Genomic DNA, 56,937 nt, shown 5'->3' on the forward strand with positions numbered 1-56,937 from the left:
GGCCGAGCAGCTCGACTGGATGAACTCCTCCGGCGGGCTGGACGCGATGGTCGCCCGCACCACCGCCTCCTCCGACGCGCTCTACGCGTGGGCCGAGAAGGCGCCGTACGTCCGCCCGTTCGTCGAGGACCCCACCCACCGCTCTCTCGTCGTCGGCACCGTCGAGCTCGACGCCGGCATCGACAAGGACGAGCTGCGCCGCGTGCTCGCCGAGAACGGCGTCGTCGACCTCGACGCCTACCGCGGCGTCGGCACCAACCAGCTCCGGATCGCGATGTACCCCTCCGTCGACGCCGCCGACATCGAGGCCCTCACCGCCTGCATCGACTGGGTCGTCGACCGCCTCTGATCCGTCGAGTCGGCTCGTCATGACGAGCCGACTCGGCGTCAGGTGCGCTTGCGGAAGATGAAGTACGCAGCGACGGCGAGCGCCACCAGCGCGATCGGCCCGGCGGAACCGCCGTCATCCTCACCCTCGTCCCCACCGTCGACCTTGTTCTCCGGCTCAGCCTCGTCCGGGGCCGGGTCGGCGGTCGGATCGGCGGTAGGGGACGGCTCGTCGCCGAGCACCTCACCGACCAGCTCGGGATCGACCCTGATCACCTCGGCGCGGATGCCCTCGCTGGTCACGACCACCTCGCCCTTCGAGGTCACGCCGATGGCCTCGCCCTGCTCCTGGTCGGGGGTCCGGAAGGAGCCCACCCGGTCCATCGAGGGCCAGGCGTAGATCGTGGCGGAGTAGTAGCCGCGGACGACCAGGTGCTTGCCGTCGGGGAAGAAGGCGCCGTCGGTGGCCATCGGGATGACCGGGGCGACCTCCTTCAACCGGTTGGGACCGTCGGGGTCGAGGCGCCTCGGCACGGCGTAGAGCCGCCCGCCTCCCCAGTCCTTCGTGGCGACGAAGACCCGGCCGTCGGGGTGGGCGAGCAGGGACTCGGCGTTGTGCGGCCCGTCGGGATAGACGAGCTCGTAGACGGTCGGGGAGACCGTGCGCTCGCCCCGCCCGACCCGCACCTTTGCGATCCTGATCGAGTCCCAGACGCTGTTGTTGTCGCCGATGTCGCCGACCCAGACGTGGTTGCCGCCGGCAGGAGCGAGACCTTCGACGTCGACCGGGTCGGCCGCCCAGTGGGTCACGCCGACCGTGTCACCGCTCGAGTCGACGGTGAAGACGCGCCCGCTGTCCCCGGAGTCGTTGGTGGTGGCGTACAGACCCTTGCCGAGCGGCGTCAGCGCGCTGGCCTCGCTGATCGTCGGGTCGGAGAAGGCGAAGAGCACGTCGTCGCCCGCGGCGCTCGCGGGCATGGCCGAGATCAGCACCAGCCCGAGTGCGCCCGCGGCGACGACCGCCTTCATCACCCGGATCTCATCGCTCCGCGAGCAGCTCGCCGAGCTTCGGACGTACGCGCCACTCGGCCACGAGCTCGTCGTACTCCTTCTTCACCGAACCGCCCTTGACCGGCGAGCCGGTGCGGATCGCGCGGAGCATGGTGTTGCGCGGGGTGTGCTGGCTCTCCACGAACTGCACGACCTCGACGCGGTAGCCGGACAGGCGCAGCAGGCTCGCGCGCAGGGCGTCGGTCAGCGTGTCGGCGAAGCGCTCGCGGAGGATGCCGTGGCGGGTGAGCATGGAGTAGGGCGCCGGAGTCGGGGCCTTGCGCAGCTGGGCGGCGATGTCGTGGTGGCAGCACGGCGCGGCCAGCACCAGCGGCGCCTCCCACTCGATCGCCCGGGCGAGGGCGTCGTCGGTGGCGGTGTCGCAGGCGTGCAGAGCGAGCACCACGTCGGGCTTCTCGGTGAGCTGTACGCCCTCGATCGTCCCGGCCACGAACTCGGCATGCACCCCGAGCTCGGCCGCGATCCTCGAGTTGTGCTCCCGGGACTGCTCCTTGACGTCGACGCCGGTGACGACGACGGGCAGCTCGCGGACCTCGGTGAGGTAGCGCTGGGCCGCGAAGGTCAGGTAGCCGTTGCCGGCGCCCAGGTCGATGATCCGCAGCGGCTCCTCGGCGGTGGGCGTGCGGACCTTGCCGGACTTCATCGCGTCGGTCAGGGCGGCGTCGAGCTGGCGCAGGAACTCCTCGACCTGGCGGTACTTCGCCTGGCGCGACGGCTTCAGCTTGCCGTCCTTGTCCGAGAGCCCGAGCACCCGGAAGACCGGGTCGGACTCCGGCAGCAGCCGCTCTTTTGCCTGGTCATGGCCACGTTCGGCCTCGACCGGAGCGGTCAGCTCCGTGGTCGAGACGAGTGCCGTCGTCGGCGACTTCGCCTGGATCTGGGTCTGCTCGGTCGCGGTCGTCACGACCCAGTTGGCGAACGGTACGTCGAGCAGGTCGTCCAGCGCGGTCGGGTCGCCCACCGGGTGGTTCGCGGTGAACGCCTGGGTCGCGTCGTACGTCGTGATCTGCAGGTGTCGTCCGGCCTTCAGGTCGACGTAGCGGATCTCGGCGCGACGCCACTTCGGTGCGCTGCCACGCTGTTTGCCGGACGCGACCGCCTTGACCAGCTGGTCGGGATCGAGGATCACCGACCGCATCCGATTCAGCGCCCGCAGCAGCGGTTCGGACTCCCTGCTCAACTCAGCACCCCAGCAATGACGACTACCAGCAGAAGGGCGACCAGCGCGCCGGGAATGATCATTCGGCGGTAACGCGGGTTCACCGCTTCAGTCTAGGCGCGGCCCGGGTGCCAACACCCATCGCCGCAGCCGTCTCAGGCGGCGAGCAGGGCGATGGCCCGCGCCTCCGCAGGAGAAATCTAGCAGCGCTAGACGTAATCAGCTCCGTGATCTAGCATTGCTAGAAAATCTTGCACAGATAATCTGAGGAGCGGAAATGCTGTACACCATCGGAATGGTCCTGATCTGGATCGTCGCCCTGGGGATCATCTACATCGGCGTGATGTACCTCCTGAGGAACGAGGCCAACGCGGCCGGCTTCGGCCTGCCGGTCCTTCCCGCCACCGAGGCCCGCGCCTGGTGGCAGCTCAAGGGCGTACGCGACATCGCCAGCGGCCTCGTCCTGATCCCGCTGATCTTCGTGGAACCTGACGCCGTGCCCTGGGTGGTCCTCGTCGAGGCGATGATCCCGGTCGGCGACATGCTCGTGATCCTCGGCAACCGAGGGAGCAAGGCGCGCGCGTTCGGGGTCCACGGACTCACCGCGGCGCTGATGCTCGTCGCGGTGGCACTGCTCTGGCTGGGCTGATCCAGCCGGATCGACCCGGCCGGGTCTCAGACGCGTGAGGCGAAGAGCTCGGCGAGGTGCATGGTGGGGACCGAGGCGAGGTCGTCGAGCTGGACCCGGCACGACATCCCGTCGGCCAGGATGACGGCGTCGGGGTGGGACCGGACAGCCGGGAGCAGGTGGGTCTCCGCGACCGCGACCGACACCTCGTAGTGCCCCTCCTCGACCCCGAAGTTGCCGGCCAGGCCGCAGCAGCCGGAGACCCGGGTGACCTTCGCCCCGGCCTGGGTCAGCAGCGCCTCGTCGTCGACCCAGCCCAGGACGGCGTGCTGGTGGCAGTGCGGCTGGGCGACGACCTCGACGCCGGTCAGGTCGGGCAGCGTCGCCCGCCCCTCGCCCACCAGCCGCTTCACCAGCTCGGCGAAGGTGAGCATCCCGTCACGTACGACCTCCGCCTCGGGCAGCGCCGAGAGCTCCACCGAGTCCGACCGCAGCGTCGCGGTGCACGAGGGCTCCAGGCCGACGACGGGGACGCCGGAGGCGACATAGGGGGCGAGCGTACGCACGGTCTTCTCCATGATCTTGCGCGCGTCATCAAGCTGGCCGGTGGTGATCCAGGTGAGCCCGCAGCAGGCCTTCTCGCCGATCACGCGGACGGTCAGGCCCTGCGCCTCGAGCCACGCGATCGCGCCGTGGCCGGACTGGGCGAAGAAGTGGTCGGTGAAGGAGTCGGCCCAGATCCAGACGTCCGGGGTCTCGGGGAGCTTCGCGGTCGGCGCCGACCGCTTCAGCGTCTTCGGTGCGAACGCGGGAATCGAGCGCCGCTGGTCGATGCCGGCGGTCTTCTTGGCGATCTTGGCGAGCGGCGAGATCTTCAGCGACGCGTTGGCCATGCCGGTGAACGGCGCCGCGAGCCGCGCCCACTTCGGCAGCTGCCCGAGAAGAGCGTGCGATCGCGGCCGCCGCTCCCCGAGGACGTCGTGCTTCTGGTAGAGCGCCTCGGACTTGTACGTCGCCATGTCGATGCCCGTGGGGCAGTCGGACGCACACCCCTTGCAGGCCAGGCACAGGTCGAGCGCCTCGCTCACCGCGGGGTCGCCGAGCCCACCGACGAGCGACCCGTCGAGCGCCTCCTGGAGCACCCGCGCGCGTCCACGGGTCGCGTCCTTCTCCTCGCGGGTCGCGAGGTAGGAGGGGCACATCACGCCGGCGGTCTTCGGGGCCACGCACTTGCCGACGCCGGTGCAACGGTGCACGGCAGCACCCAGGTCACCGGAGTCGTGGATCAGCCGCAGGCCGGTCCGGGGAAGGGCACGGGGTCGCACCGGACGCAGGTCCTCGGTGATCGACGCGGGCCGCACGATGTTGCCCGGGTTGAGCAGCTCCGAGGGATCACAGATGCCCTTGACCTGCTCGAAGAGATCGATGGAGGTGGAGTCGTACATGATCGGCAACAGCTCCGAGCGCACCCGCCCGTCACCGTGCTCGCCCGACAGCGAGCCGCCGTAGGTCACCAACTGCGTGGCGCACGCGGTCATGAACTCACGGAACACCTGCGCCGACTCCGGCGCGTCCGGCGCGAACGGGAAGTCGATGCGGCAGTGGATGCAGCCGTCGCCGAAGTGGCCGTAGGGGTAGCCGTGCAGACCGAAGGACTCCAGGATCCCCTCGAAGTCGCGCAGCCAGGCACCGAGGTGCTCCGGCGGGACCGCGGCGTCCTCCCAGCCGGAGTGGGCCGGCGTGGGCAGCGAGACCCCGGCCAGTCCGGCACCGTCCTCGCGGATCCGCCACAGCGCGGCTGCCTCGAGCGGATCGACGACCACTCGCGACTCGAGTGCACCCGACTCCGCGGCGATACGTTTGACCAGGTCAGGAGCGTCCTGTCCGGCGACCTCGACCATCAGCCAGCCGGCCCCCTTGGGTAGGTCCGGCACCGCGCGGCCCTTGGCGCGCACCAGGTCGGCGATCCGGGCGTCCATCCCCTCGCAGGCGATCAGCCGCCCCGGCGCCACCCGGAGGAGCGCAGGCACCGCGTCGGCGGCCTCCGCCATCGTCGGGTAGCCGAGCACCAGCAGCAGCCGCCCGGGCGAGTCCTCGACGAGCCGCACGGTCGTCTCCAGGATGGTCGCCAGGGTGCCTTCGGTGCCGGCCAGGAACCGGTCGACCCGACCACCCTTCTCGGGCAGCAGGTGCTCGAGCGAGTAGCCGGAGACCTGGCGTCCGAACCGGCCGAACTCGGTCCGCACGTGACCGAGGTTGGCGCCGACGAGCGCCTGGAGCCGCTCCGCCGTCTCCCCCGTCGAGACGCCATCGGCATAGGTCGCCTGCTCGCCGTTGCCGAAGAGCACGGTCAGCGCCTCGATGTTGTCGACGGTGCGGCCGTAGCCCAGCGCACGGTTGCCGCAGGCGTTGTTGCCGATCATCCCGCCGATGGTGCAGCGGGTGTGGGTGGACGGGTCGGGCCCGAAGCGCAGACCGTGGGGCGCCGCGGCCCGCTGCAGGTCGGCGTGCACGACGCCCGGGTCGATCCGCGCGGTCCGCGCCTCCGGGTCGATCTCGTAGATGGTCCGCAGGTCCCGGGTGTCCACGACGATCCCGGACCCGACGGCATTGCCGGCGATCGAGGTGCCCGCACCTCGCATCGTCACCGGCGCCCCGGTCGCACGGGACACCGCGTGCACCGCGAGCAGCTCGTCGCGGGACTGCGGCCGTACGACGACGGAGGGCACGACCCGGTAGAGGCTCGCGTCGCTGGAGTAGAGCGCCCGGGCCAGCGGCGAGTCGTCGACCCGGCTGATCCCCTGGTTGCGCAGCTCATTCGCCAGATCCGAGGCAGTCGCATTCACCCGCTCATTGTCACAGACCTCAGCACGGTCACCGGTCAGCGCCCACCGTCGATGACCACAACACGAGCCCGTCTCATTGAGCGATATTTGACTCTCATATAATGGGACAGCCCGCGAGAGCGCGGGCACTTCCAGACCTCGGAGAGAGACCATGTCCGCCACCCCCGCACCGGCCAACCCGCGCTCGCGCGTGCTCGTCGCCAGCCTCGTCGGCACGACGATCGAGTTCTACGACTTCTACGCGTACGCGACCGCAGCCGTCCTCGTCTTCCCCGCCCTCTTCTTCCCGGCCGGCGACCCGACCACCGCGCTCCTGGCGAGCTTCGCCGTCTTCGGCGCCGCGATGGTCGCCCGCCCGGTGGGCGCGATCTTCTTCGGCCACCTCGGCGACCGGCTCGGCCGCAAGACGACCCTGGTCATCTCGCTGCTCACCATGGGCATCGCAACCTTCCTGATCGGTGCGCTCCCGACGTACGAGACGGTCGGCTGGGTCGCGACCGCGCTACTGGTGCTGATGCGCCTGGCCCAGGGCTTCGCGCTCGGCGGCGAATGGAGCGGTGCCGCGCTGGTCGCTACCGAGAACGCCCCCGAGGGCAAGCGCGCGATCTTCGGTACGTTCCCGCAGCTCGGCGCGCCGCTGGGCTTCATCCTCTCCAACGGCCTGTTCCTGGCGATCGCGGCGCTGCTCTCCGCCGAGGGCGCCGACCCGACCAAGCCCTCCGACGCCTTCCTGGCGTGGGGCTGGCGGGTGCCGTTCCTCTTCTCCGCGGTCATGGTCATCGTCGGTCTGTGGGTCCGGCTGCGCCTGGTCGAGAGCGACGTGTTCACCAAGAGCCAGGACGCCGGCCTGGTCCGCAAGGTCCCGCTCGCCTCGGTCGTGCGCAACCAGGGCAAGCAGCTGGTCCTCGGCACCTTCTTCATGCTGGCGACGTACGTCCTCTTCTACCTGATGACCGCGTTCTCGCTGTCGTTCGGCACCGCCGCCACGGACCTCCCGGTGCCCGGCCTCGGCTACGGCTACACGACCTTCGTGCTGATGCTGATCTTCGGCGTGATCTTCTTCGGCATCTTCACCATGGTCTCCGGGCCGCTGGCCGAGCGCTTCGGCCGCCGCCGGCTGCTGATCGCGGTCACCCTCGGGATCATCGTCTTCGGCCTGGCCTGGGTGCCGCTGGTCAACGCCGGCACCGTCGGCGTGCTCCTCTGGCTCGTCCTCGGCTTCTCCCTGATGGGCCTCACCTTCGGCCCGATGGGTGCGCTGCTGCCGGAGCTGTTCCCGACCAGCGTGCGCTACACCGGCTCCGGCATCTCCTACAACGTCGCCTCGATCCTGGGCGCCGCGGTCGCGCCGTTCATCGCGGTCGCGCTGTGGAAGCAGGCCGACGGCTCGCCGGTCCTGGTCGGCGTCTACCTCTCCGTGATGGCCGTGATCACCCTGATCTCGCTGGTGATCGGCAAGGAGACCAAGGACGTGGCGCTCGAGGAGACCCCGGAGAAGACCTCCGTCTGACGGTCTACGGTGGGCGGGGTGACCGTCAGGATCCTCTCCGCCACCGACGTACGCAGCATCTTCACGCCCGAGCTCGCGCTGGAGTCCCAGCGCGAGGCGTTCACCCGACTGGGAGCCGGGGAGGCCGTCCAGCCTCCCCGGCTCCTCGTGCCCGGGCCGGACGAATCGGTCTCGTTCTGCTACTCCTCGCGGATCGCCCCCGAGGCCCCCGCGGTGAGCAAGTTCGGCAGCGTCAACCCTTCGAACGCGGCCCGTGGCCTCGGCGCGGTGCACTCGGTCATCACGGTCCTCGACACCGAGACCGGCGCACCGCGCGCGATCATCAACGGCGACAGCGTCACCGGCCTGCGCACCTCGGCCGCGACCACCCTCGCCATGCAGCAGGTCGCCCCCGACGCCCGCAGCGTGCTCGTCGTCGGCACCGGCGCCCAGGCCCGGGCCCACCTCACGGCCTTCGCCGTGACCCACCCCGACGCCGACCTCCAGGTCTTCGGCCGGAACCCGGCCGCCGCCACCGAGATAGCCGCCGAGCACGGCGCCACCGCGACGGCAGACCTGGAAGTGGCCGTACGCACCGCCGACATCGTCGTCCTCTGCACCTCGTCCCTCACCCCGGTGATCGAGGAAGCCTGGGTCACCGACGGCACCACCGTGGCCAGCGTCGGCTCCTTCGCCCCCGACCGCGTCGAGCTGCCGCCGTCGCTACTGGCCCGCTCCACGGTCGTGGTCGACTACCGCGCCTCGGCACTGACCGACTCCGGCCCGGTCGTCGAAGCCGTCGCCTCTGGGTCGGTCGATGCGGACCGGATCGTCGACCTGGGCTCGCTCCTGGCCGGCAGTGCCTCCCTCGACCGTCGATCAGGCGGCCCCGTCACCTACCTCTCCGTCGGCGTCGGCATCCAGGACGCTGCCGCGGCAGCAGTGATCCTCACCGCAGCCGAGCAGCGGGACATCGGCACCCTCGCCGACCTCGACTAGTGGCCGCGCGCTGCATCCCTGCCGAGTCGGCGCAAACTGACCAAGATCCGTGTCGAGTCGGCGCGTCATGACGCGCCGACTCGGCGCTGATTTCGGTCAGGATGAGCCGAGTCGGCAGCTAGGCCGTTGCTTCGGCGGCCAACGCGGCCTCCACCACGTCGAGCAGCGGCAGCGTCGCCAGCTCGTCACGGCTCACCCAACGTACGTCGTCGGTGGTGCCGTTCTGCTCGACCACCCGCGGCTCAGCTCCGTCTGCGACGGTCGCGGCGAAGATCAGGTGGACGCCGTGGAACTCCTCGTGACGACCGCTGGGGGCGGTGCCGGTGATGTTCACGTCGTGTACGTCGAGCAGAGCGCCGACCTCGCAGGTGAGACCGCACTCCTCGACCACCTCGCGCATCAGCGCCTCGCGCGGCTGCTCGCCGAAGTCGACGCCGCCACCGGGCAGCGTCCACGTGCCCGAGTGGTAGCCGAGCGGCGAGATCCGGGTGAGCAGGATCGCGTCGTCGGAGGGACGGGTGATGAAGGCGTACGCGGCCAGCCGCTGCATCCGGGACGGCTTGTGCACCTCGAGGGCGTCGGTGACCAGCGGAGACGTCGGGATCTCGCCGCTCGTCACCGCTGCCAGGGGCAGCCAGGCCGCCTCCGCGGTGGACCCGTCGACCTCCATCGTCTGCGGCTCGGGAGCGTCGTGAGGGACCCAGCCGTCGTAGACGATCCGGATCGCGTGGGAGTTGACCCGCCGGCCCAGCCGCCAGGCCTTGGCCTGATGGACCGAGTAGACCCGCGCCTCGACGCCGACCTCGACCGGCACCCCGGCCTCCTCGTAGACCTCGCGCACGACCGCGTCGCGCGGGTCCTCGCCGTGGTCGATCCCGCCACCGGGCAGCGTCCAGCGCTCCTCCGGCGTGACCTTCTCCGAGAGCCGGCTGAGCAGGATCTCCGGCTCAGCGGCCGCACCCGCCCGGATGATGACGGCGTACGCCCCCACCCGCTGCACCTTCGGAAGCTTCCGTCGCCGCCCGCTGCGGCCCCGATTCCGCGTCGCCATCAGCTGAACGGGGGTCGGGAGTCGAGAGCCAGCGAGCGGCGACCGGCCCAGCGCCACACCTTGGCGGCTCGGTCGCGATCCTCGTCGGTGACCAGGTTGCCCATCCACCGCAGGGCCAGCGTCATCAGCCAGTCGGAGCGCATTCCCGCAGGTCCGAGGGTGGATACCAGGCGCGGACGGGTCGCAATCCCGGCCAGACGGCGGGCGACGGAGAACGCCTCGCCGTAGTGCTCCCGCAGGGTCGCCGGCCAGGCTGTGGCCAGGTCCTCGCCCGCGATCAGCGCGTCGGCGACCATCCGTCCGGTCTCCAGGCCGTAGTCGATCCCTTCGCCGTTGAGCGGGTTCACGCACCCGGCGGCGTCACCGATCAGCGCCCAGTTGGCGCCGGCGACACCGGAGACGGCACCTCCCATCGGCAACAGCGCTGACTTCTCCGCCCGCAGCTCGCCGGTGAGCCCGAACTCCTCGCGGCACTGCTCGGTGTAGTGCCTCATCAGCGGCTTGATCGCGACGTCCGCCGGCCGCTTCGAGGTGGCCAGCGCACCCGCGCCGATGTTCACCTCTCCCGACCCGAGCGGGAAGATCCAGCCGTATCCCGGCAACGCCTCACCGGACTCGTCACGCAGCTCCAGGTGGGAGGAGATCCATTCGTCGTCGGCCTGGTCGGAGGCGATGTAGGCCCGCCCGGCGACGCCGTAGACGGTGTCGCGGTGCCACTCCCGACCCAGCACCTTGCCGAGCGGCGAGCGCACGCCGTCGGCCACCACGACCGACCGGCAAGTCACCTCGTGACCGCCCTCGAAGATCACCGCAGCAATCCGGGCACCATCCCAGCGCACGTCGACCGCCCGCACCCCGTCGACCGCCGTCGCGCCGGACTTGATCGCCACGGTGCGCAGATGATCGTCGAGCTCGGTCCGCGGCACAGCGGAGCCCCACGACGGCAAGGTCCCGCCGGGCCAGGGCAGGTGCAGCGTCTGCCCGAAGCCGTGCGCCCGCAGGCCCTTGGAGACCGGGTGCGCGCGCAGCCAGTCCTCCAGGCCGAGCCGGACCAGTTCGTGGGTCGCGCGCGGGGTCAGCCCGTCACCGCAGGTCTTGTCACGCGGGAAGACGGCCGCGTCGGTCAGCAGGACATCGACCCCGGCGCGCGCCAGCCATGCCGCCGCGGCCGAGCCCGCAGGCCCCGCCCCCACGACGAGCACATCAGCTGACTGCGGAAGGGACGACGTCATGCGCATATCTTCCCAGAACCGGCCAACGGCCCGCGAAAGAACCCTCACCTCCGGCCAGCCCCGGCCTCTGCTAGGTTATTGCAAGTTCTTCGCAATAGCCCGGATGCAGTCTCGGAAGGCCCCCACGTGCACGACCCTCTCGGCGTACGTCGCCGCCGCCGGCGCGCCGTCATCTGGCTCCTGGGCCTCGTCGCAGCCGCCGCCCTGACGGTCGTCGTGGCGGTCGGGCTGGGGGCTGCGTACGTCACTCCAGGGACCGTCGCCCAGATCCTCGGCCACCACCTCCTCGGCCTCCCGGAGGCCGACTGGAAGGCGACCGAAGAGGCGATCGTGTGGAAGGTACGCCTCCCCCGCGTGCTCCTCGGCGCGCTCGTCGGAGCGGGCCTGGCCGTCACCGGCATGGCGCTGCAGGCGATGGTCCGCAACATGCTCGCCGACCCCTACCTGCTCGGGATCAACTCCGGCGCCTCCAGCGGCGCAGCGGCAGCGATCCTCTTCGGCGCGGGCACCGGCCTGGGGGCGTACGCCCTGCCCGGCTCCGCCTTCCTCGGCGCCCTGGCGGCCTCGTTCCTGGTGTTCGCGCTCGCCCGCAGCGGCGGCAGGGTCACCTCGTTGCGGCTGCTGCTCTCGGGTGTCGCGGTCGGCTATCTGCTCTACGGCCTGACCAGCTTCCTGATCTTCGCCTCGGGCTCGGCCGAGGGCGCCCGGTCGGTGATGTTCTGGTTGCTCGGCTCGCTCGGCCTGGCCCAGTGGGACGGCCTGCTGGCGGTCGTGGCCGCCGCGGTGCTCACCACCACCGTCCTGCTGACCCTGTCCGGACGCGGTCTCGACGCGCTCGCGATCGGCGACGAGACCGCCCACACCTTGGGCATCTCCCCCGACCGCTTCCGCACCCTGCTGCTGGTACTCGTGGCGTTGACCGTGGGCGTGGTCGTATCGGCCGCCGGCAGCATCGGCTTCGTCGGCCTGGTCGTGCCCCATCTCGCCCGGCGTGCCGTCGGCTCCGCACACTCGGTGGCGATCCCGGCCGCCGCCCTCATGGGCGCGATCCTGCTGGTCTGGGCCGACGTGCTCGCCCGTGTGCTCCTCCAGCCCCAGGAGATCCCGATCGGGATCGTCACCGCGCTCCTGGGCGCCCCGTTCCTCATCGTCCTCATCCGGCGCTTCTCGGCGCGCGACGTCTGACCATCAAGGAGCCGAAAATGATCCGCCCCATGCTCGCCACCGCCGCCCTCGTGCTGGCCACGACCACCGCGTGCGGCGCCGACGCCGCCGGCGACGAGGCCACCGCCGACGGCTTCCCGGTCACCCTCGAGAACTGTGGCGCCGAGGTCACCTTTGACGCTCCGCCGGAGCGTGTGGTGATGCTGAAGAGCTCCGCGGTGCCCTATCTGCACGCCCTCGGCGTGATGGACCAGGTCGTGGCCAGGGCCGGCGACTATCCCGCCGACTACTACGACGCCGAGACCCAGGCCCAGCTCGACGACATCCCGCTGCTCACCGACGAGATGGACACCAGCGGCCACCTGCAGATCTCCAAGGAGGTCGTGATCGCCGAGGAGCCCGACCTGGTCCTCGGCGAGGTCGACAACCTCTCCCGCGACACCCTCGACGCCGTGGACATCGACCTCCTCGAGGAGCCGGCGATGTGCCCTGAGGGCGTCGACGACCCCGGCTTCGACGACGTCTACAGCCAGCTGGAGGCCTACGGCAAGGTCTTCGACCGCGAGGACGAGGCCGCCAAGGCTGTCGCTGACCTGCGCAAACGCGTGACGGAGCTGGAGAAGCAGAAGGTCGGCGAGGGACGTACGGCGGCGGTGCTCTACCCCACCGTCGGCGGTGGCGTGACCTACGCCTACGGCACCAGGTCGATGGCCCACCCGCAGCTGGAGGCGGCCGGCTTCGAGGACGTCTTCGCCGACGTCGACGAGCGCGTCTTCGAGGTCTCGACCGAGGATCTCCTCGAGCGCGACCCCGACGTGATCATCCTGCTCCACAACGCCGGCGACCCGAAGCAGGTCGAGGAGTCGATCACCCAGCTCGCCGGCGCCGAGGACCTCACCGCGGTCAGGAACGGTGACGTGATGGCGCAGCTGTTCAACTTCACCGAGCCGCCCTCCGCCCTCTCCGTCGACGGCCTCGAGCGGATCATCGACAGGTTCGGCCGGTGATCGAGGCAGCGGGCCTGTCCTGGACGTACGGCACCACGACGATCCTCGAGGACGTCGATGTCGCCTCCCACGAGGGCCGGGTGCTCGGTCTGATCGGCCCGAACGGGAGCGGCAAGACGACCCTGCTCCGGCTGCTCTACGGCGCCCTCCAGGGCACGGGCACCGTCGAGATCGACGGCGACGACCTCGCCGGGCTCCCCGCCAAGCAGGTCGCCCGGCGCCTGGCCGTCGTCGTCCAGGAGTCCGGCACCGACACCACGTTGACGGCCGGCGAGATGGTCCTGCTGGGACGTACGCCGCACCTGTCCGCCTTCGCCAGGGCCGGCGAGCACGACCTGGCGATCGCGGCCGAGTGCCTGGAGCGGGTCGGCGGGACCCACCTCGGTCCGCGCTCCTTCGCCGCCCTCTCCGGGGGTGAGCGGCAGCGGGTGCTCATCGCCCGGGCGCTGGCGCAGGAGGCTACTCACCTGCTGCTCGACGAGCCGACCAACCACCTCGACATCCGCTACCAGCACGAGATCCTGTCCCTGGTGCGGAAGCTCGGGACGACGGCCGTCGTCGTGCTCCACGACCTCAACCTGGCAGCGCGCTACTGCGACGACCTCGTGCTGCTCGACCGGCGCCGCGTCGCCGCCCGCGGCACCGTCGACGAGGTGCTCCGGCCCGAGATCCTGGAGCCGGTCTACGACATCGGCATCGAGCGGCTCGAGCTGCGCGAGGAGATCCACCTCCTCTTCCGTCCGTCGGCCTGAACTCGGCCTGACCGGACCTCAGATCTCCGGGGCGGCCTCGATCCTGGTCTCGGGCACGGCCTCGTCGTCGGGGTCGACACCGGGAAGGTGCGCCTCCCAGAGCTCGACGTCCATCACGTACAGCCGGAGCGGCGCCTCGCCGCGCAGCTGCTCGGGCTTGAACGCCCGAGCCGTGCCGACCAGCCGGTGGAAGGCCACCGCACAGCGCTTCTCGAGCTCGAAGTCGGGCACCTGGCGCGCCATCCCGGTGACGTACGCAGCGCTCGCCCCGGACCCCGGGAGCACCGAGGAGTCGAAGATGACCCCCGCCACGCGCGGGTCGCGGATGAGGTTGCGGGAGTGCTGCGCATCAGGCGCCGAGACCCAGTAGAGGTCTCGGTAGCCGTCGTGGGAGAAGTAGACCGGCGACGTACGCGGCCGGCCATCGGGATCCGAGGTCGCCAGCACCAGGTAGGCGACTCCGTCGACGATCCCGCGGACGTGTCTGTCCAGATCAGCTGCCATACCCCAGAGGGTAAACGACTTTCTCAGCTGTGACCTCGGTATATGCGGGGCAGCTTGTAGCCGTTCTCGGCCAGCACCTCGCGCAGCACATCCGGCCTGTCGGTGATCAGTCCGTCGACCCCGAGCCCGATCAGATGCTCCATCGTGGCGACGTCGTCCACCGTCCACGGCACGACGGCGATGCCGCGCGCGTGCGCCGCGTCGACCAGCTCCTGGGTCGTGAACGGCACGTAGCCCGGGTCCGACACCGAGCCGCCCTGCGGGTCGCCGTGGACCGGCGAGACCGCATCCGCCCCGAACGAGTCCGCGGCCGCGACGTACCGAGCCTGCAGCGATCCCTCGAAGTCGTCGATATCGATCCCTCCCAGCCACGGCGAGGCGCCCGGCTGTCCCTGCTGGAGGAACTGCTGCCCGTTGGTCAGCGCGACGATCGGCAGCCGCGGCTCGACCTCGCGGAACCGCTTCAGCGCACCCCAGTCGAAGCTCTGGATCGTGACCTGGTTGCGGATGTGCGCCCGCCGGATCTCGGCCAGGACGACGCGGACGAACTGCTCGCGCGGCGCCGTCTGCTCCGGCGCCCCCGCCTCGACCTTGGTCTCGACGTTCAGCGTGACCTGGCCGGCGTGGTAGCTGTTGACCAGCGCGAACACCTCCGACAGCAGCGGCATCCGCTCCCCGGGCGAGAGCACCTGGTCGGGGAACTGCGGCTGCCGCAGCGACCCGCAGTCGATGGTGCGCACCTGCGCGAGCGTCAGGTCCTTGATGTAGGTCCGGTTCGGCACGTACGGGAACTCGGGGTCGCCCGGGGACGCCGGCGCGGTGTCGACGCACTTGGCCGGGTTCGGGTCCCGGTCGTGGGTCACGACGGCATGGCCGTCCTCGGTGATCTGCACGTCGAGCTCGAGCGTGCTCACGCCCAGCTGGAGCGCCCGTTCGAAGGCCGGCAGCGTGTTCTCGACCGTCAGCGCGATGCCGCCTCGGTGCGCCTGGAGATCGAAGGTACGCGGATCGTTCTCGGCGTGCGCCGGGGCGATGGCGGAGCTCGCCAGGAGCACCGCGGACACGAGGAGGCCTGCTCGGACACGTCTCATGCCCGACAGGATCCCGCAGCCGGATGGCCGCTAGTGGAACGCGCGATGAGACAGGAGCGACACGTTCTTGTCCGCACACCCGGTCGTCTCGTGACGGACGAACTGGGAGTCGTAGGAGTCGGGCACGTAGACCCGGAACCCGTCCACCTCGGTCGGCTTGCAGGCCGAGGCCGGATAGTTCTCGGCCGTCGACTCCGAGACCTCGCTGACCGCCACCTGACCCGGCTTCATGATCACCGTGCGCCATTTGCCCTCGCGTGCCGCGGGCGCGCCGACCTGGGTGCCGTCGCCACCCCCGACGTACGACAGCCCGCCGAAGCCACCGAGGGCACACGCGCGGTCGGAGGCGTTGGTCAGCGTGATCTCGCCGAACCGCGATCCGGCGCCGGCATCGGTCGCGCGGTAGCCGGCCTTCAGGTCGGTGTTGGTGCACTTCGGGGTCTTCCGATCCGCCGACGCGCGGTCAGAAGAAGCAGAGGACTCAGTCCCCACCGGCGAACCCCCCGTGGCCGCCGGTGAGGACTGAGTCGGGGACGATGGGGTGCCGCTCGCTTGGGAGGGGTCCGCGGTCCCGGAGGCAGATGGTGACGCGTCGACCGCCCCGTCCGTCGTCGACGCGCAACCTCCCGCCGCGAGCACGCCGAGGATCCCGAGACCGACCATCAACAGCCGCATGCGCCGCATCGTCGCTCCTCGAGTAGCAGACAACTCATCGTCCCACCCCTGAGACGTGCGGGCGTCCCGGTCCGTTGCATCTCGTTTCGAGATTTCTTCAGACCCTGCTGTCGTACGCCGTCCGGGCCTCGTCCACCTCCGCCATGTGCTCCTCGGCCCAGGCCTTGAGGTGACCGATGACCGGCAGCAGCGTCTGCCCGAGCGGGGTGAGCTCGTAGTCGGTCCGCACCGGCACCGACGGGGTCACCGTGCGGGTCAGCAGACCGTCGCGCTCCATCCTCCGCAGCGACTGGGTCAGCATCTTCTGGCTCACGCCCTCGATCTGCGAGGCGAGCTCCGAGTACCTCAGCGGCCCGTAGAGCCCCAGCGCCACGATCGCCAGGCTCACCCACTTGTCACCGATCGTGTCCAGCAGCCGCCGGCTCGGACACAGCGCCGAGAACGCGTCGAATCCACTCGGTCGTTCGGCCGTCGTCGTCCCCATGGCAGACCTCCAGGTGCGTACGCCACTTCAAAGTGCCTTCTTCCCAAAGGAGAGTAGAGCACCGAAAGTAGTACGTGCAACCAGCCGACCATCACAAAGGACGAACACCATGTACGCACTCATCTCCCGCGCCGGCGACCCGACCCCGCGCCTCGAGGAGCTCCCGACCCAGCCGCTCGGCCCCGACGACATCCGGGTCGAGGTGGCCGCCGCTGGCTTCACCCTCTTCGACGCCTTCGTCGCCGGCGACCACGCGGCCATCGGCCTTCCCGATGTGATCGGCCTCGGCTTCGACTTCAGCGGCGTGGTCACCGAGGTCGGCGAGGCCGTCTCCGGATTCGCGGTCGGCGACCGCGTCGCCGGTCTCCACGGCAACCCGGCCGCCGGCGCCCGCGCCCATGCGACCGAGGTCGTGCTCCCCGCCTCCGCCGCAGCGGCCGTACCCGACGGGCTCACCCTCGAGGCGGCCGCCGCGGCTCCGCTCAACGCCCTCACCGCCCGCCAGGCGCTCGACCTGCTCGGCACCGAACGCGGCAGCCTCCTCGTCACCGGTGCCGCCGGCGGCGTCGGCCTGTGGGCACTGGGGCTGGCCAAGGCCGACGGTTGGACGGTCGACGCCCTGGTACGCCCCGGCACCGAGCACCTCGCCACCGGCGCCGACCACACCGTCACCGAGATCGAGCCGCACGCGCACGACGCCGTCCTGGACCTGGCGGCGCTCAACGAGCCGGCCTTGGCAGGCGTACGCGACGGCGGCCGCTACATCAGCGTCAAGCCCGGCCGGGCACCAGCCCCCGAGCGCGGTATCGAAGTCTCGACCGCGCTGAACCAGCCCGACGGGGCGGTGCTCGCCGACCTCCTCCGGCTGGCGGCAGACGGCACGGTGCCGACCCGGATCGCCGCGACCCGACCGCTGAGCAAGGCCGCCGAGGCCTACCAGGAGGCGGAGGCGGCACCGGGATCCGACGGCCGCTGGCTCCTCGTGCCCTGAAAAGGACGAAGGCCCCGCCTCCCGAGGGAGGCGGGGCCTTCTAGACCAATCGATCAGCTCTGGTACGAACCGAAGTCGAAGTCGTCCAGCGCGACGGCCTGGCCGCCGGTGTTGCCGAACTCGTAGTCGTAGTTGTCGTAACCGGTGACGGAGTACGCCGCGGCACGAGCCTCATCGGTCGGCTCGACCTTGATGTTGCGGTAGCGCTCCAGGCCGGTGCCGGCCGGGATGAGCTTACCGATGATGACGTTCTCCTTCAGACCGCGCAGCGAGTCGGAGCGGCCGTTGATGGCAGCGTCGGTGAGGACGCGGGTGGTCTCCTGGAAGGAGGCCGCCGACAGCCAGGACTCGGTGGCCAGCGAGGCCTTGGTGATGCCCATCAGCTCCGGACGACCCGAGGCCGGCTTGCCGCCCTCGGAGACCACGCGCCGGTTCTCCGACTCGAAGTCGATGCGGTCGGCCAGGTCGGACGGCAGCAGGTTGGTGTCACCGGACTCGAGCACCGTGATCCGGCGCAGCATCTGCCGCACGATGATCTCGATGTGCTTGTCGTGGATGGACACACCCTGCGACCGGTAGACCTGCTGAACCTCGTCGACGAGGTGCTGCTGGGTCTTGCGGACACCGAGGATACGGAGGACCTCCTTGGGGTCCGGCGTACCGATGGTCAGCGGAGCGCCGACCTCGATGTGGTCGCCGTCGGCAACCCGCAGACGCGAGCGGCGCGACACCACGTACTCCTTGACCTCGGAGCCGTCGTCCGGGGTGACCAGGACCTTGCGGGCCTTGTCGGTCTCCTCGATCTCGACGCGTCCGGCGACCTCGGAGATCGGCGTGACACCCTTCGGCGTACGCGCCTCGAAGAGCTCGACGACACGCGGCAGACCCTGCGTGATGTCGTCGGCCGAGGCCACACCACCGGTGTGGAACGTACGCATGGTCAGCTGGGTGCCGGGCTCACCGATGGACTGGGCGGCGATGATGCCGACCGCCTCACCGATGTCGACGAGCTTGCCGGTGGCCAGCGAGCGGCCGTAGCACTTGGCACACGTACCCGTGCGGGCCTCACAGGTGAGGACCGAACGGACCTTGACCTCGGTGATGCCGGCGCGAACCAGCTCCTCGATCTTGACGTCGCCCAGGTCCTCGCCGGCGACAGCCAGAACCTCGCCGGTCGACGGGTGCTCGATGTCGACGGCAGCCGTGCGGGCGTACGCAGCGGTCTCGGCGTTGTCGTCCTTGACGACGACGCCGCCCTGGTCGACACCGATGACCTTGGGCAGACCGCGCTCGGTGCCGCAGTCGTCCTCACGGATGATGACGTCCTGCGAGACGTCCACCAGACGACGGGTCAGGTAACCCGAGTCGGCGGTACGCAGCGCGGTGTCGGCCAGACCCTTACGAGCACCGTGGGTGGAGATGAAGTACTCCAGGACGGAGAGACCCTCGCGGAAGTTCGACTTGATCGGCCGCGGGATGATCTCGCCCTTCGGGTTGGCCACCAGGCCTCGCATGGCGCCGACCTGGCGGATCTGGTTGAAGTTACCCGAAGCACCCGAGGTGACCTGCATGAAGATCGGGTTCTTGCGGTCGAACGCCGCCTCCATGGCAGCACCGACGACCTTGGCGGCCTCGGTCCAGATCTCGACGAGCTCCTGACGGCGCTCCTCGTCGGTGACCAGACCACGCTCGAACTGCTTCTGCACCTTGGCAGCCTGCGTCTCGAACGTCTCCAGGATCTCGGCCTTGTTCGGCGGCGTGGTGACGTCGTCGATGGAGACCGTGACACCCGAACGGGTGGCCCAGTGGAAGCCGTTGTCCTTGAGCGCGTCCAGCGACGCCGCGACCTCGACCTTGGTGTAACGCTCGGCCAGGTCGTTGATGATCGCGCCGAGCTGCTTCTTACCGACCTCGTAGTTCACGAAGGGGTAGTCGGACGGCAGGGTGTCGTTGAAGATCACCCGGCCCAGCGTGGTCTCGAGGACGATCGGGTCGCCCGCGGTCCAGCCCTCCGGCACGTCGTAGCCGATCGGCGGGACGATGTCGTCGAGGCGGATCTTGATCTTCGACTGCAGCGTGATCTCGAGGTGGTCGAAGGCCATGATGGCCTCGGCCGGGGACGAGAAGGCACGACCCTCGCCGACCTCACCCTCGCGGTCGGAGGTGATGAAGTACAGACCGATGATCATGTCCTGGGTCGGCATGGTGACCGGACGACCGTCGGACGGCTTGAGGATGTTGTTGGTCGAGAGCATCAGGATGCGAGCCTCGGCCTGGGCCTCCGCCGACAGCGGCAGGTGGACAGCCATCTGGTCACCGTCGAAGTCCGCGTTGAACGCGGTGCAGACGAGCGGGTGCAGCTGGATGGCCTTACCCTCGATCAGCTGCGGCTCGAAGGCCTGGATGCCGAGGCGGTGCAGGGTGGGCGCACGGTTCAGCAGAACCGGGTGCTCGGTGATGACCTCTTCGAGGACGTCCCACACGACCGGGCGAGCACGCTCGACCATCCGCTTGGCGGACTTGATGTTCTGAGCGTGGCTCAGGTCCACCAGGCGCTTCATCACGAACGGCTTGAACAGCTCCAGGGCCATCTGCTTCGGCAGACCGCACTGGTGCAGCTTGAGCTGCGGACCCGACACGATGACCGAACGACCGGAGTAGTCGACGCGCTTACCGAGCAGGTTCTGACGGAAGCGACCCTGCTTGCCCTTGAGCATGTCGGAGAGCGACTTCAGCGGACGGTTGCCCGGCCCGGTGACCGGGCGGCCACGACGACCGTTGTCGAACAGCGAGTCGACGGCCTCCTGCAGCATCCGCTTCTCGTTGTTCACGATGATCTCGGGGGCACCGAGGTCGAGAAGACGCTTGAGGCGGTTGTTGCGGTTGATCACACGACGGTAGAGGTCGTTGAGGTCGGAGGTCGCGAAGCGGCCACCGTCGAGCTGCACCATCGGGCGCAGGTCCGGCGGGATGACCGGGACGGCGTCGAGCACCATGCCGGTCGGCTGGTTGCCGGTCTTGCGGAAGGCGTCGACGACCTTGAGGCGCTTGAGCGCGCGGACCTTGCGCTGACCCTTGCCGGTGGCGATGGTCTCGCGCAGGTTCTCGACCTCGGCCTCGATGTCGAAGTTCTCGAGGCGCTTCTGGATCGCCGTGGCGCCCATGTGGCCCTCGAAGTACTTCCCGAACCAGGTCTTCATCTCGCGGTAGAGCAGCTCGTCGCCCATGAGGTCCTGGACCTTCAGGTTCTTGAAGGTGTCCCAGACCTCGTCGAGACGGTTGACCTCACGCTCGGTGCGGTCACGCAGCTGCTTCATCTCACGCTCGGCGCCGTCCTTGACCTTGCGCTTGGCGTCGGACTTGGCGCCCTCGGCCTCGAGCGCGGCCAGGTCGGTCTCGAGCTTCTTGGCGCGGTCGTTGATCGCCACGTCGAGCCGGCCGGTCAGCATCTTGCGCTGCTGGTCGACCTTGGCCTCGAGCGAGGACAGGTCGCGGTGACGCGCGTCCTCGTCGACCGAGGTGATCATGTACGCAGCGAAGTAGATGACCTTCTCCAGGTCCTTCGGAGCGAGGTCGAGCAGGTAGCCCAGCCGCGACGGAACGCCCTTGAAGTACCAGATGTGGGTCACCGGGGCGGCGAGCTCGATGTGGCCCATCCGCTCGCGGCGTACCTTGGAGCGGGTGACCTCGACGCCACAGCGCTCACAGATGATGCCCTTGAAGCGCACGCGCTTGTACTTGCCGCAGTAGCACTCCCAGTCCCGGGTGGGACCGAAGATCTTCTCGCAGAAGAGGCCGTCACGCTCGGGCTTGAGCGTGCGGTAGTTGATGGTCTCAGGCTTCTTGACCTCGCCGTGGCTCCACGCGCGGATCTCGTCCGCGGTGGCCAGGCCGATCTTGAGCTGATCGAAGAAGTTGACGTCGAGCACGGTGGCTTCCAGTTCCTTCGTTAGTTCTTGGAAAATTCAAAGGGGACTGAGGAAGGGGAGGTACGCCGGGGGCGCACCTCCCCGCTCGTCAGACTTCCTCTACGGAAGAGGGCTCGCGACGGGAGAGGTCGATGCCGAGCTCCTCGGCGGCACGGAAGACGTCTTCCTCCGCGTCACGAAGCTCGATCGCCGAACCGTCCTGGCTCAGCACCTCGACGTTCAGGCACAGCGACTGCATCTCCTTGACGAGAACCTTGAACGACTCCGGGATACCCGAGTCGGGGATGTTCTCGCCCTTGACGATCGCCTCGTACACCTTCACGCGGCCGGGCACGTCGTCCGACTTGATGGTCAGGAGCTCCTGCAGGGCGTAAGCGGCGCCGTACGCCTCCATCGCCCAGACCTCCATCTCGCCGAAGCGCTGGCCACCGAACTGGGCCTTACCGCCGAGCGGCTGCTGGGTGATCATCGAGTACGGACCGGTCGAACGCGCGTGGATCTTGTCGTCGACCAGGTGGTGCAGCTTCAGGATGTACATGTAGCCCACGGCCACCGGCTCCGGGAACGGCTCGCCGGAGCGACCGTCGAAGAGGCGGGCCTTGCCGTCGGTGCCGACCACACGCCGACCGTCCCGGTTGGGGAGGGTCGCGCTGAGCAGACCGGTGATCTCGTCCTCACGCGCACCGTCGAAGACCGGGGTGGCCACCTTGGTGCCCGGCTCGGCCTTGTCGGCGTGGATCTTGATGAGGCGCTGCTTCCAGGCGCTGTCCTCGGGGTCATCGGAGAGGTTGAGGTCCCAGCCCTGCTTGGCGAGCCAGCCGAGGTGGAGCTCCAGGACCTGTCCGATGTTCATACGACGCGGAACGCCGAGCGGGTTGAGCAGAACGTCGACCGGGGTGCCGTCCTCCATGAACGGCATGTCCTCGACCGGCAGGATCTTCGCGATGACGCCCTTGTTGCCGTGACGGCCGGCGAGCTTGTCACCCACGGAGATCTTGCGCTTCTGCGCCACGTAGACCCGAACCAGCTGGTTCACGCCCGGGGGCAGCTCGTCGCCCTCCTCACGGTCGAAGACGCGGACACCGATGACGGTGCCCTCCTCGCCGTGCGGAACCTTCATCGAGGTGTCGCGGACCTCGCGCGCCTTCTCACCGAAGATCGCGCGGAGCAGGCGCTCCTCCGGGGTCAGCTCGGTCTCGCCCTTCGGGGTGACCTTGCCGACCAGGATGTCACCGGTGGTGACCTCGGCGCCGATGCGGATGATGCCGCGCTCGTCGAGGTCGGCCAGCATCTCCTCGGAGACGTTCGGGATGTCCCGGGTGATCTCCTCCGGACCCAGCTTGGTGTCGCGGGCGTCGACCTCGTGCTCCTCGATGTGGATCGAGGTGAGGTAGTCCTGCTGCACCAGACGCTGGGAGAGGATGATCGCGTCCTCGTAGTTGTGGCCCTGCCACGACTGGAAGGCGACCAGGAGGTTGGCACCCAACGCCATCTCGGCACCCTGGGTCGCCGGACCGTCGGCAAGCGGGGAGCCGACCTCGACCCGGGCGCCCTCGTCGACCAGCGGCTGCTGGTTGACGCAGTTGCCCTGGTTGGAGCGCTCGAACTTCGCGAGCTTGTACGAGGTGTAGGTGCCGTCGTCGTTGAGGGTCTCGATCAGGTCGGAGGAGACCTCCTTGACCACACCGGCCTTCTTCGCGACGAGCACGTCACCGGCGTCGACAGCCGCGCGGTACTCGATGCCCGTGCCGACCAGCGGCGAGTCGCTGCGGACCAGCGGCACCGCCTGACGCTGCATGTTGGCGCCCATGAGCGCACGGTTGGCGTCGTCGTGCTCGAGGAACGGGATCAGCGCGGTCGCGACCGACACCATCTGGCGCGGCGAGACGTCGATGTAGTCGACCTCGTCGGCCAGGAGCTCGGAGACCTCACCGTCGCGCTGGCGGACCAGCACGCGCTCGGTCGCGAACTTCATGTTCTCGTCGACGGCCGCGTTGGCCTGCGCGATGACGTAGCGGTCCTCGTCGTCGGCGGTCAGGTAGTCGATCTTGTCGGTGACGACACCGTTCTCGACCTTGCGGTAGGGCGTCTCGACGAAGCCGAACGGGTTGATCCGGCCGAAGGAGGCCAGCGAACCGATCAGACCGATGTTGGGACCTTCAGGGGTCTCGATCGGACACATCCGGCCGTAGTGCGACGGGTGGACGTCTCGGACCTCCATGCCGGCGCGGTCACGGGAGAGACCACCCGGGCCGAGAGCCGACAGACGCCGCTTGTGCGTCAGGCCCGCGAGCGGGTTGTTCTGGTCCATGAACTGCGACAGCTGCGACGTGCCGAAGAACTCCTTCAGCGCAGCGACCACGGGACGGATGTTGATCAGGGACTGCGGCGTGATCGCCTCGACGTCCTGGGTCGTCATCCGCTCGCGCACCACGCGCTCCATACGAGCCAGGCCCGTACGCAGCTGGTTCTGGATCAGCTCGCCGACCGTCCGCATCCGGCGGTTGCCGAAGTGGTCGATGTCGTCGGCGGCGATGTCGATCGTGCCCTGCGGCATGTCGAGCTGCGTACGCCCGTCGTGGAGCGCCACGACGTACTTGATCGTCGCGACGATGTCGTCGACGGTCAGGGTCTGCTGGTCGAAGGCCTCGGTCAGACCGAGCTTCTTGTTGACCTTGTAGCGACCGACCTTGGCGGTGTCGTAGCGCTTCGGGTTGAAGTAGTAGTTGTTCAGCAGCGTCTGCGCGGCCTCACGCGTCGGGGGCTCGCCCGGGCGCAGCTTGCGGTAGATGTCGAGCAGCGCGTCGTCCTGAGCGGTGGTGCTGTCCTTCTCGAGGGTCAGCATCATCGACTCGTACTCGCCGAACTCCTCGCGGATCTGCTCGTTGGTCCAGCCGAGGGCCTTGAGCAGCACCGTGACGTTCTGCTTGCGCTTGCGGTCGAGACGGACGCCGACCAGGTCGCGCTTGTCGATCTCGAACTCGAGCCAGGCGCCGCGGCTGGGGATCAGCTTGGCGGTGTAGATGTCCTTGTCGGACGTCTTGTCGGCGGTGCGCTCGAAGTAGACGCCCGGGGACCGGACGAGCTGCGAGACGACAACACGCTCGGTGCCGTTGATGACGAAGGTGCCCTGCTCGGTCATGAGCGGGAAGTCGCCCATGAAGACCGTCTGGCCCTTGATCTCACCGGTGTCGTTGTTGGTGAACTCCGCCGAGACATAGAGAGGCGCGGAGTAGGTGAAGTCCTTCTCCTTGCACTCCTCGACGGTGTACTTGGGGTCGTAGAAGACAGGGCTCTCGAACGAGAGGGACATCGTCTCCGAGAAGTCCTCGATCGGGGAGATCTCCTCGAAGATCTCCTGTAGACCGGACTTGTGAGACACGTCCTCCCCCGCTGCTTCGCGGGCGGCGACCTGCTCCTGCCAGCGCTCGTTACCGATCAGCCAGTCGAAGCTGTCGGTCTGGAGGGCGAGGAGCTTGGGAAGCTCGAGAGGCTCTGAGATCTTAGCGAAAGAGATGCGGCGAGGGGTGGAGTCACCCGACGAGGTGCGCGCGGCCAAGAGGAATCCTTCGACAAGGTTCGCAGGTGGATTCGCGCTGCCGACCACCGAACAGCCACCGGGCAGGCTGAGGGGCATATGAAGGCATGCGCAAAGCGCCATAGTACGGCACAAAAGCGCACTTCACAACACCGGGCCCAATTAAAAGTCCGGCGTACCTTCATTCACACCTGCGGCGCTCGACCGTCGGCGTTGTCGGTGCAGTGCCATTGTCGAGCATCGCGGATGATCATGCGCCCCATCGGCACCCTGGGTCAAGCATCCGCGCCAATCGGTCCGACCCACGGAAAAGTTATTCCAATCACTTGACAGGTAGCGCAAAGGCCCTGGGGCCGGGCAACAGCGCGGCCTAGTCCTGGCTGGGCTGGGTCTCGACCTTGTCCACCAGCCACTCGTCGCCGACCTTGGCCATCGTGAGCATCGCGTACTCCTGGTAGCCGATCGGGGTGCTCCGCTGGGCGTTGGTGACCTGACGATCGACCAGCACGAGGATCTGCACGGTGTCCTCGGAGACCCGGATGACGCCGGCGTCGACCGGGGCGAGCGTCTTCACCACGGTCTTCGTCTCGGGGACGTTGTCGACGAGCACGGCGAAGAGCCGGTCGTAGTCCTCGCGGTAGTCCTTCGTCATCACGTCGTGAGCCTTGCTCTTCGACTCGTCCATCTTGCTGTAGTCGTAGGAGAGCAGCGGGACGACGGCCTTCTTGGCCGCCTCGAGCGCCTCGCCGCCCTGCTCCTCGACGAGGAGCTTGTGGTTGCGGGTGATCTGCTTGCCCACCGCACCCTCGACGGTGCTGGTCGTGACGTTGTTGTTGGCGACGGTGCTGACCTTCTCCTGCCCGAAGAAGACCACGCCGGCGGCGATGACCGAGGCCAGGGCGAGCGCGCCGGCGGCCAGCAGACCCCACGTCGGGAGCAGCGGCAGCGTACGTCCGGTGGCCGCGCTCTCCTCGGCGGCGGGCTCCTCGTCGGCAGGCTCGTCGTCCTCTGCGGCGGCCGCCACCTCGACGTCGGCGGCCTCCTCGTCAGCCTCGCGGTCCTCGTCCTCGACCGCAGCCTCCTCGAGAGCGGCCAGCTCCGCGTCGTACGCAGCCCGCTTCTTCTCGTCGAGCAGGACCGCGGCGGCGTCGTTGAGGGTGCGGAAGCGGCGGTCGGTGGGGTCCAGGTCGGCGATCGCGGACTTCCACGCCGCGCGGATGTCGTCGGTGGCGGCATCGGGCTCGACGTCGAGCAGGTCGTACCAGGTCGGACTAGTCATCGTGGAACTCATGGTGTCACCCCTTCGCTGCTTTCCGAAGTAGGAGCTTCCTCGGCGGGGTACCAGTCGTCGACCAGCCACTTCCCGTTCTGCTTCACCAGCTCCACCTCCGTCCGGGCGAGCTGACGCGCCGCCTCGACGCGCTCCTCGGAGCCCTCGGACTTCGGGTAGCTGATCGCGAGTTCGGCGACGACGAGCACGGTCGCGCTGTCCTCGTCGAGGCCGGCGACGCCCGTGCTGTGCACGCTCGTGGTGCGACCGACGCCCTGCTGGACGACGGTGGCCTCGGCGAAGGCGACGTTGCCCAGGAAGCTCTTCTCGAACTTCGGGGTCAGCAGCTCACCCACCCGCTCGCGATACTTCGGCATCGTCTTCTTGTCGCTGCCGACGTCATCGGGACCGTAGGTGTTGACCCGGCCGACGAACTTGTCGGCCGCCGCCATGACCTGCTCGCGCTGGCTCACCACCGACTCGTCGGCGCCGCGGGTCAGCTGCCAGCCGACGTAGCCGACGGCAGCCAGGATCACGGCGATCAGCAGGGCCAGGATGCCCCAGCGGAGCAGGGCGCCCCGGTTCGCGGTCGCCTGGTCGGTCTCTGCGCCGGTCTCCGTGTCGGGTCCGGGGTCGGTCGTGGTGCTCAAGACGGATCACTCTCTGTGGTCAGCGGCTCCAGGAGCCATTTCCAAGCATCAACACCGTACGCCGCGGGCGAGTCGGTCGATGCGGCAGCACTTCGGGCCCCGACCCCGGTCGGCTGCGTGGTGGTCAGGGTGCGGCTACTCGGTCTCCATCGGCTGCAGGTAGAGCCACTTCCAGGCGTCGTCGCCGTAGGAGGCGGGAGCCGCGGTCGACACCGTGGTCTCCTCGGCCTCGCCCCAGGTGAGCTCGCCGGTCTCCGGGTCGAAGCTGGCGATCGAGCCGGCCCCGCCCGCCGCGGCGCGCGGCAGCTGGCTGGACCCGCGAGCGTTGGACTTGGACGGGTCCTCGGTGCAGGACACCTCGGTGTTGAACGGACGGCTCTGCAGGTCCAGCGGGCTGCGCTTCTTGGTGCTCTCGTAGCCCTTCTTGCACGGCGTCTGGGTGGTGAGGGCCAACCCGAAATGGGCCTGCGCCAGGCCGGGGTGGCCGACGTCGACGACCGCGAAACTGCCCTCGACGACGACGGGGAAGATCGAGAGCAGGTGCCTGACGCCCGGCAGGTTCTTCCGGACGACCTTGCCGGTCACCAGCACCTCGTTGAGGAGCTCGCTGATCTCCACGTCGTTCTGCTCCAGGAACTGCCGCAGCTCGATCGAGCTGGCCGAGCCGCTCTCGATCAGCCTGATCAGGTCCTTGTTGGAGCCGGCCAGGGTGCCGGTGAACAGCTCCAGGTCGGTCGCGAACGACTTGATCGCCGAGCTGCTGTCCAGCTGGCCCTGGAGGACCGTGTTGCTGTCCCGGATCAGCTGGGTGGTGAGGGCGAAGTTCTGGTCGGCGGTCTCCACGAAGGCGGTGCCGGTGTCGATGATGGTCTGCAGGTCCTGACCGGTGCCGGCGAAACCCTTACCGAGCTCGTCGATGGTCGTGGTGAGCGCCTTCTGGTCGACCGAGTTCACCGTCGTGGTGACGTCCTCGAGGAGCTTCTCGGTCGGCAGCGGCGTGGTCGTCGCGGCACGGGCGATCTCGGAGCCGTCCTCGAGGTAGGGCCCACCCTTCGACTGCGGCTGCAGCTCGACGTACTGCTCACCGACGGCGGAGCGGTTGCCGACCACGGCGAGGCTGTCGGCCGGGATCTTGTCCTCCCACCCCTTGTCGATCTTCAGGGTCACGTCGACGCCGCTGCGGTTGAGCACCAGCTCGCCGACCTGGCCGATCTTGACACCTCGGTAGTCGACCTCGGCGTCCTCGTAAATGCCGCCGGACTGCTCGAAGTGGGCCATCACGACGTAGTGGTCCTTGACGAACAGGGACCCCAGGCGGGCGTAGCGCGCACCGACGAAGCTGACCCCGACGAGGGTGATCAGCAAGAAGACCATCAGCTGCATCTTCGTACGGCGGGTGATCATGAGACGCCCTCCTGATGAGTGTTGCTCGAGGTGCTCAGCGCGGGGATCATCAGCGAGGTCAGCCCCGGGTCGAGCTCCTTGCTCAGCTCGTCGTACGTCACCGCATGCGTCCCCGGCGTCGCGCCGGCACGGCAGAACAGGATCAGCACGCACCCGGAGCCGTCGTCGGTGGTGCTCCCGCCGTTGGAGGAGGGAGCGCCGAGCCCGAGCAGGCCGTCGAGGGTCTTACCGATCGAACCCAGCACGCCCGTCACGCATGCCTGGGGCGCCGAGGAGGACTGGCCGGTCAGCACCTCCTGGCAGGTGTCGATGGCGCTGGCCAGCCCGCCGTCCTTGCAGACGTTCGTCAGGTTGTTGAGCCAGTCGAGAGCCGTCTCCTCGTCGGGGAACGTCTTGAGGTGCCGGTTGATCTCCTCGAGACCCCAGCAGACGGTGTCGCCGACCCGAGGCGCGTTCTGGAGCAACGTGTCGAGGTTGAGGTCGACGGTGACGTCGAGGTTGACGAAGTCACCCATGTGCAGGTTGCGCGCGGCCTGCGGCGATCCACCGACCGCCGCGTCGACGAACGGATAGGTGAGGATCGTGTTCATCGCCCGGACGAAGTCGTCGCCGGAGTCGGCCAGGTTCGACAGGAGCGGCCTGAGATCCTTGATGATGCCGATGGTGTTGTCCTTGGACGCCCGGATGACGCGTACGCCGGTGTCTCCGAGCCGCTCCAGGGCCTTGAGCATCTTGACCAGGTCGGCGCGCTGCTTGTCGATGCTGGAGATCGCCGAGGGCAGCTCGTCGAGGGCGGCGTCGATGGAGCCCATCTGCGCGTTGGTGGCCTTCGCCAGCGCATCGAGTGCCTCGATGGCCGCGACGATCTTCTCCTTGTTGTTGTCGAGGTCGCGCGCCAGCTTCTCCACCTGGTGGAGTACGGAGCGGGCGGAGTCCTCACGGCCGGCGAGCGCCTTGTTGAGCTCGGTCGAGATCGTCTTCAGCTGGGCCACACCACCACCGTTGAGCAGCAGGCTCAGCGCGCTGAAGACCTCTTCGATCTCCGGGTTGCGGCCGGTCTGCGACAGCGGGATGGTCGAGCCGTCGGCGAGCTTGGTCGAATCGGGCTCGGCCGGCCGCTCCAGCGAGACGAACTTCTCGCCCAGCAGGGAGGTCTGCTGGATCGACGCCCGCGCGTTGCTCGGCAGGCTGACGTCCTTCTTCAGCAGCATCTCGACGGTCGCGACGCCGTCGTCGAGCCAGATCTTGTTGATCTTGCCGACGTCGATGTCCTCGAGCTTGACGGTCGACTGGGGCACCAGGTCGAGGGTGTCCTCGAACTGCGCGGTGACCGAGATCGCGTCGTCACCGGCGTCCACACCGCCCGGAAGCGGCAGGTCGTAGACGGAGAAGGTGCCGCAGCCGGTCAGCATCAGGGCGCCGGCGACCACACCGACGAACGCCTGGAGGGCGCGCTTCATCGTCGTCATCATTTCACCTCCACGAGGCCGCCGAGCGACATGTCATAGGGCACCCCGTAGGACGAACCCGTGCCGAGCCCGATCGCCGCGGAGCGGTTCAGCCCCGGCATCTGCCGGATCTGCGAGCAGATCTCGGCGCTGCTGCCGTCGGTCGCCTGGTCCACGAGGCTGCACAGGAACGAGGCCGGGTTCTCGATGATCTCGTCGAGGACCATCGTGATGTTGGCGTTGGTGTCGAGCGTGGCGGTCTCCGGGTTGTACGCCAAGCCCAGGTTGTTGAGCGCCAGCGGTGCGGTCCGGAGGCTCTCGTCGAGCGCCTTGCGCTGCCGCACCAGGACCTTGCCGATCCGGTTGAGGCTCTGGATGTCCTCGCGCAGGATCGCCTTGTTGTCCCGGACGAACTGGGTCACCTTGTTCAGCGCCACCGAGAGGTTCTTCATCGACGCCGCGAGCTCTTCGCGCTCACCCTCCAGCATCGAGGAGACCTCGGCGAGGGCCTGGGCGAAGTCGCGTACGGTCTTGTCGTTCTCGGCGAGCGTGCCGATGAAGCCCTCGAGCTGCTCGGCGGAGTCGAAGAACTGCTCGTCGCGGTTGTCGAGCACCTTGGTCAGCTTGCCGAGGTCGCCGACGGTCGAGTTGATCTTCTCGCCCTGGCCGCCGAGGTTCTTCGCGGTCTGCTGCAGCAGGTCGGTGAGAGCGCCGTTCTTGTTGGCTCCGTCGGGACCGATCGCGACCACGAGGTCGTCGACGCTGGAGTAGATCTGGTCGAGCTCGACCGGGACCGAGGTCTTGTCGGTGCTCAGCACCGCACCGTCGGCCAGCTTCTTGCCGCCGTCGTAGGCCGGCGTGACCTGGACGTAGCGGTCACCGACGATCGACGGCGAGATGATCACGGCCTTCGCGTCCGCGGGCAGGTCGACGTCGCTCTTGTATTCCAGGGTGACCTTGACGTCGGTGCCGTTCGGCTCGACCTTCGTCACCTTGCCGACGGCGACGCCGAGCACGCGCAGGTCGCTGCCCTCGTAGAGCGAGACCGTGCGCGGGAAGTGCGCCACGAGCGTCTTCTCACCGGTGTCGCGGACCAGCGCCCAGGCCCCGACCCCGAGGACGAGTGCACCGATGATGATCGGAACGATGATCTTGTTCATGGGGTCCCCCCAGTGAGAGCCGGGACGGGAGGCATGTTCTGGATGTAGGTGTCCCACCAGGGACCGTTGCCCAGGGTGTTGTTGAAGACCTTGTAGAACGGAGCCATCAGCCGCAGGGACTTCTCGAGGTTCTCCTCGTTCTTCGTGAAGACGTCGAGGATCACGTCGAGGCTCTCCAGCGCCGGCTTGAGGTCGGCGCGGCTGTCGTCGACCAGCTGGGAGAGCTCCTTCGAGAGCTGCTGGGTCGAGATCAGCAGGTTGTGGACCGCCTCGCGCCGCTCGACCAACGCAGCGAAGAGCTGGTTGGCGTCGTTCATCAGCGTGATCAGGTCCTCGTCGCGCTCGTCGAGCACCTTCGTCACCCGGTCGAGCTGGGTGAGCAGCGACTCGATGCGCTCGTCCTTGGCGGCCAGGTTGCGGGAGAGGTCGGAGACGCCGGTGAGAGCGGCCTGGAACTCCTCCGGGGTCGACCGGGTCAGGTCGGCGAGCGTGGTGAGCGCTGCGGCGAGCTGGTCCTTGTCGATGTTGGCGGAGGTGTCGGCCAGGCCCTCGAAGGCCTCGACCACGTCGTACGGAGACTCCGTGCGGTCCACCGGGATGGTGGCTCCCGCCTTCATCTGGCCCTCGCCGGCCGGCTGCAGCTCGAGGAACATGTCGCCGAGCAGCGTCTTCACGCGTACGCCCGCTCCGGAGTTCTCACCGAAGTTGACCTTCTCGCGGATCTTGAAGCCGACCTTGACCTGGTTGCCGTCCAGCTCGATGGAGTCGACCTTGCCGACCCGGACACCGGCCACCCGGACCTCGTCGCCGGTCTTGAGGCCACCAGCCTCGGAGAAGTTGGCGTAGTAGGTGGTGCCACCACCGATCAGCGGCAGGCTGTCGGCCTTGAACGCCATCACCATCAGCATGGCGAGGACGGCGATCGAGACGGCGCCGATCTTGACTGGGTTACGTTCGCGGAAGGGAATCATCCGAGGTTGCACCTCGCTTGACCGGGCTCGTAGAGCGGAATCTCGAGGTCCTTGCCCTCAGGGTCTCGGATCGTGCCCCGCAGACCGCACAGGTAGAAGTTGAACCAACCGCCGTAGCTGGCCGTCGCGCCGATCTTGTCCAGCTTGATCGGCTGGAGCTCGAGGGCGTCGTCGAGCTGGCGCTTGTCCTTGGCGACCTCGTCGGAGAACCTCCGGGCCTGCCGCAGGTCCTCCAGCAGCGGGTCCTTCGCCTCGTGCACCAGGTCAGCGGTCTCCACGGAGAGCGCCGAGATCTGGTCCAGGGAGCCGAGGATCGCCTCGCGGTCGTTGTTGAGACCGCCGACGAAGTCGCGGAAGGTCACGATCAGGCTGGAGAGCTCCTTCTCGCGATCGCCGACGTGCTCGAGCACCTCGGTGAGGTTGTCGATCAGGGCGTTGATGACCTGGTCCTTCTCGGCCAGCGTCGAGGTCAGCGAGGCCGTGTGGGAGAGCAGGCTCTCCAGCGTGCCGCCCTCGCCCTGGAAGACCTGGACGATCTCGTAGGACAGGGTGTTGACGTCGTTGGGCGACAGCGCCTGGAAGAGCGGCTTGAAGCCGTTGAAGAGCACCGTGAGGTCGAGCGCCGGGTGGGTCTGCCCGACCGGGATGGTCTGGCCCTCCTGCATCGCGGAGGCGTCGCCCACCAGCTGGTTGGTCAGCGCGAGATAGCGCTGGCCGATCAGGTTGCGGTACTTGATCGTCGCCTCGGTCGTGGTCGCGATCTGCTGCGCGCTGTCGACCGTGAAGGTGACCACCGCGCTGCGGGCATCGTCGGAGATCTCGATGTCCTTGACCGAGCCGACCTTGACCCCGGAGATGCGTACGTCGTCGCCCTTGTTCACACCGGTGACGTCGGTGAAGACGGCCTTGTACTCATCGCTCTGCCCGAAGGTGACGTTGCCGATGGTGATCGCGAGCAGGCCGGTGGCGAGCGTCGTGACGATCACGAAGATCACCAGCTTCCAGAAGTCCTGGAAGGTCTTGGCGTCGAAGAGCTTCACTGCACTCATTCGTACGTCACCTCAGCTCCACGTGCGGCCGGGCCGAGCAGCAGCCCGCCGAGGTCCGGGACCTCACTGGCGGTCATGCCCATCCCGGGGGCGAACAGCTCGTTGATGACATCGGTCTCGGCCGACGTACCGACGTAGGACAGGGCCGAGTAGCCGGTCGTCCCGGTGGCGGAGCGCATGACACCCTTTCCGGTGGGCTCGTCGACGCCGTCGTCCTTGTTCGGGAACGGCGCGAACGGCTTCTTCTGGCTCCAGGACGCGTTCGGCATCTCACCGCAGTAGGGCCCGCTGTCCTCGCCGTAGCGCGGCTTGTCCTTGGTCGAGTAGGGACGCGACTGGTGCGGCAGCGTCTCCAGCGTGATGTGAACGGTGTTGTTGCGGAACACTTCGGTGAACTCGTCGGTCAGGATGTCCATGCCACCGATGAGGCACGGGAACATCGGGGCGTATCGGGCCAGCGTCTGGGTGACCGGCCGGCCGACCTCGCCGACCTGGATCAGCGTGTCGCCGTTGTCGTCGAGGAACCGGTCGGCGGTGTTGGAGAACGCGGTGACGTCGGTCAGCATCTTCTTGAGCTCCACCTCGCGGTCCTCGAGCGTGGTCGCGGTGACGATGGTGTTGCGCAGGATCTGACCGATCTCCGGGAGCACGGCCTGGTAGGTGCCGGAGACCTCGGTGGCGAGCTCGAGGTCCTCGATCAGCGCGGGGATCTCGGGGTTGAGCCGCTTCAGGTAGGAGTCGAGGGTGTCGAGCGACTCACCGAGCTTGTCGCCGCGACCCTCGAGCGCGGTGGCGAGCGCGTTGAGCGTGTTGTTGAGGTCGGCCGGCTGGATCGTCCGCAGCAGCGGGTAGAGGTCGCGCAGCACGGCCTGGACCTCGGTGGCCATCTTGGTCTTCTCGATGACGGCACCGGCCTTGATCGGCTCGGTGAAGTCGGTGTCGGGCGGGACGAGCGAGACGTACTTCTGGCCGAAGAGGGTCTTCGGGAGGATCGCTCCGGTCACGTCCGGGTGGACCTTGCTGATCTCGTCGGGGAACAGACCCAGGGTCAGCTCGGCACCCTCGTCGGTCGGCTTCATCTCGAGGACCTCACCGACGATCAGGCCACGGACCTTCACGTCGGCGCGCTCGGGGAGCTGCAGACCGATGCGGTCGGCCTTGAGCGTGATCTCCTCGAAGTTGCCGAACTTGTTGGTGAACTGCGCCCAGGTCAGGACGAGCGCTGCGAGGAGCAGGGCGAGGAAGACGACCCCGAGGATCTTGCCCTTCTGCCGGCCCCAGGCGAGCGCCACGGCGCTTCTCTTGTGCGGCGCGGGGAGGTCGTGATGGACCTCGTCGCGAGCGAGTGTCTGAGTCATCCCGCCAACCTCACTGTCGTCGTGCTGCCCCAGATCGCCATCGAGAGCATCAGGTCGAGCACGGAGACGGCGACGATGCTCGTACGCACCGCCTTACCGACCGCGACACCGACCCCCGCGGGGCCGCCGGAGGCGTTGTAGCCGTGGTAGCAGTGGATCAGGATCACCACGACGGCGAAGATCAGCACCTTGCCGAAGGACCACAGCACGTCGACGGGCGGCAGGAACGTGTTGAAGTAGTGGTCGTAGGTGCCCGCGCTCTGGCCGTAGAAGAGGATCACCGTGAACCGGGTGGCGACGTAGGAGGAGAGCAGGCCGACCACGTAGAGCGGCACGATCGCGATCAGGCCGCCGATCATCCGCGTGGTCACCAGGAACGGCAGCGACGGGATCGCCATGACCTCGAGGGCGTCCACCTCTTCGGAGATGCGCATCGCGCCCAGCTGGGCGGTGAAGCCGCAGCCGACCGTCGCCGCGAGCGCGATGCCGGCGACCAGCGGCGCGATCTCGCGGGTGTTGAAGTAGGCCGACACGAAGCCGGAGAACGCCGAGGTGCCGAGCTGGTCGAGTGCGGTGTAGCCCGAGAGGCCGACCTGGGCACCGGTGAAGAAGGTCATCGCCAGGATCACGCCGACGGTGCCGCCGATGACGGCCAGCGCCCCCGACCCGAGGGTGACCTCGGCGAGGATCCGGAGGATCTCCTTCTTGTAGCGCCTCAGTGTGCGCGGGAACCACGAGATCGCGCGCAGGTAGAAGCCGAGCTCGTCACCGAGGTGGTCGAGGCTCTTGGCGGGCTTCTCGTAGATCGCTTTGAGGTTTGCCATCCGTCTCGCCTCCTATCCGGACTTGCTCGGGATGATCTGCAGGAAGATCGCAGACATCACGAAGTTCACGATGAACAGCAACAGGAACGTGATGACGACCGACTGGTTGACGGCGTCACCGACGCCCTTGGGGCCGCCGCCGGCGTTCATGCCCATGTACGAAGCCACGATTGCCGCGATCAGACCGAACACGAGAGCCTTCGCCAGGCCCTGCCACAGGTCGGCCATCTGCGCGAGCGCGGTGAAGCTGGCCAGGTAGGCACCCGGGGTGCCGCCCTGGATGATGACGTTGAAGACGTACCCGCCCATGACGCCGACGATCGAGACCAGGCCGTTGAGGAAGACCGCGATCATCATGCAGGCGAGGACACGCGGGACCACCAGCCGCTGGATCGGGTCGATGCCCAGGACCATCATGGCGTCGAGCTCTTCACGGATCTTCCGAGCACCGAGGTCGGCGGCGATCGCCGACCCACCGGCACCCGCGACCAGCAGTGCGGTCGCGATCGGGGCAGCCTGCTGGACGACCGCGAGCACCGCGGCCGACCCGACGAAGGACTGCGCACCGAACTGGGCCACGAGGCCACCGACCTGCAGCGCGATGACCGCGCCGAAGGGGATCGCGACCAGCGCGGTCGGGACGATCGTCACCGACGCGATGAACCACGCCTGCTGGATGAACTCTCGGAACTGGAAGGGGCGCCGGAAAACGGCTCGGCCCACGTCCAGACCGAATGCGAAGAGCGAGCCAGCGGTCCCGATCGGTTTCAGGACCCTGGCGGCGGTCAGAGATGACATCAGTGAGGAGCCTCTGTGGGGTCTGCTGCTTTCACGCCGCCGGGGGCCATGGCCGCGTCTGCCTGGAACGATCCCGGCGGCGGGGTGACACCGTTCTCTCGGCACCAGGCGCCCGGCGGGCGCTGGTACTTGCGCGGAATGCCGTTGGACGGCTCGAGCTGCATCGGGATCGGCGGCAGCGGCGGCAGGCCCATGTCCTTCTCCGCGGCCAGCTCGTCGGCGTCCTTCTCCTCCGACATACCGATCGGGCCGATCGTCTGGGCGTTGAGGAACTGGCGAACCACCGGCTCCTCAGAGCTCAGCAGCATCTCGCGGGGCCCGTACATCGCCAGGTGCTTGTGGTAGAGCAGGCCGATGTTGTCCGGCACCGTACGCGTCGAGTTGATGTCGTGGGTCACGATCAGGAAGGTCGCGTCGATCTGCGCGTTCAGGTCGATGAAGAGCTGGTTGATGAACGCCGTACGCACCGGGTCCAGACCGGAGTCGGGCTCGTCGATCAGCAGGATCTCGGGGTCGAGGACCAGCGCACGCGCCAGACCGGCACGCTTGCGCATACCACCGGAGATCTCGCCGGGAAGCTTGTTCTCCGCACCGATGAGACCGACCAGGTCCATCTTCTCCATGACGATGTTGCGGATCTCGGACTCGCTCTTCTTCGTGTGCTCACGAAGCGGGAACGCGACGTTGTCGAAGAGGTCCATGGAACCGAACATGGCGCCGTCCTGGAACAGCACGCCGAACAGCTTGCGAACCTCGTAGAGGTCCCGCTCCGAGCAGCTGGCGATGTCGACACCCTCGATGACCACAGAGCCCTGGTCGGGCTTGATCAGACCGATCAGGGTCTTCAGGAGCACCGACTTGCCCGTACCGGACGGACCCAGCATCACGCTGATCTCGCCCGCGGGCAGGGTCAACGAGACATCTTTCCAGATGAGCTGCTTACCAAAGCTCTTGGTCAGCCCTTCGATCTTTACGTCTACACCCATCCGGGCCGGCTCCCTTCCTGTTCGCGTGGGGGTCTCCCTCAAGCCCCCACGCCCGACTAACGGCGGAGTGTGACGGGGGTTACGCACTTCCTGCGACACGCGTCACACTTTTGTAAACCATAGTGGCCTGCGAACGATGACGGTGATCACCACCCGAGACGAACTCCCCCAGCCAACACGTCGACGGTCGGATTGCGACCTTTCACGCCCGGTGTGTGTTCAAGATAACGAAACAAACCGCGGGAGGCTACTCAGGAGTAGCAACCCGCGGTTTGAACGATCGCAGCGCTGCGCTGCAATCTGACCGATCTGTTGCGGAACTGTTTCCGCGATGTAGAAAGCCCGGGTCCGGCGGAATCCGCCGAACCCGGGCTCAAGGGCCGAAGCCCTCAGATCACTTGACGGTGACCGTGGCGCCGGCGGCCTCGAGGGCCTCCTTCGCCTTGTCAGCGGTCTCCTTGTTGGCGGCCTCGAGGACAGCCTTGGGGGCACCCTCGACGAGCTCCTTGGCCTCCTTCAGACCGAGGGAGGTCAGAGCGCGCACCTCCTTGATGACGTTGATCTTCTTGTCACCAGCGGCCTCGAGGATGACGTCGAACTCGTCCTTGGCCTCCTCAGCGGCGGCGGCCGGGGCGCCCGGGGCGCCGGCAGCGGCAACGGCGACCGGAGCGGCAGCGGTGACACCGAAGGTGTCCTCGAAGGCCTTGACGAACTCGGAGAGCTCGATGAGGGTGAGCTCCTTGAAAGCGTCGAGCAGCTCGTCGGTGGAGAGCTTCGCCATGATGGCATTTCCTTTCGTGGTGGCCCTGTGCGTTTTTCTGTGAGTACGCAGCGGGGCCGGGTTACAGGTGGTGGTTAGTTACGACCGGGGCCATCAGGCCTCGGCCGGAGCCTCCTCGGCGGCAGCCGGCTCAGCGGCACCACCTGCGAGGATCGAGGGGTCCTCCGCGGCCTTGGCCTCGAGAGCGGCAGCGAGCTGCGCGGTCTTCGAGGGCAGAGCGTTGAAGGCGTACAGAGCCTGCGACAGCGACGCGGTGAACGCGCCCGCAAGCTTGGCGAGCAGGACCTCGCGCGACTCGAGGTCGGCAAGCTTGCCAACCTCAGCAGCGTCGATGGCCTTGCCGTCGAGGTACCCGCCCTTGATGACAAGGTTGGGGTTGGCCTTGGCAAAGTCACGCAGACCCTTGGCCGCCTCGACGACGTCACCCTTGATGAAGGCGATCGCGGTCGGGCCGGTCAGCAGGTCATCGAAGCCTTCGATGCCGCTCTGAGAGGCAGCGATCTTGGCCAGCGTGTTCTTGACCACGGCGTAGTTTGCGTGCTCACCGAGCGAGCGACGAAGAGTCTTCAGCTCGCCCACGGTGAGACCGCGGTACTCGGTCAGCACGGCACCGGTCGAGGCGCTGAACTCGTCAGCGATCTCGGCAACGGCAGCCTGCTTGTCAGCCCGCGCCATGGGTCTCCTTCTTCCGGGAATCGATTCCGTCGGTGAGGGCCCTGCATGACAAACGCCCCGAGCGCAGGCTCAGGGCGTGACGTACGTTCTCGTCTTGCTCTTCACCTACGCTGGCCGTCCGCATCCTGCGGAACCTTCGATCGAGTGCATGCGCACCTGACAACCGGCGGTCTCTGGTTTCAGACAACAATTATGCGTACGCCGCGGGGTGCCGCCAAATCGGCGCTGCCCAGTACGTTTGCGGCATGGAGAGCCACACCTTCGGAAGGATCGGTCGCTCGGCGTCGGTCATCGGTCTCGGCACCTGGCAGCTCGGCGCCGACTGGGGCGAGGTCAGCGAGTCGGATGCGCTGGCGGTGCTCGACGCCGCGGTGGGTGACGGGGTGACCTTCCTCGACACCGCCGACGTCTACGGGGACGGCCGGAGCGAGCAGGTGATCGGGCGGTTCCTGCGGTCGCACGACGGGATCTTCGTGGCCACGAAGATGGGGCGTCGGGTGGACCAGGTGCCCGCCAACTACACGCTCACCGCCTTCCGCGAGTGGCTGGACCGCTCGCGCACCAACCTCGGGGTCGACACGATCGACCTGGTGCAGCTGCACTGCCCGCCGACGGAGACGATCGAGTCCTCGGCCACCTATGACGCGCTGGACACCCTGGTCTCGGAAGGGGTGATCGCTGCGTACGGCGTCAGCGTGGAGACCTGCGACCAGGCGCTGGCCGCGATCGCGAGGCCCCACGTGGCCTCCGTCCAGATCATCCTGAACGCGTTCCGGCTCAAGCCGCTGGACCGCGTGCTCCCGGCGGCCGCGGAGGCGGGTGTCGGGATCATCGCGCGGGTGCCGCTGGCCTCCGGGCTGCTGTCCGGTCGCTACTCGGAGTCGACGACGTTCGCCGCCGACGACCACCGCACCTACAACCGCCACGGCGAGGCCTTCGACGTCGGCGAGACCTTCTCCGGTGTCGACTACGCCACCGGCGTCAAGGCCGCCCAGGAGTTCGCCGCCCTGGTCACCTCGCACGGCCCCGAGGGCGCGACGCCCGCGCAGGTCGCCCTCGCCTGGGTCGCCCAGCAGCCCGGCGTCACCACCGTCATCCCCGGCGCCCGCAAAACGTCCCAGGCCCACGCCAACTCCGCCGCCGGCTCGCTGCCTGCGCTCTCCGACGAGCTGCTCTCCGGCGTACGCCAGATCTACGACACCCACTTCCGCGAGGCCATCCACTCCCGCTGGTGACCTCCCCCGCCGAGGCGTCACTCGCGTCGGCCGAGGCGTCACGCGCGTGGGCCGAGTGAGCACCGCGCTGCCGTCTCGGCCGACCTGAGTGACGCTTCGACCGACGGGGGTGACGTCTCGCTCGGCGTACAAATAGTGAGCCTTGGTAACGAATCGGGCAGAGTAAAGGGGTGACGACCCAGACGACGACGGAGTTCCGGTTCCGAGACATCGCACTGGTGGCGTACGCGCCATCGATCGTCAGCTCCATGGGACATGGTGCGGTGATGCCGGTGCTGGCGCTGCGGGCCTCCGACCTGGGGGCGGACGCGTCGACGGCCGCGTTCGTGGTCGCGCTGCTCGGGATCGGGTCGCTGGCCACCTCGTTGCCCGCCGGGTCGCTGGTGGCGCGGATCGGCGAGCGGCGGACGCTGATGGGCGCCGGTGCCCTCGACGCGGTCGCGATGACCGTGGCGTTCCTCAGCAGCTCGGTCGCCGTGCTCGCCATCGCCGTGTTCGTGAGCGGGATGAGCTGGACGGCGTTCCTGATCGCGCGGCAGGGCTTCCTCATCGACGCCACCCCGCTCTCCCACCGGGCGCGGGCGATGTCGCTGCTGGGCGGGTCGTTCCGGCTCGGGGTCTTCGTCGGACCGCTGCTCGGCGCCGGGCTCATCCACGCCTTCGGGCTCCCCGTGGTCTTCCTGTTCGCGGCCGCGATGTCGCTGTGCTCGGCGGTGATCGGTGGCTGGATGCCCGAGCTCGGTCGAACCCGCTCGCGCGAGCAGGGGCATCTGAGCGTACGCAGCGTGCTGTGGACCCACCGCCGGACCTTCGCCACGCTCGGGGTGGCGGTGGTGATCATCGGGATCTCGCGGTCCGTACGCACCGGCCTGCTCCCGCTCTGGGCCGACCACATCCACCTCGAGGCCTCGGTGGTCTCGCTGCTCTTCGCCGGGGCGGCCCTGGTCGACATCGCCCTCACCCTCCCCGGCGGGTGGCTGCTCGACCACCGCGGGCGTCAGGTCGTGGCGATCCCGGTGGTGCTCGCGGTCGGCCTCGGCTGCCTGCTGCTCCCCCTCACCCACGACGCACTCAGCCTGGGCGCGGTCATGGCGCTGATCGCCGTCGGCAACGGCCTCGGCTCGGGGATCGTGATGACGCTCGGCGCCGATGCCGCACCGGCCGACGGACGCGCCCAGTTCCTCGGCGGCTGGCGGCTGTGCGGCGACCTCGGCGGCACCGGTGGGCCGCTCCTGGTCTCCGGGCTGGCCGCGGTCTTCTCGATCGCCGCCGCTCCGGTCGCGCTCGGGCTGTTCTCGCTCGCCGGGGCGGTCTGGGTCGGCTACTGGACCGGTCATGCCGACCGCACCCGGTTAGGGACCCGGTTAGAGGCCCGGCCGGAGGCGCGGCTACGGGACGAGCGCGCGGGATAGTGCTTCGGCCAGGGCGGCCTCGTCACCGGTGACGGTCAGCTCGGCGGCCCGGGGCGACGTACGACCCCAGAGCAGCAGAGCCAGGTCACGAGCGGATCCGGTGACGGACACCTTCTGCACCGCGTTCGGCGCCCCGATCGCCCAGGTCTGGTCGATGTCGGTCGCGGTCAGCTCGATGCGGGTGACGACCTTTCGGGTGCGCTTCAGGGCGATCTGACGCGGGTACATCACGGTCAGCACCTCGTCGACCGTGTCCGCCCAGAGCTCCGGCGTCGCCTCGGGTGCGTCGAGCCCGAGCGCTGACCGGATGTCCCAGAGGTGGACCAGGGTCTCGTGCACCTGACGCCGGAACCAGAACGAGACCGGCCCACGGCCGTCCTCGGTCAGCCCGTTGAGGATCCGGCCGGTCGCCTCCGGCCCCAGCGCCGCGAGCGTCTCGCGCAGTTCGGCCGCCTGAGCTTCGTAGTGAGCCACCAGGTCCAACGGGACCGGCAGCGGCTCCTCGTCCTCGTCACGCGCCATCGCCGCCGCCCAGTGGTGCACCCCTGACAGGTGATCGGCCAGGTCGCCGACCGACCAGTCGCCGCAGGACGGAACCGGTACGTCCGGGTCGGCCTGCTTGAGCGCGGCGGCGAACTCGGCCTGCAGCTCAGCGAGAGTCACGAAGTAGTCATCAGGCGTAGGCACGACGCAGACCCTATCGACCGCGAGGGCCGCTCTCAGCCGCATCTCGCCATGACCGCAGTCAGCCGACCCTCCAGGCGCTCCAGGTCTGCGGGGTCGGTGATGAACGACGTCTTGCCGGGCGGCGGGAGGAAGCCGACGACGTCCATCACATCGAAGTACGGCTGTGGCGGTCGACCGGTCGTCATGGCGTACGCATCGGCGAACCGGTCCGCGACTTCGGTCCCGTGCATGATCGCGAGATTGGTCGCACAGTGGGCCACATCCAGCCACGCCGGCCCAATCGACGTCTCGACCCAGTCGACAACTCCGCTGACCTCGCCGCGATTCCACAACACGTTGCGCGGCTGGAAGTCACGGTGGATGAAGCAGGGATCGTACGCTGGTGGCTCGCCGCGCAGGAGTGCGAAGGCGTCCTCCCACAGAGCTGCGTCCGAAGCCCACACCGGGACGACGAACTTCGCCTCCCACGCCCACGACTCGTAGCTGCGTACGTCGATCGTCGGCTCGACCGCGTGAATGCTCGCGAGCAGCTCGGCGAGTCGCAGGAGCGAAGCGTCGTCTCTCCGCTGCGGCTCGATCGCCCCGGGAAGCAGCGTCATCAGATGCGCCGGGTGTCCGCACATCTCCCCTGTGGGGTCGAGCGCGAGCGACCGCGGCGCGTCCACCTCCGTGGTCGCGAGCATCCTCTGGATCTCGCTCTCGCGGGTGGTGAGCGGCTCACCGTGCGCACGCCACGGCTCGTAGGTCATCAGCCGGAGTACGACTGCCTCGCGCAGCCTTGGGCTGATCGCCAGCATGGTCGACGTCCAGCCACCGGAGAGGCGTCGCACCTCACCGACCTGTTCTCCCAACACTCCCTGGACCCATTCGAGCGCGGCAGAGCAGTCAACCCCGGGGTCGGTTCGCACATGGCAACCCTAGAAGTAGTCCGGGACGTTCCGGCCGGTTACTCGGCCGTAGATGGACCAAAGAGTCCCGGACTACTTCTGGCGGGCGCGGTGGGCGGCCGCTTTCACCCGGCTCTGGCAGCGGGTGGAGCAGAAGCGGCGGCCGGCGTTCTTGGAGGTGTCCACGAAGACGCGGTCGCACGGGTCGGCCTGGCAGACGCCGAGGCGGCCGGCCAGGTCGGAGCCGATCGCCAGGGCGAGGCCGGCGGCGATCCCCGCGCCCCAGCCGATGACGAGGCCGGGGTCACGGCCGTGGAAGTGCAACGCCCACCCTCCACCGCGGGCCCGGTCGAGCTGTGGGACCGAGCCCATCTCGCGCATGAGCGCGTTGACCGCGGTGGCGGCGGTGTCGAGGTCACCATCGGCCGCTGCCTCGAAAACGACGCGCAGAGACTCGGCGAGCGCGACCATCCCGTCGGCATCTGGTTCCTCGACCTTGGGTTGGTAGTCGGAACGGGCCAGCAGGTCGCTGACGACCTGCGCCCGCCGGCCGCCGGGAGGTGGCTGCACCGGACGGGTGCCGTCATGCCCCGGTGTCAGCGCGTTGACGAGCTTGCAGGCCTGCTCGGTCACCGTATGTACGTGACTGTCGAAATGTATTTGACCAGTCACGAACTCGGGTCCTACCGTCTCAGCCATGACCGTCATTCAACCATTGACCAGTCACCGGGGCGCACGGTGGCCGCGATCCCTCGTCGTGTTGGTCATCGCCCGGGCGGTGAACCGGCTCGGTTCCTTCGCCATGGCCTTCATGGCGGTCGCCCTGGTTGAGGTGCACGGGGCCTCCCTCGCCACGGCCGGTGCGGTCGTGACGGCCTTCGGTGTCGCCACCATCCCGTCGCGACTCCTCGGCGGCTGGATGGCCGACACGGTGGGCCGTCGGTCGACCATCGTCGCGGGACTCGTCGCCTGCGCGGTGGCCCAGCTGGTCATCGCCGCGTCTCCGGGGATCGCCGGCGCGCTGATCGGCGCGACGCTGCTCGGGCTGGCGTACGAGATCTACGAGCCCGCCTCCCAAGCGCTGATCGCGGAGTCGGTGGAGGTCGAGCGGCGGCCGCAGGCGTACGGACTCTATGGCGCTGCGATGGCGGTCGCCGGTGTGGCGGCAGGAGCTCTGGCCGCCCTCGTGGGCGGTATCGACCTGCGCCTGCTCTTCGTCGCCGACGCGCTCACCTGTCTGTGTGCCGCGGTTCTCGTCCTCGCACTCGTGCGTGACACCACGGCTCGAGGTGTGCGCCGGCAGCGGTCCGGGCCGAGTCCGTGGCGTGATCGCCGGCTCCTGACGATGCTCGCGCTCGGCACCGGGTTCGCCACCGCATGGATCCTGAGCACGATCGCTCTTCCCCTCACCGTCTCCGCCCGCGGGTATGACGCCGCGGCGACCGGCTGGCTGCTCGTGGTCGCCGCGCTGGTCACGATCGCCGGCCAGCGCCTGCTCCGTGGCGCCGCCGCCCGGCCCTTCACGCTCATCCGCGCGGGACTGGTCCTGATGGCCGTCGGCTTCGCCGTGATCGCGTACGCAGCACCGCTGCCGCTCCTCGCACTCGGCTCCGCGATCGTCGCCCTCGGTGAGGTGCTTCTCCTCGGCCCGCCGATCGCGCTCGTGGCCGGCCTGGCCGCCACCGACGCCTCGCGGGCGGGCTATCTGGCGGCGTACGGCACCTGTTGGGGGATCGCGCAGACGATCGGTCCGATGCTGACGACCAGCCTGATGTCGCACGCCGTACCGACGACCTGGCTGGCAGGAGCCGGCCTGTGCCTGGCCTTGGCCACGATCACACCTCTGGCGGCGGCGTACGCCGCTGAGACGAGGTAGTCCGGGGAGTTTCCGTCCGTTACCCGGTAGTAGACCGACGGGAACTCCCCGGACTATCCCAACGTCAGAGCACGCGCGACAAGAAGGCCTGGGTGCGCTCGTGCTGGGGGTTGCCGAGGACGTCGGCCGGCAAGCCCTCTTCGACGATCACGCCGCCGTCCATGAAGACGACCTTGTCGGCGACCTCGCGGGCGAAGCTCATCTCGTGGGTCACCACCATCATGGTCATGCCCTCGGCAGCCAGGTCCTTCATGACCGCCAGAACATCCCCGACGAGCTCGGGGTCCAGCGCGGAGGTCGGCTCGTCGAAGAGCATCATGTCGGGGTTCATCGACAGCGCCCGGGCGATGGCGACGCGCTGCTGCTGGCCGCCGGAGAGGTGAGCCGGGTAGGCGTCGGCCTTCTCCGAGAGCCCGACCTTCTCCAGGTTGGCCCGGGCGATCTCGGTGGCCTCGGCCCGGCCGCGCTTGAGGACCTTCTCCTGCGCCACGGTCAGGTTGCGCAGCACGGTCATGTGCGGGAACAGGTTGAACTGCTGGAAGACCATCCCGATCCGGGCGCGCAGCGCGTCGACGTCGGCATCCGGGTCGGTGATCTCGTCCCCATCCACCAGGATCGTGCCGCTCGTGGGCTCCTCGAGCAGGTTCACGCAGCGCAGCAGGGTCGACTTCCCCGAGCCGGAGGGCCCGATCACGCAGACCACCTCACCCCGGCCGATGTGGAAGTCGATGCCCTTGAGGACCTCGTTGTCGCCGAAGTACTTGTGCAGGTTCTGTACGTCGATCACGGCCGTGCCTCGGCCGGCGTCCGATGCGGTCTCGGTCTGGGTCATCAGCGGGCCTTCCCGGACTTGGCTTCCATGCGGCGTACGACGATCGAGAGCGGCACCGTGATCAGCAGGTAGCACAGCGCGATCGTGACCATCGGCGTCAGGTTGGCGTTGGCGTTCATGTTCTCGCGACCGAAGGCAGTCAGCTCGTACTCGTCCAGGGTGAGCCCCAGGATGTAGACCAGCGAGGAGTCCTTGGTGAGCAGGATCAGCTCGTTGGTCAGCGGCGGCAGGATGATGCGGAACGCCTGCGGGATCACGATGGTGACCATCGCGCGAGTGTGGGTCATACCCAGCGTGCGTGCCGCTTCGTACTGACCCTTCGGCACCGCCTGGATGCCTGCTCGGATCGTCTCGGCCATGTAGGCGCCGCCGACCAGACCGAGCGCCAGTGTGACGGTGGTGAGGTTGGACAGCTGGACCCCGAAGGCCAACGAGAGCCCGAGCCCGAGTACCAGGAAGACGACCAGCGCCGGCAGCCCGCGGAAGAGCTCGATGATGCCGGTCGAGATCCACCGGTACGGACCGACGCTCGAGAGCCGCATCAGCGCCAGCACCAGTCCGAGCGCCAGCCCGAAGGCGAACCCGCAGGCGGTGTAGATGATCGTGTTCTTGAGCGCGATCACGATGACATCGGGGAACAGCTGGGAGGCGATGTCGAGGTCGAGGAACGCCCGCCGGATCTCACCCCAGTCGGCGATCAGCGCGACGACGACGACCAGCAGCACCAGGATGGCGTACTGGACGTAGCGGGCGAGCGCCGCGCGCTTGCGCGGCGACATCCGCTTCTTGGGAACCACTGCCGCGCTGGTCACTGCGCGGCAGCCTCCCCGAACCACTTCTTGTAGACCTCGTCGTAGGCGGCCTTGTCGTTGATGCCCTTGTTGAGCACGTCGAGCAGCTTGTCGTTGCCGTTCTTCTTCACCGAGAAGCCGTACGCCTCACCAGTCTGAAACTCGCTGGTGATCTCCATGTCGGTGTTGTCCTTGACGAAGTCGTAGAGCAGACCGTTGTCGTTGACACCGGCGTCGGCCTTGCCGGACTTGACCGCCTGCATCATCAGCGCGGAGTCCTCGAGGGTGATGATCTTGGCGTCCTTCGGGGCGTTGTCCTTGACGTAGTCGGCGCCCGTGGTGGCCTCCTGGACGGCGATGGTCTTGCCACCGAGGTCCTCGAGGGCGGTGTAGCCCGCGCCCTTCTTGGTCATCAGGGCCTGGGTCGCCTCGAAGTAGGGCTCGGTGAAGTCCATGACCTTCTCGCGCTCCTCGTTGATCGTCATCGCGCCGGCGGCGACGTCACACTTGCCGGAGTTGAGGGCCTCACCGGAGACGATGGTCTCCCAGCCGATGTTGACGACCTCGGTCTCGAGCTTCTCGGCGTCGGCCGCGATCTTGAGCACGTCGATGTCGAAGCCGACGACCTCGCCGCCCTCGTTGAACTCGAACGGCTTGTAGGGAAGGTGCGTGCAGATGGTCAGGGTGTCGGCCTTGACCAGCTTCGCACCTGACGGGGAGGTGCCACCCTCGTCGCCGCCACCGCAGGCGGCGAGCGCCAGGCCGAGGACGGGAACGGTCAGGGCAGCAGCGAGCTTCCGCAGATTCATGCGGGGCACTCTACGTGTCTTTGGACACCGATGGCCCGCTACCCCTGGGGGTCGCGGGCCATCGTGATGAGATCGTGCATCAACCGAGAACGGCGGCCCAGAACTCACAGTGGCTCGCCGCGGCCGTGTCCACCGGGCGAACCCCAGCATCGCCAGGGGCCAGCTGGAGTACGTCGCCGGAGTCCCGGAAGGCCGGCCAACGAGGCGCTCCGGGTGCGACCGGGCGACCGTGATGGGCGAACGAGGTCCAGTAGCCGACCATCGTGTCGGACAGCTCCTGTTGTCCTTCGTCGAGCTCGCCGAGGAGCCCCGGGAACAGGAACGTCAGCTCGGTGGCGTGCTCGGCGCCCTCCTCGTAGCCGGGCATGTCGATCAGCGGCGGTGCGCCCCGGTCGGCGAACTGATAGGCGAAGACCGGCACCCCGGCGGCCTCGAGCTTCGCGAACGCCTCCTGATGAGCGCAGGTGGACAGTGCCCCGGCCGAGTCGGTACGGATCGCTGCCAGGGCGTGCCGCGGCTCGTCGTAGGCGCTCGCCGGGTAGAGCCCGAGGACGGCATCGGCGGCGGGGCCGTAGCTGCTGCGTACGATCTGCTCGTACTTCGCCTCCGTGATCGGCTGCGGGTACTCGAGCCCGACGTAGAGCCGCATCTCGTCCAGGGTCGAGCCGTGCATCACCGGCACCCGGTTGAACCGTCCGGAGTCGATGGCATCGGGATAGGTCCGTGGCAGCACCCGCGGGTCGCCGACGACTGGTCCGGCGTTGAGCCCGGCCGCAGCGAAGGCCTCGATCAGCTCCTTGACGGGGGTGGCCCGCAGGCAGGCAGCCCCATCAGCCGCCTCGCCGCAGCCCACCGCGGCGGCGAGCCGCCGGCCCTCGGCCTCGGAGCCCGCGTCGCTGCGGGCGCCGGCCGCACAGCTCCCGCTCTGCGGGATCGCCTTGTGGAACAGTCCGGCGGCGGCCGGCGAGGCGATCTGGGCGCAGGTGTCGATCGACCCGGCCGACTCACCGAAGATCGTCACATTGCCCCGGTTGCCACCGAAGGCAGCGATGTTGCGATGCACCCAGCGCAGCGCAGCCTGCTGGTCGAGCAAGCCGAAGTTGCCGGACTCGTACGCCCCGTCCAGCTCGGGATGCGCCAGCCAGCCGATCGCGCCGAGGCGGTAGTTGACCGTCACGACCACCACATCACCCTCGACGGCGAGCTTGCTCGCGTCATAGCCCGAGCTGGAGCCGGTGGTGTTCCCGCCGCCGTGGAACCACACCATCACCGGCAGCTTCCGCTTCGCCGGCCGATTCGGGGCGAACACGTTGAGGAACAGACAGTCCTCGTCGTAGGTCGTCGCACCTCCGTACGCCGGAGCCAGCTGCGCGCACTGGCTGCCCGGTTCGGTGGCATCCCGCACACCCGTCCACGAATCGGCCGGCGAAGGGGCGCGCCAGCGGAGCCGGCCGACCGGCGGGGCGGCGTACGGGATCCCCTGGAAGGTTCGGAAGCCGTCGTGGGCAACGCCCCGGACCACTCCCTTGTCGGTCCGGACCACCGGTTCGGGCGGGTCGGCCGCGGCGGCGGTGACGCCCGCCGTCGCGACCAGGGCTACGGCGAGGACCGGGACGAGAGCACGAAGTCTGAGCACCGATGTTCCTTTCGTCGACCGTCCGAACCTAGGGCCCCGGTGCGGTCCACCGGCAGTGACGGAAGGACCGAAACAAGCCGTACGCAGCGCCCAAATGCGACGAGCGCCGCTGCCCGAAACCGGGCAGCGGCGCTCGTGTGGTCGGTCGAGGCTCAGGCCTCGTCCTCACCCGCGACGTTCTTGATGCGGTTGGGGTCGACCTGGACACCGGGGCCCATGGTGGTCGAGAGGGTGACCTTCTTCAGGTAGCGGCCCTTGGAGGAGGACGGCTTCAGACGAAGCACCTCCTCGAGAGCAGCGGCGTAGTTCTCAGCGAGCTGGGCCTCGGAGAAGGAGGCCTTGCCGATGATGAAGTGAAGGTTGGCGTGACGGTCGACCCGGAAGTCGATCTTGCCGCCCTTGATGTCGGTCACGGCCTTGGCCGGGTCCGGGGTGACGGTGCCGGTCTTCGGGTTCGGCATGAGGCCACGGGGGCCGAGCACGCGGCCGAGGCGGCCGACCTTGCCCATCATGTCGGGGGTCGCGACGACGGCGTCGAAGTCGAGCCAGCCACCGGAGACCTTCTCGATGAGGTCGTCGCCACCGACGACGTCCGCGCCGGCCTCGCGAGCGGCCTCGGCCTTGTCCGGAGCAGCGGCGAAGACGATGACGCGCATCGTCTTACCGGTGCCGTGGGGCAGGCTGACGGTGCCGCGCACCATCTGGTCGGCCTTGCGGGGGTCGACACCGAGACGCATGACGACGTCAACGGTCTCGTCGAACTTCTTCTTGCTGGAGGACTTGGCGATCTTGATCGCGGCCAGCGGGGCGTACAGCTCGTTCTTGTCGAACGTCTCCGACGCCGCGCGGTAGGTCTTGCTGCGCTGCATGGTGATTCCTTCGGTAGTTAAGAGGAGATGTGGTTAGCGAGCCAGCGCGGCTCTCCCACGGTCAGTCGGTGGTGACGCCCATGGAACGGGCGGTGCCCTCGACGATCTTCATCGCGGCGTCGATGTCCTCCGCGTTGAGGTCGGGCAGCTTGGTGGTCGCGATCTCGCGCACCTGGTCCTTGGTCAGCTTGCCGACCTTGTCCTTGTGCGGGACGGACGAGCCCTTCTTGAGACCGGCGGCCTTCTTGATCAGCTCAGCGGCCGGCGGGGTCTTGGTGATGAAGGTGAACGAGCGGTCCTCGTAGATGGTGATCTCGACGGGGACGACGTTGCCGCGCATGGACTCGGTCTGGGCGTTGTACGCCTTGCAGAACTCCATGATGTTGACGCCGTGCGGACCGAGCGCGGTACCGACCGGCGGGGCCGGGGTCGCGGAGCCGGCCTGCAGCTGCACCTTGACGAGCGCTGCGATCTTCTTCTTCGGAGGCATTCTTGAGATCTCTTCCTTCTCGTGGTCATGACGAAGCCGCTTGTACGTTGCGGCCTCTGCCACCTGCTGTGTTGCTCTCGCAACTGGTCAATTGTCCGTGATCCGTCCGGGTTCACGAAATCAGCGGAGGCGGCCCACTCAGTGGGACCCCCTGAGTGACGGCCACCACTCCCCTTGGCATACTCCCCCGGGGATTTACAAAGGGAGCTGAATTGTTCAACCGACGTCTGTCCATGTTCGCCGCGCTCGTGCCGCTCGCCGCGCTCTCGGCGGGCTGGACCGCCGCCGCCACCGGCACCGGGTTCGATCCGGTCGAACCCGTGACGCTGCCCGGCGGCGAGACCCTGGTGACGTCGGCGATCGACCAGCCCGCGAGCGTCACCAAGCCCGCGCCCGCGCAAGGCGCTCGCAAGGGCGCCCGAACCGGCACGATCGCCGTCGCGATGGCGCAGGGAAGCGACATCCCGATGCCGGCATTGGCCGCCTACCAGCGTGCCGCCGCCGTCGTCACCACCGCCGACCGGGCCTGTGCCCTCGACTGGACGCTGCTCGCCGCCGTCGGGATGGTCGAGTCCGACCACGGGCGCCTGAAGAGCAGCCGTCTCGACGACTCGGGCAAGGCCTCTCCTGCCATCTACGGCCCGACGCTGACCACCGGCTCCGGCAGCCCCGCGCCCGACACCGACGCCGGCGCCGTCGACAAGCTCACCAGCGGCGACCGGGCCGTTGGCCCGATGCAGTTCATCCCCTCGACCTGGCCGTTGGTGGCCGTCGACGGAGACGGCGACGGCGTACGCGACCCGCAGGACATCGACGACGCCGCCCTCGCCGCCGCCGTCTACCTCTGCTCCGGTGACGAGGACGTCTCCACCGACGCGGGGAAGCGGGCCTCGCTCACCCGCTACAACCGCAGCGAGGCGTACGTCTCCACCGTTCTGAAGATCGCCAAGGGCTACTCCGACAGCCCCTACGGCGGCGACGACATCGAGCTCGCCGCCGCGCCCGCGCACGCCGAGCCGAAGCCTGGCCGGCCGGGGCAGAATGCGGCGAAGAAAGCCGACAAGAAGCCCGGGAAGAAGAAGCCTCCCGCCGTCACCCCGAAGCCGAGCTCGGGCGCCCGGCCCTCGAACGAGCCGAGCCCGACCCCCTCGACGGCCCCGAGCCCCAGCCCCACCCCGACCGACGACGGCAGCTGGGCCTCGATCTCCGAGCGCCGCGGCATCTGTGCCGCCGAGCTCTCCTCCCGCTTCCCCGACCTCGCCGACGGCTGGGACACCAACCGCGCCGTCGACTCCTGCAGCATCCGGCTGCTCGGCAAGACCGTCACCCAGGCCAACGCCGCCGTCCCGGGAGTCGTCACCGACATCTCCGGGTACGTGGAGTGGTTGATCAAGACGCTGCCCTGATCAGACCGTCGGTCGAGCGTCGGCCCCACCTGCAACGTCCCTGCATCTGCACGGTTGTCGCATCGTCTCCGCAGGTCGGGGCCGCAATTTCCACACACATGAACGGAAGTGGCCACCCCCGGCCGACGCAGGTCGGCCGGCGATCAGTCTCCCTTGCACACAGCCAACGCGTCCTCGGCCTTCGTCACCGCACCCTCGGCCTCGTCGAGCTTCTCCTCCGCAGCCGCCACAGCCTCTTCGGCCTTGGCCGCCTTGGCGGTGAGGTCGGCAGCCTTCGCGGTGGCCTCCGCAGACTTCGCCATGATGTCGGCGAACGCAGCAGCATCCTCAGCGCTGGTGCCCATACTCGCGGCGTCAGCCGCTTCGCCGACCTTGTCCGCTTCCGCTCCCGCCTTCTCCGCTGCGGCGGACGCCTTGGTGAGCGCTGCTTCCAGGGTCTTGACCTCGGCCTGCAGCGGCACGACTGCCGCCTCTGCGGTCTTGACCGCCGCCTCCTCCTCGAGGCATGAGGCTGCGCCCGGCTCTGATCCGGCACCGCACGCGGCAAGGAGGGGCATGATGACAGCGGCGAGCGACACCGCGATCCGAGTCCTGATAGGTACGTTCATCGTGGCTCTCCTTCAATCTGGCGACGGCATCGATCGGCGACAGTTCGCCGCCTGCGGGCCTCCCCGAGAAGTCGCCGCCCGGCAGCGCCCCAGGCCACGGGGATGCTAATCGGCATCCACCCGCGCCGCATTGGCAAAAATTGACGTTCCGCGCGGTCGACTCCTGCGCCATCCGACGGACATCAAATGCCGAATGCCCGGGCCACGGCCCGGGCATTCGTTCGTGTCTGAGCTCGCTCAGACCTTTTCGATCTGGTTGAACGAGAGCTCGACCGGGGTCTCGCGGCCGAAGATCTCGACGAGCGCCTTGACGCGCTGGGACTCGGCGTTGAGCTCGGTGATGGTCGCGTGGAGGGTGGCGAAGGGGCCGTCGACGACGGTGACCGAGTCGCCCTCGGCGAAGTCGACGACCTCGACGGGCTTCTTGGCGGTGCCGGTGGCACCGGAGGAGGCGGTCGCGGCCTCACCGGCGGCGGCAGCCTCGGCCTCGGCCTGGGCGACGACGGCGGGGGCGAGCATGTTCTCGACCTCGGTCATCGACAGCGGCACCGGCTGGTGGCTGTGGCCGACGAAGCCGGTGACCGACGGGGTGTGGCGTACGGCCGCCCAGGACTCGTCGGTGAGGTCCATCCGGACCAGCACGTAACCCGGGAGAACGGTGCGCTTGACCATCTTGCGCTGGCCGTTCTTGATCTCCGGGACCTCCTCGGTGGGGACCACGATCTCGTGGATGTAGTCCTCCATGTTGAGGGAGACGATGCGGTTCTCCAGGTTGGACTTCACCCGGTTCTCCATGCCGGAGTAGGTGTGAATCACGAACCAGTCGCCCGGCTTCGCCCACAGCTCGCGGCGGAACGCCTCGAGCGGGTCGTCGTCAGCGGCCTCGGGGGCCTCGCCCTCGACGATCTCGTCGAAGGAATCCTCGGCCTCGACAGCGTCAGCGGACTCGTCGGCCTCGTCGAACTCAGCCTCTGCAGGCACGTCGGAGGCGGCCTCGGCCGTCTCGAGGACCTCGGTCTCCTCGGTGTAGTCCTGCTCAGACACGTCCTGCTCCAAACCGTTGATTGTGTGTATCGGGTGTGTTCCGCGGGCCGGGGCCCACGCGATCACGCGTCGCGGCCGCCGAACACCCAGAACATCAACTTGCCGAACCCGAGGTCAAGGCCCGCGACGATCGCCATCATGACCAGGACGAAGACCAGAACCACGATGAAGTACGTCGTGAGCTGCTGCTGCGTCGGCCAGACGACCTTGCGGAGCTCGGCCACGACCTGGCGGTAGAACGTCGGGAGACTGGTGCGCTTCTCCGTCTTCTTGTCGTTCGGAGTCGGGACTGCCTTGCTGTCCGTCACGCCGCCACCTTCTCTCGAAAACGTTTCCATCGCTGGTCCGGCTTTGCAGGGCACGAGGGACTTGAACCCCCAACCTTCGGTTTTGGAGACCGATGCTCTGCCAGTTGAGCTAGTGCCCTACGGAGGCCTGCATCAGACGCGCGGTTGAGGGCGCGGCTAACCATGTGGGAAGACCACCAACGGTGAGTCTACGCACTCGGGTTAACGCGTTCCAAACTGGGCCCTCATGACCCATAGGATTGCGGGCATGACCTCAGATCCCCGTCCCCTCGCCGAGCTCTCGCGCGAGGAACTCGAAGCGTTCGCAACGGAGCAGCGCACGGCGTACGACAACTTGGTGGCCAAGGGCCTGAAGCTGGACCTGACCCGGGGGAAGCCCTCCGCGGACCAGCTCAACCTCTCCGACGGCCTGCTCCATCTCCCCAAGACGACGACCGCCCCGGACGGCACCGACACGCGCAACTACGGCGGCCTGGCGGGCGGCATCGAGATCCGCGAGATCTACGCCGAGCTCCTCGGCCTGGACACCGACCAGCTCATCGCCGGCGGCAACTCGAGCCTCACGATGATGCGCGACACGCTGATGTACCTGTGGCTTCACGGTGGCGTCGACAGCGAGCGGCCGTGGGGCCAGGAGGAGACGGTCAGGTTCGTCTGCCCTGTGCCGGGCTACGACCGCCACTTCACGCTCCTGGAGTGGTTCGGGATCGAGATGGTGACCGTGCCGATGCACGCCGACGGCCCCGACGCCGACGCCGTCGCCGCGCTGGTCAAGGACGACCCCACGATCAAGGGCATGTGGCTGGTCCCGACCTACGCCAACCCGACCGGCGACACCACCTCGCAGGAGATCGCCGAGCGGCTCACCTCGATGCCGACCGCGGCCCCCGACTTCAAGATCTTCTGGGACAACGCCTACGCGCTGCACCACCTGACCCCGGCCGAGACCAAGACCGCTGACGTCGTCTCGCTGGCCAACGCGGCCGGCAACCCCCACCGCCCGCTGGTCTTCGCCTCGACCTCCAAGGTCACCTACGCCGGCGCCGGCGTGGGCTTCTTCGGCGGCTCGAAGGAGAACGTCGCCTGGTGGCTCGACCACCTCAGCCACGGTGCGATCGGCCCCGACAAGGTCAACCACCTGCGGCACGCGGAGTTCTTCGGCTCCGCCGCCGGCGTACGCGAGCACATGGCCAAGCACCGCGACCTGCTCGCGCCGCGGTTCGCGGCCGTCGAGGATGCCCTCACCGACCAGCTCGGCGCGCTCGGCGTGGCGACCTGGACCAAGCCCGCCGGCGGCTACTTCGTCAGCCTCGACGTGCTCCCGGGCACCGCGACCCGGGTGATCGAGCTGGCCAAGGGTGCCGGCGTCGCGCTGACCCCGGCAGGATCGGCCTTCCCCGGGAAGCACGACCCGGAGGACACCAACATCCGGCTGGCGCCGTCCTTCCCGCCGTTGGAGCAGGTCAGCGGGGCCATGGAGGTCGTCACGGTGTGCGTGAAGCTGGCCGCTGCGGAGAAGCTGCTCGCGTGAGAGAGCGTCAGCGAACGAGCCATGAGGTCATCAGGCGACCGCGTCCGTATTCTGGCGCTTGCGCTACGGAGGTGGTCGCGTGAGTGAGGACCGACCCCGAGACCGGCGCAGCCTACGTACGCTGCCCAAGGCGCATCTGCACCTGCACTTCACCGGTGCGATGCGCCACGAGACCCTGCTCGAGCTGGCCACCCGCGACGGGATCCGGCTGCCCGACCAGCTCGTCTCGGAGTGGCCGCCGGCACTGAGCGCGGCCGACGAGAAGGGCTGGTTCAGGTTCCAGCGTCTCTATGACGTGGCGCGCTCGGTGCTGCGCACCGAGGCGGACATCCGGCGGCTGGTCATGGAGGTCGCCGAGGACGACGTACGCGACGGCGGCAGGTGGCTCGAGATCCAGGTCGACCCGTCGGGCTATGCGGCGAAGTTCGGCGGGATCACGGCCTTCACGGATCTGGTCCTCGACGCAGTCCGCGACGCGGAGCGGTCCACCGGGCTCGGGATTGCGGTGATCATCGCCTCCAACCGCACCCGGCACCCGATGGACGCGCGCACGCTGGCGCGTCTGGCCGCGCAGTACGTCGACCACGGCGTGGTCGGCTTCGGGCTCTCCAACGACGAACGGCGCGGGCGGACCGAGGAGTTCGACCACGCCTTCCAGATCGCCGAGAAGGCCGGTCTGCGGCTGATGCCGCACGGCGGTGAGCTGCGTGGGCCCGAGCACATCCGCACCGTGCTGCGGTCGCTGCACGCGACCCGGCTGGGTCATGGCGTACGCGCTGCCGAGGATCCGGCGCTGCTCGACGAGATCGTGCGCGCGGGCGTCGCGCTGGAGGTCTGCCCGACCTCCAACGTGTCGCTCGGCGTCTACTCCGACCTGACCTCGGTGCCGCTGCCGCAGCTGCTCGACGCGGGTGCGACGGTGGCGCTGGGGGCCGATGACCCGCTGCTGTTCGGGTCCCGGCTGGCGGCGCAGTACGCCACCATGCGGGCGGCTCACGAGCTCACCGACGCGACCCTCGCCGACCTGGCGCGGATGTCGATCACGGCGTCGACCGCGCCCGAGTCGACCAAGAAAGGTCTGCTCGCCGAGATCGACGACTGGATCAGCGCGCCCTCGCAACCCACGGATCCGGCAAGTTAAGACAGAATGTCGGCCATGACGAACCCGTCCGACGATCAGCCCGATCCCAACAAGCCGGCCGACGCCTCCACCCCGCCTCCGCCGACCCCGTCCGAGCCGACCCCCGACGAGCCGACCCAGGGCGACGAGACCCAGGTGGCGACTCCGCCTGGGTCGACGCCGCCTGCGCCGACCCAGCCGATGTACGGCCAGACCTACGGTGAGCAGCCGTCCAACCCCTACGGTGGCGCGACGTTCGACCAGAAGCCGCCGGCCCCGCCGACGGCCGGATACGGACAGACGCCTCCGCCGCCCGCCTACGGCGGTCAGCCGAACTACGGTGGTCAGCCGGGCTATGGTGCTCAGCCAGGCTACGGTCAGGCGCCCTACGGTGCTCCGGCTGCGTACGCCGGTCCGGTCGGCACCCCGGACTCGGGGGCGACCACGGCGATGGTCCTCGGCATCGTCGGGCTCGTGGGGTCATTCCTCTGTGGCCTCCCCATCGTCCTCTCGCCGTTCGCCCTGTTCATGGGCCTCTCGGCCAAGAAGCGGATCGACGCGTCGGCCGGCGCCCTGACCGGCCGCGGCAACGCGCAGGCGGGCTTCATCCTCGGCATCATCGGCACCATCCTGCTGGTGCTGAGCATCCTGGCCATCGTCGTCATCGTCATCATCGGCGTCAGCGGCGGGTTCGACGACCCGGGCTACGACAGCTACGAGACCTACGACAGCGAGTTCTGAGATGACGGACACGCCTCCGCCCGGCTATCAGCCCGCACCGGCGCCCTACGGTTTCCCGCAGCCCCCTCCGCATCCTGAGGCCAACTCGGCGATGGTCTTCGGGATCGTCGGGCTGTGCCTGTCGGTCATGTGCGGCGGGATCGGCGTCTTCGTCGCACCGTTCGGATGGGTCAAGGGCAAGCGGGTGATGGCCGAGATCGACGCCAACCCGGCTGCCTACAGCGGGCGCGGCAACGCTCAGGCCGGTTTCATCACCGGTCTCATCGGGACGATCTTCGGGGCGCTCTACATGCTCTTCTGGATCGCCTACATCATCTTCATCATCGTGATGATCGTCGTCGCCT

The 56,937-nt window shown here is 68.5% G+C and carries 52 protein-coding genes and 1 tRNA gene (2 of these 53 running past the window's edge); 16 read left to right on the top strand and 37 right to left on the bottom strand.

Features of this window, described 5'->3' with window-relative positions:
* On the top strand, positions 1 to 349 hold the final stretch of the coding sequence (gene serC, locus ABTX24_RS00275) for a phosphoserine transaminase (RefSeq protein ID WP_350836587.1). The gene continues 767 nt to the left of window position 1, outside the view; 349 of the gene's 1,116 nt are visible here — the last part of the coding sequence; its start codon lies beyond the left edge, outside the window; the stop codon is at positions 347 to 349.
* 38 nt (positions 350 to 387) lie between these two features.
* Here the strand turns inward: serC and ABTX24_RS00280 are convergent, their stop codons facing one another.
* Together ABTX24_RS00280 and ABTX24_RS00285 are read right to left on the bottom strand one after the other, a co-directional pair.
* The gene (locus ABTX24_RS00280; RefSeq protein WP_350836589.1) at positions 388 to 1,359 is read right to left on the bottom strand and encodes an SMP-30/gluconolactonase/LRE family protein; all 972 of its coding nucleotides are present in this window, start codon (positions 1,357 to 1,359) and stop codon (positions 388 to 390) included.
* A gap of 7 nt (positions 1,360 to 1,366) precedes the next feature.
* Positions 1,367 to 2,578, bottom strand: coding sequence for a class I SAM-dependent methyltransferase (locus ABTX24_RS00285; protein WP_350836591.1), 1,212 nt, complete (start codon positions 2,576 to 2,578; stop codon positions 1,367 to 1,369).
* Positions 2,579 to 2,834: 256 nt separating this feature from the next.
* On the opposite strand from ABTX24_RS00285, the gene ABTX24_RS00290 reads away from it, so the two are divergent.
* Positions 2,835 to 3,206, top strand: coding sequence for a DUF4267 domain-containing protein (locus tag ABTX24_RS00290; protein WP_350836593.1), 372 nt, complete (start codon positions 2,835 to 2,837; stop codon positions 3,204 to 3,206).
* A gap of 26 nt (positions 3,207 to 3,232) precedes the next feature.
* On the opposite strand, the gene ABTX24_RS00295 is transcribed toward ABTX24_RS00290, so the two are convergent.
* Positions 3,233 to 6,031, bottom strand: coding sequence for an FAD-binding and (Fe-S)-binding domain-containing protein (locus tag ABTX24_RS00295; RefSeq protein ID WP_350836595.1), 2,799 nt, complete (start codon positions 6,029 to 6,031; stop codon positions 3,233 to 3,235).
* Between the two features lie 151 nt (positions 6,032 to 6,182).
* Between ABTX24_RS00295 and ABTX24_RS00300 the strand changes: the two genes are divergently transcribed.
* Complete coding sequence (locus tag ABTX24_RS00300; RefSeq protein ID WP_350836597.1) at positions 6,183 to 7,541, top strand: MFS transporter; 1,359 nt, start codon at positions 6,183 to 6,185, stop codon at positions 7,539 to 7,541.
* A gap of 18 nt (positions 7,542 to 7,559) precedes the next feature.
* Positions 7,560 to 8,519, top strand: coding sequence for an ornithine cyclodeaminase family protein (locus ABTX24_RS00305; protein ID WP_350836599.1), 960 nt, complete (start codon positions 7,560 to 7,562; stop codon positions 8,517 to 8,519).
* Between the two features lie 118 nt (positions 8,520 to 8,637).
* Here ABTX24_RS00305 and ABTX24_RS00310 read toward each other — a convergent pair whose 3' ends face one another.
* Complete coding sequence (locus ABTX24_RS00310; protein WP_350836600.1) at positions 8,638 to 9,570, bottom strand: NUDIX domain-containing protein; 933 nt, start codon at positions 9,568 to 9,570, stop codon at positions 8,638 to 8,640.
* A complete protein-coding gene (locus ABTX24_RS00315) occupies positions 9,570 to 10,802 on the bottom strand; it encodes a geranylgeranyl reductase family protein (RefSeq protein WP_350836602.1) in 1,233 nt (410 codons plus the stop codon). Before ABTX24_RS00315 ends, ABTX24_RS00310 begins: the two co-directional genes overlap by 1 nt.
* Before the next feature lie 126 nt (positions 10,803 to 10,928).
* On the opposite strand from ABTX24_RS00315, the gene ABTX24_RS00320 reads away from it, so the two are divergent.
* From ABTX24_RS00320 to ABTX24_RS00330, 3 genes are read left to right on the top strand one after another with little or no spacing between them, the layout of a single operon-like run.
* Positions 10,929 to 11,987: a FecCD family ABC transporter permease gene (locus ABTX24_RS00320; protein WP_350836604.1), complete on the top strand. Its 1,059-nt coding sequence runs from the start codon at positions 10,929 to 10,931 to the stop codon at positions 11,985 to 11,987.
* Between the two features lie 17 nt (positions 11,988 to 12,004).
* Positions 12,005 to 12,973, top strand: coding sequence for an ABC transporter substrate-binding protein (locus tag ABTX24_RS00325; RefSeq protein ID WP_350836605.1), 969 nt, complete (start codon positions 12,005 to 12,007; stop codon positions 12,971 to 12,973).
* Positions 12,970 to 13,725 carry an ABC transporter ATP-binding protein gene (locus tag ABTX24_RS00330; protein ID WP_350836607.1) on the top strand — a complete coding sequence of 252 codons (756 nt, stop codon included), beginning with the start codon at positions 12,970 to 12,972 and terminating at the stop codon, positions 13,723 to 13,725. The genes ABTX24_RS00325 and ABTX24_RS00330 overlap by 4 nt, the downstream gene beginning before the upstream one ends.
* Before the next feature lie 18 nt (positions 13,726 to 13,743).
* Here the strand turns inward: ABTX24_RS00330 and ABTX24_RS00335 are convergent, their stop codons facing one another.
* The 4 genes from ABTX24_RS00335 to ABTX24_RS00350 all read right to left on the bottom strand — a co-directional run bounded on the left by ABTX24_RS00335 (position 13,744) and on the right by ABTX24_RS00350 (position 16,479).
* Positions 13,744 to 14,229, bottom strand: coding sequence for a pyridoxamine 5'-phosphate oxidase family protein (locus tag ABTX24_RS00335; protein WP_160025571.1), 486 nt, complete (start codon positions 14,227 to 14,229; stop codon positions 13,744 to 13,746).
* A 23-nt stretch (positions 14,230 to 14,252) separates the two neighbouring features.
* Positions 14,253 to 15,320 (bottom strand): glycerophosphodiester phosphodiesterase family protein, encoded by a 1,068-nt coding sequence (locus ABTX24_RS00340; protein WP_350836609.1) that lies wholly within the window; start codon positions 15,318 to 15,320, stop codon positions 14,253 to 14,255.
* 30 nt (positions 15,321 to 15,350) lie between these two features.
* Positions 15,351 to 15,812 (bottom strand): DUF4232 domain-containing protein, encoded by a 462-nt coding sequence (locus tag ABTX24_RS00345; protein ID WP_350836611.1) that lies wholly within the window; start codon positions 15,810 to 15,812, stop codon positions 15,351 to 15,353.
* Positions 15,813 to 16,092: 280 nt separating this feature from the next.
* Positions 16,093 to 16,479 carry a winged helix-turn-helix transcriptional regulator gene (locus tag ABTX24_RS00350; RefSeq protein ID WP_350836613.1) on the bottom strand — a complete coding sequence of 129 codons (387 nt, stop codon included), beginning with the start codon at positions 16,477 to 16,479 and terminating at the stop codon, positions 16,093 to 16,095.
* Between the two features lie 109 nt (positions 16,480 to 16,588).
* Here ABTX24_RS00350 and ABTX24_RS00355 point away from each other — a divergent pair, with 109 nt between their 5' ends.
* Complete coding sequence (locus tag ABTX24_RS00355; RefSeq protein ID WP_350836615.1) at positions 16,589 to 17,470, top strand: alcohol dehydrogenase catalytic domain-containing protein; 882 nt, start codon at positions 16,589 to 16,591, stop codon at positions 17,468 to 17,470.
* 53 nt (positions 17,471 to 17,523) lie between these two features.
* Here the strand turns inward: ABTX24_RS00355 and ABTX24_RS00360 are convergent, their stop codons facing one another.
* From ABTX24_RS00360 to rplJ, 15 genes are all read right to left on the bottom strand, one after another.
* Positions 17,524 to 21,399 (bottom strand): DNA-directed RNA polymerase subunit beta', encoded by a 3,876-nt coding sequence (locus tag ABTX24_RS00360; protein ID WP_160025576.1) that lies wholly within the window; start codon positions 21,397 to 21,399, stop codon positions 17,524 to 17,526.
* Between the two features lie 88 nt (positions 21,400 to 21,487).
* Positions 21,488 to 24,958 (bottom strand): DNA-directed RNA polymerase subunit beta, encoded by a 3,471-nt coding sequence (gene rpoB, locus ABTX24_RS00365; RefSeq protein ID WP_350836617.1) that lies wholly within the window; start codon positions 24,956 to 24,958, stop codon positions 21,488 to 21,490.
* A 349-nt stretch (positions 24,959 to 25,307) separates the two neighbouring features.
* Positions 25,308 to 26,228: a J domain-containing protein gene (locus ABTX24_RS00370; protein WP_350836619.1), complete on the bottom strand. Its 921-nt coding sequence runs from the start codon at positions 26,226 to 26,228 to the stop codon at positions 25,308 to 25,310.
* Positions 26,225 to 26,857: a hypothetical protein gene (locus ABTX24_RS00375; RefSeq protein WP_350836621.1), complete on the bottom strand. Its 633-nt coding sequence runs from the start codon at positions 26,855 to 26,857 to the stop codon at positions 26,225 to 26,227. Before ABTX24_RS00375 ends, ABTX24_RS00370 begins: the two co-directional genes overlap by 4 nt.
* 135 nt (positions 26,858 to 26,992) lie before the next feature.
* The gene (locus tag ABTX24_RS00380; RefSeq protein WP_350836623.1) at positions 26,993 to 28,261 is read right to left on the bottom strand and encodes an MCE family protein; all 1,269 of its coding nucleotides are present in this window, start codon (positions 28,259 to 28,261) and stop codon (positions 26,993 to 26,995) included.
* Positions 28,258 to 29,730, bottom strand: a complete 1,473-nt coding sequence (locus ABTX24_RS00385) for an MCE family protein (RefSeq protein ID WP_160025581.1) — start codon at positions 29,728 to 29,730, stop codon at positions 28,258 to 28,260. The genes ABTX24_RS00380 and ABTX24_RS00385 overlap by 4 nt, the downstream gene beginning before the upstream one ends.
* Positions 29,730 to 30,869, bottom strand: coding sequence for an MCE family protein (locus tag ABTX24_RS00390; protein ID WP_350836625.1), 1,140 nt, complete (start codon positions 30,867 to 30,869; stop codon positions 29,730 to 29,732). The genes ABTX24_RS00385 and ABTX24_RS00390 overlap by 1 nt, the downstream gene beginning before the upstream one ends.
* Positions 30,866 to 31,840: an MCE family protein gene (locus ABTX24_RS00395; protein ID WP_350713362.1), complete on the bottom strand. Its 975-nt coding sequence runs from the start codon at positions 31,838 to 31,840 to the stop codon at positions 30,866 to 30,868. Before ABTX24_RS00395 ends, ABTX24_RS00390 begins: the two co-directional genes overlap by 4 nt.
* Positions 31,837 to 32,889, bottom strand: coding sequence for an MCE family protein (locus ABTX24_RS00400; protein WP_160025584.1), 1,053 nt, complete (start codon positions 32,887 to 32,889; stop codon positions 31,837 to 31,839). Before ABTX24_RS00400 ends, ABTX24_RS00395 begins: the two co-directional genes overlap by 4 nt.
* A complete protein-coding gene (locus ABTX24_RS00405) occupies positions 32,886 to 34,247 on the bottom strand; it encodes an MCE family protein (RefSeq protein ID WP_350836627.1) in 1,362 nt (453 codons plus the stop codon). The genes ABTX24_RS00400 and ABTX24_RS00405 overlap by 4 nt, the downstream gene beginning before the upstream one ends.
* Positions 34,244 to 35,071 (bottom strand): MlaE family ABC transporter permease, encoded by an 828-nt coding sequence (locus ABTX24_RS00410; protein WP_160025585.1) that lies wholly within the window; start codon positions 35,069 to 35,071, stop codon positions 34,244 to 34,246. The genes ABTX24_RS00405 and ABTX24_RS00410 overlap by 4 nt, the downstream gene beginning before the upstream one ends.
* Before the next feature lie 12 nt (positions 35,072 to 35,083).
* Positions 35,084 to 35,869 (bottom strand): MlaE family ABC transporter permease, encoded by a 786-nt coding sequence (locus ABTX24_RS00415; RefSeq protein WP_160025586.1) that lies wholly within the window; start codon positions 35,867 to 35,869, stop codon positions 35,084 to 35,086.
* A complete protein-coding gene (locus tag ABTX24_RS00420; protein ID WP_160025587.1) occupies positions 35,869 to 36,855 on the bottom strand; it encodes an ABC transporter ATP-binding protein in 987 nt (328 codons plus the stop codon). Before ABTX24_RS00420 ends, ABTX24_RS00415 begins: the two co-directional genes overlap by 1 nt.
* Positions 36,856 to 37,249: 394 nt before the next feature.
* On the bottom strand, positions 37,250 to 37,636 hold the full coding sequence (gene rplL / locus ABTX24_RS00425) for a 50S ribosomal protein L7/L12 (protein ID WP_141802532.1): 387 nt from the start codon (positions 37,634 to 37,636) through the stop codon (positions 37,250 to 37,252).
* 93 nt (positions 37,637 to 37,729) lie between these two features.
* On the bottom strand, positions 37,730 to 38,311 hold the full coding sequence (gene rplJ, locus ABTX24_RS00430) for a 50S ribosomal protein L10 (protein ID WP_141802531.1): 582 nt from the start codon (positions 38,309 to 38,311) through the stop codon (positions 37,730 to 37,732).
* A 245-nt stretch (positions 38,312 to 38,556) separates the two neighbouring features.
* On the opposite strand from rplJ, the gene ABTX24_RS00435 reads away from it, so the two are divergent.
* Together ABTX24_RS00435 and ABTX24_RS00440 are read left to right on the top strand one after the other, a co-directional pair.
* Positions 38,557 to 39,546, top strand: a complete 990-nt coding sequence (locus ABTX24_RS00435; protein ID WP_350836630.1) for an aldo/keto reductase — start codon at positions 38,557 to 38,559, stop codon at positions 39,544 to 39,546.
* Positions 39,547 to 39,716: 170 nt separating this feature from the next.
* The gene (locus tag ABTX24_RS00440) at positions 39,717 to 40,958 is read left to right on the top strand and encodes an MFS transporter (protein WP_350836632.1); all 1,242 of its coding nucleotides are present in this window, start codon (positions 39,717 to 39,719) and stop codon (positions 40,956 to 40,958) included.
* Here the strand turns inward: ABTX24_RS00440 and ABTX24_RS00445 are convergent.
* The 3 genes from ABTX24_RS00445 to ABTX24_RS00455 form a co-directional block, all read right to left on the bottom strand.
* On the bottom strand, positions 40,935 to 41,645 hold the full coding sequence (locus ABTX24_RS00445) for a maleylpyruvate isomerase family mycothiol-dependent enzyme (protein ID WP_350836634.1): 711 nt from the start codon (positions 41,643 to 41,645) through the stop codon (positions 40,935 to 40,937). The two genes, ABTX24_RS00440 and ABTX24_RS00445, sit on opposite strands and share 24 nt — an antisense overlap.
* A gap of 32 nt (positions 41,646 to 41,677) precedes the next feature.
* The gene (locus tag ABTX24_RS00450) at positions 41,678 to 42,475 is read right to left on the bottom strand and encodes a phosphotransferase family protein (protein WP_350836636.1); all 798 of its coding nucleotides are present in this window, start codon (positions 42,473 to 42,475) and stop codon (positions 41,678 to 41,680) included.
* A 150-nt stretch (positions 42,476 to 42,625) separates the two neighbouring features.
* Positions 42,626 to 43,231, bottom strand: a complete 606-nt coding sequence (locus ABTX24_RS00455) for a CGNR zinc finger domain-containing protein (RefSeq protein WP_160025590.1) — start codon at positions 43,229 to 43,231, stop codon at positions 42,626 to 42,628.
* On the opposite strand from ABTX24_RS00455, the gene ABTX24_RS00460 reads away from it, so the two are divergent.
* Positions 43,230 to 44,408, top strand: coding sequence for an MFS transporter (locus tag ABTX24_RS00460; RefSeq protein WP_350836638.1), 1,179 nt, complete (start codon positions 43,230 to 43,232; stop codon positions 44,406 to 44,408). The two genes, ABTX24_RS00455 and ABTX24_RS00460, sit on opposite strands and share 2 nt — an antisense overlap.
* A gap of 64 nt (positions 44,409 to 44,472) precedes the next feature.
* Here ABTX24_RS00460 and ABTX24_RS00465 read toward each other — a convergent pair whose 3' ends face one another.
* From ABTX24_RS00465 to rplK, 6 genes are all read right to left on the bottom strand, one after another.
* Positions 44,473 to 45,240 (bottom strand): amino acid ABC transporter ATP-binding protein, encoded by a 768-nt coding sequence (locus ABTX24_RS00465; protein WP_350713371.1) that lies wholly within the window; start codon positions 45,238 to 45,240, stop codon positions 44,473 to 44,475.
* Complete coding sequence (locus tag ABTX24_RS00470) at positions 45,240 to 46,052, bottom strand: amino acid ABC transporter permease (RefSeq protein WP_350836640.1); 813 nt, start codon at positions 46,050 to 46,052, stop codon at positions 45,240 to 45,242. The genes ABTX24_RS00465 and ABTX24_RS00470 overlap by 1 nt, the downstream gene beginning before the upstream one ends.
* On the bottom strand, positions 46,049 to 46,840 hold the full coding sequence (locus ABTX24_RS00475; RefSeq protein ID WP_350836641.1) for an ABC transporter substrate-binding protein: 792 nt from the start codon (positions 46,838 to 46,840) through the stop codon (positions 46,049 to 46,051). Before ABTX24_RS00475 ends, ABTX24_RS00470 begins: the two co-directional genes overlap by 4 nt.
* A 79-nt stretch (positions 46,841 to 46,919) precedes the next feature.
* Complete coding sequence (locus ABTX24_RS00480) at positions 46,920 to 48,476, bottom strand: carboxylesterase/lipase family protein (RefSeq protein WP_350836643.1); 1,557 nt, start codon at positions 48,474 to 48,476, stop codon at positions 46,920 to 46,922.
* Positions 48,477 to 48,628: 152 nt separating this feature from the next.
* A complete protein-coding gene (gene rplA, locus ABTX24_RS00485; RefSeq protein WP_350713375.1) occupies positions 48,629 to 49,345 on the bottom strand; it encodes a 50S ribosomal protein L1 in 717 nt (238 codons plus the stop codon).
* A gap of 61 nt (positions 49,346 to 49,406) precedes the next feature.
* The gene (gene rplK / locus ABTX24_RS00490) at positions 49,407 to 49,835 is read right to left on the bottom strand and encodes a 50S ribosomal protein L11 (protein WP_160025595.1); all 429 of its coding nucleotides are present in this window, start codon (positions 49,833 to 49,835) and stop codon (positions 49,407 to 49,409) included.
* A gap of 212 nt (positions 49,836 to 50,047) precedes the next feature.
* Between rplK and ABTX24_RS00495 the strand changes: the two genes are divergently transcribed.
* On the top strand, positions 50,048 to 51,241 hold the full coding sequence (locus ABTX24_RS00495; RefSeq protein ID WP_350836645.1) for a lytic transglycosylase domain-containing protein: 1,194 nt from the start codon (positions 50,048 to 50,050) through the stop codon (positions 51,239 to 51,241).
* A gap of 143 nt (positions 51,242 to 51,384) precedes the next feature.
* On the opposite strand, the gene ABTX24_RS00500 is transcribed toward ABTX24_RS00495, so the two are convergent.
* The 4 genes from ABTX24_RS00500 to ABTX24_RS00515 all read right to left on the bottom strand — a co-directional run bounded on the left by ABTX24_RS00500 (position 51,385) and on the right by ABTX24_RS00515 (position 53,320).
* Positions 51,385 to 51,849, bottom strand: coding sequence for a hypothetical protein (locus ABTX24_RS00500; protein ID WP_350836647.1), 465 nt, complete (start codon positions 51,847 to 51,849; stop codon positions 51,385 to 51,387).
* Positions 51,850 to 52,086: 237 nt separating this feature from the next.
* Complete coding sequence (gene nusG, locus ABTX24_RS00505) at positions 52,087 to 52,893, bottom strand: transcription termination/antitermination protein NusG (protein WP_350713378.1); 807 nt, start codon at positions 52,891 to 52,893, stop codon at positions 52,087 to 52,089.
* Positions 52,894 to 52,955: 62 nt separating this feature from the next.
* The gene (gene secE, locus ABTX24_RS00510; protein ID WP_160025598.1) at positions 52,956 to 53,231 is read right to left on the bottom strand and encodes a preprotein translocase subunit SecE; all 276 of its coding nucleotides are present in this window, start codon (positions 53,229 to 53,231) and stop codon (positions 52,956 to 52,958) included.
* Between the two features lie 16 nt (positions 53,232 to 53,247).
* A tRNA-Trp gene (locus ABTX24_RS00515) sits at positions 53,248 to 53,320 on the bottom strand.
* A gap of 128 nt (positions 53,321 to 53,448) precedes the next feature.
* On the opposite strand from ABTX24_RS00515, the gene ABTX24_RS00520 reads away from it, so the two are divergent.
* From ABTX24_RS00520 to ABTX24_RS00535, 4 genes are all read left to right on the top strand, one after another.
* Complete coding sequence (locus tag ABTX24_RS00520; protein WP_350836649.1) at positions 53,449 to 54,732, top strand: aspartate aminotransferase type Ic; 1,284 nt, start codon at positions 53,449 to 53,451, stop codon at positions 54,730 to 54,732.
* 79 nt (positions 54,733 to 54,811) lie between these two features.
* A complete protein-coding gene (locus ABTX24_RS00525) occupies positions 54,812 to 55,873 on the top strand; it encodes an adenosine deaminase (protein WP_350836651.1) in 1,062 nt (353 codons plus the stop codon).
* Positions 55,874 to 55,888: 15 nt separating this feature from the next.
* Positions 55,889 to 56,593, top strand: coding sequence for a DUF4190 domain-containing protein (locus ABTX24_RS00530; RefSeq protein WP_350836653.1), 705 nt, complete (start codon positions 55,889 to 55,891; stop codon positions 56,591 to 56,593).
* 1 nt (position 56,594) lies between these two features.
* A protein-coding gene (locus tag ABTX24_RS00535; RefSeq protein WP_350836654.1) for a DUF4190 domain-containing protein crosses the window boundary here: on the top strand, positions 56,595 to 56,937 show its 5' portion. The gene runs 62 nt beyond the window's last position; 343 of the gene's 405 nt are visible here — the first part of the coding sequence; the start codon lies at positions 56,595 to 56,597; its stop codon lies beyond the right edge, outside the window.

It is taken from the genome of Nocardioides sp. NPDC127514, assembly GCF_040302125.1.
GTDB lineage: Bacteria > Actinomycetota > Actinomycetes > Propionibacteriales > Nocardioidaceae > Nocardioides.

Coding starts and splice junctions, on each gene's coding strand:
- ABTX24_RS00455 (WP_160025590.1), bottom strand. CDS start 43,231: ATGGCTGAGACGGTAGGACCCGAGTTCGTGACTGGTCAAATACATTTC.
- ABTX24_RS00460 (WP_350836638.1), top strand. CDS start 43,230: ATGACCGTCATTCAACCATTGACCAGTCACCGGGGCGCACGGTGGCCG.
- rplA (WP_350713375.1), bottom strand. CDS start 49,345: ATGCAGCGCAGCAAGACCTACCGCGCGGCGTCGGAGACGTTCGACAAG.
- ABTX24_RS00410 (WP_160025585.1), bottom strand. CDS start 35,071: ATGGCAAACCTCAAAGCGATCTACGAGAAGCCCGCCAAGAGCCTCGAC.
- rplL (WP_141802532.1), bottom strand. CDS start 37,636: ATGGCGAAGCTCTCCACCGACGAGCTGCTCGACGCTTTCAAGGAGCTC.
- ABTX24_RS00370 (WP_350836619.1), bottom strand. CDS start 26,228: ATGAGTTCCACGATGACTAGTCCGACCTGGTACGACCTGCTCGACGTC.
- ABTX24_RS00335 (WP_160025571.1), bottom strand. CDS start 14,229: ATGGCAGCTGATCTGGACAGACACGTCCGCGGGATCGTCGACGGAGTC.
- ABTX24_RS00465 (WP_350713371.1), bottom strand. CDS start 45,240: ATGACCCAGACCGAGACCGCATCGGACGCCGGCCGAGGCACGGCCGTG.
- ABTX24_RS00380 (WP_350836623.1), bottom strand. CDS start 28,261: ATGATCACCCGCCGTACGAAGATGCAGCTGATGGTCTTCTTGCTGATC.
- ABTX24_RS00475 (WP_350836641.1), bottom strand. CDS start 46,840: ATGAATCTGCGGAAGCTCGCTGCTGCCCTGACCGTTCCCGTCCTCGGC.
- ABTX24_RS00520 (WP_350836649.1), top strand. CDS start 53,449: ATGACCTCAGATCCCCGTCCCCTCGCCGAGCTCTCGCGCGAGGAACTC.
- ABTX24_RS00415 (WP_160025586.1), bottom strand. CDS start 35,869: ATGTCATCTCTGACCGCCGCCAGGGTCCTGAAACCGATCGGGACCGCT.
- ABTX24_RS00355 (WP_350836615.1), top strand. CDS start 16,589: ATGTACGCACTCATCTCCCGCGCCGGCGACCCGACCCCGCGCCTCGAG.
- rplJ (WP_141802531.1), bottom strand. CDS start 38,311: ATGGCGCGGGCTGACAAGCAGGCTGCCGTTGCCGAGATCGCTGACGAG.
- ABTX24_RS00340 (WP_350836609.1), bottom strand. CDS start 15,320: ATGAGACGTGTCCGAGCAGGCCTCCTCGTGTCCGCGGTGCTCCTGGCG.
- ABTX24_RS00400 (WP_160025584.1), bottom strand. CDS start 32,889: ATGAGTGCAGTGAAGCTCTTCGACGCCAAGACCTTCCAGGACTTCTGG.
- ABTX24_RS00315 (WP_350836602.1), bottom strand. CDS start 10,802: ATGACGTCGTCCCTTCCGCAGTCAGCTGATGTGCTCGTCGTGGGGGCG.
- ABTX24_RS00405 (WP_350836627.1), bottom strand. CDS start 34,247: ATGACTCAGACACTCGCTCGCGACGAGGTCCATCACGACCTCCCCGCG.
- ABTX24_RS00500 (WP_350836647.1), bottom strand. CDS start 51,849: ATGAACGTACCTATCAGGACTCGGATCGCGGTGTCGCTCGCCGCTGTC.
- ABTX24_RS00395 (WP_350713362.1), bottom strand. CDS start 31,840: ATGATTCCCTTCCGCGAACGTAACCCAGTCAAGATCGGCGCCGTCTCG.
- ABTX24_RS00290 (WP_350836593.1), top strand. CDS start 2,835: ATGCTGTACACCATCGGAATGGTCCTGATCTGGATCGTCGCCCTGGGG.
- ABTX24_RS00310 (WP_350836600.1), bottom strand. CDS start 9,570: ATGGCGACGCGGAATCGGGGCCGCAGCGGGCGGCGACGGAAGCTTCCG.
- rplK (WP_160025595.1), bottom strand. CDS start 49,835: ATGCCTCCGAAGAAGAAGATCGCAGCGCTCGTCAAGGTGCAGCTGCAG.
- ABTX24_RS00420 (WP_160025587.1), bottom strand. CDS start 36,855: ATGGGTGTAGACGTAAAGATCGAAGGGCTGACCAAGAGCTTTGGTAAG.
- ABTX24_RS00300 (WP_350836597.1), top strand. CDS start 6,183: ATGTCCGCCACCCCCGCACCGGCCAACCCGCGCTCGCGCGTGCTCGTC.
- ABTX24_RS00325 (WP_350836605.1), top strand. CDS start 12,005: ATGATCCGCCCCATGCTCGCCACCGCCGCCCTCGTGCTGGCCACGACC.
- ABTX24_RS00530 (WP_350836653.1), top strand. CDS start 55,889: ATGACGAACCCGTCCGACGATCAGCCCGATCCCAACAAGCCGGCCGAC.
- secE (WP_160025598.1), bottom strand. CDS start 53,231: ATGGAAACGTTTTCGAGAGAAGGTGGCGGCGTGACGGACAGCAAGGCA.
- ABTX24_RS00390 (WP_350836625.1), bottom strand. CDS start 30,869: ATGAACAAGATCATCGTTCCGATCATCATCGGTGCACTCGTCCTCGGG.
- ABTX24_RS00385 (WP_160025581.1), bottom strand. CDS start 29,730: ATGACGACGATGAAGCGCGCCCTCCAGGCGTTCGTCGGTGTGGTCGCC.
- ABTX24_RS00350 (WP_350836613.1), bottom strand. CDS start 16,479: ATGGGGACGACGACGGCCGAACGACCGAGTGGATTCGACGCGTTCTCG.
- ABTX24_RS00435 (WP_350836630.1), top strand. CDS start 38,557: ATGGAGAGCCACACCTTCGGAAGGATCGGTCGCTCGGCGTCGGTCATC.